General features: G+C 68.9%; 51 protein-coding genes (1 of these 51 only partly in view). 28 read left to right on the top strand and 23 right to left on the bottom strand.

The genetic code is table 11. The features are described from left to right. Nucleotides 1-99: 99 nt before the first annotated feature. The 3 genes from TBU01S_RS09665 to TBU01S_RS09675 form a co-directional block, all read right to left on the bottom strand. Entirely contained in the window at nt 100-888 is a 789-nt protein-coding gene (locus tag TBU01S_RS09665; RefSeq protein WP_068636435.1) for a fumarylacetoacetate hydrolase family protein, read from the bottom strand. Nucleotides 889-899: 11 nt separating this feature from the next. Beyond that, the gene (locus TBU01S_RS09670; protein WP_068636436.1) at nt 900-1673 is read right to left on the bottom strand and encodes a glucose 1-dehydrogenase; all 774 of its coding nucleotides are present in this window, start codon (nt 1671-1673) and stop codon (nt 900-902) included. Between the two features lie 71 nt (nt 1674-1744). Continuing rightward, nucleotides 1745-2722 carry a flavin reductase family protein gene (locus TBU01S_RS09675; protein ID WP_068636437.1) on the bottom strand — a complete coding sequence of 326 codons (978 nt, stop codon included), beginning with the start codon at nt 2720-2722 and terminating at the stop codon, nt 1745-1747. A 207-nt stretch (nt 2723-2929) separates the two neighbouring features. On the opposite strand from TBU01S_RS09675, the gene TBU01S_RS09680 reads away from it, so the two are divergent. Continuing rightward, complete coding sequence (locus TBU01S_RS09680; protein WP_068636438.1) at nt 2930-4366, top strand: aldehyde dehydrogenase family protein; 1437 nt, start codon at nt 2930-2932, stop codon at nt 4364-4366. A gap of 74 nt (nt 4367-4440) precedes the next feature. Here the strand turns inward: TBU01S_RS09680 and TBU01S_RS09685 are convergent, their stop codons facing one another. Then, on the bottom strand, nt 4441-5922 hold the full coding sequence (locus tag TBU01S_RS09685) for an FAD-dependent oxidoreductase (protein WP_068636439.1): 1482 nt from the start codon (nt 5920-5922) through the stop codon (nt 4441-4443). A 201-nt stretch (nt 5923-6123) separates the two neighbouring features. Between TBU01S_RS09685 and TBU01S_RS09690 the strand changes: the two genes are divergently transcribed. The 5 genes from TBU01S_RS09690 to TBU01S_RS09710 are packed head-to-tail and all read left to right on the top strand — an operon-like array spanning nt 6124 to nt 13207. Next, a complete protein-coding gene (locus tag TBU01S_RS09690) occupies nt 6124-7833 on the top strand; it encodes an FAD-binding protein (RefSeq protein WP_068636440.1) in 1710 nt (569 codons plus the stop codon). 20 nt (nt 7834-7853) lie between these two features. Further along, on the top strand, nt 7854-8615 hold the full coding sequence (locus tag TBU01S_RS09695; protein ID WP_068636441.1) for an SDR family oxidoreductase: 762 nt from the start codon (nt 7854-7856) through the stop codon (nt 8613-8615). Nucleotides 8616-8628: 13 nt separating this feature from the next. Next, entirely contained in the window at nt 8629-10218 is a 1590-nt protein-coding gene (locus TBU01S_RS09700) for a FadD3 family acyl-CoA ligase (protein WP_068636442.1), read from the top strand. Between the two features lie 46 nt (nt 10219-10264). After that, complete coding sequence (locus TBU01S_RS09705) at nt 10265-11500, top strand: NADH:flavin oxidoreductase (RefSeq protein WP_068636443.1); 1236 nt, start codon at nt 10265-10267, stop codon at nt 11498-11500. A 57-nt stretch (nt 11501-11557) separates the two neighbouring features. After that, complete coding sequence (locus tag TBU01S_RS09710) at nt 11558-13207, top strand: methyl-accepting chemotaxis protein (RefSeq protein ID WP_068636444.1); 1650 nt, start codon at nt 11558-11560, stop codon at nt 13205-13207. 23 nt (nt 13208-13230) lie between these two features. On the opposite strand, the gene TBU01S_RS24760 is transcribed toward TBU01S_RS09710, so the two are convergent. Then, entirely contained in the window at nt 13231-13380 is a 150-nt protein-coding gene (locus TBU01S_RS24760; RefSeq protein WP_245650888.1) for a hypothetical protein, read from the bottom strand. Between the two features lie 70 nt (nt 13381-13450). Then, on the bottom strand, nt 13451-14257 hold the full coding sequence (locus tag TBU01S_RS09715) for an enoyl-CoA hydratase (RefSeq protein WP_068636445.1): 807 nt from the start codon (nt 14255-14257) through the stop codon (nt 13451-13453). 176 nt (nt 14258-14433) lie between these two features. On the opposite strand from TBU01S_RS09715, the gene TBU01S_RS09720 reads away from it, so the two are divergent. Both TBU01S_RS09720 and TBU01S_RS09725 read left to right on the top strand, forming a co-directional pair. Further along, the gene (locus TBU01S_RS09720) at nt 14434-15228 is read left to right on the top strand and encodes an SDR family oxidoreductase (protein ID WP_068636446.1); all 795 of its coding nucleotides are present in this window, start codon (nt 14434-14436) and stop codon (nt 15226-15228) included. Between the two features lie 29 nt (nt 15229-15257). Further along, the gene (locus tag TBU01S_RS09725) at nt 15258-15530 is read left to right on the top strand and encodes a Fic family protein (protein WP_157659121.1); all 273 of its coding nucleotides are present in this window, start codon (nt 15258-15260) and stop codon (nt 15528-15530) included. A 101-nt stretch (nt 15531-15631) separates the two neighbouring features. Here the strand turns inward: TBU01S_RS09725 and TBU01S_RS09730 are convergent, their stop codons facing one another. Beyond that, entirely contained in the window at nt 15632-17221 is a 1590-nt protein-coding gene (locus TBU01S_RS09730; protein WP_068636448.1) for an MFS transporter, read from the bottom strand. Nucleotides 17222-17542: 321 nt separating this feature from the next. On the opposite strand from TBU01S_RS09730, the gene TBU01S_RS09735 reads away from it, so the two are divergent. The 8 genes from TBU01S_RS09735 to TBU01S_RS09770 are packed head-to-tail and all read left to right on the top strand — an operon-like array spanning nt 17543 to nt 26302. After that, nucleotides 17543-18520 carry an OB-fold domain-containing protein gene (locus TBU01S_RS09735; RefSeq protein ID WP_068636449.1) on the top strand — a complete coding sequence of 326 codons (978 nt, stop codon included), beginning with the start codon at nt 17543-17545 and terminating at the stop codon, nt 18518-18520. Nucleotides 18521-18530: 10 nt separating this feature from the next. Beyond that, nucleotides 18531-19664: an acyl-CoA dehydrogenase family protein gene (locus TBU01S_RS09740; protein WP_068636450.1), complete on the top strand. Its 1134-nt coding sequence runs from the start codon at nt 18531-18533 to the stop codon at nt 19662-19664. Continuing rightward, nucleotides 19636-20055 (top strand): MaoC family dehydratase, encoded by a 420-nt coding sequence (locus TBU01S_RS09745; protein WP_068636451.1) that lies wholly within the window; start codon nt 19636-19638, stop codon nt 20053-20055. Before TBU01S_RS09740 ends, TBU01S_RS09745 begins: the two co-directional genes overlap by 29 nt. A 19-nt stretch (nt 20056-20074) precedes the next feature. Further along, nucleotides 20075-21253: a lipid-transfer protein gene (locus TBU01S_RS09750; protein WP_068636452.1), complete on the top strand. Its 1179-nt coding sequence runs from the start codon at nt 20075-20077 to the stop codon at nt 21251-21253. A 17-nt stretch (nt 21254-21270) separates the two neighbouring features. Further along, nucleotides 21271-22461, top strand: a complete 1191-nt coding sequence (locus TBU01S_RS09755) for an acyl-CoA dehydrogenase family protein (protein WP_068636453.1) — start codon at nt 21271-21273, stop codon at nt 22459-22461. A 25-nt stretch (nt 22462-22486) separates the two neighbouring features. Continuing rightward, nucleotides 22487-23701: an acyl-CoA dehydrogenase family protein gene (locus TBU01S_RS09760; protein WP_068636454.1), complete on the top strand. Its 1215-nt coding sequence runs from the start codon at nt 22487-22489 to the stop codon at nt 23699-23701. Between the two features lie 13 nt (nt 23702-23714). Continuing rightward, a complete protein-coding gene (locus TBU01S_RS09765) occupies nt 23715-24869 on the top strand; it encodes an acyl-CoA dehydrogenase family protein (RefSeq protein WP_068636455.1) in 1155 nt (384 codons plus the stop codon). Nucleotides 24870-24883: 14 nt separating this feature from the next. Continuing rightward, nucleotides 24884-26302, top strand: a complete 1419-nt coding sequence (locus tag TBU01S_RS09770) for a DHA2 family efflux MFS transporter permease subunit (RefSeq protein WP_068636456.1) — start codon at nt 24884-24886, stop codon at nt 26300-26302. 55 nt (nt 26303-26357) lie between these two features. Here the strand turns inward: TBU01S_RS09770 and TBU01S_RS09775 are convergent, their stop codons facing one another. The 9 genes from TBU01S_RS09775 to cofC all read right to left on the bottom strand — a co-directional run bounded on the left by TBU01S_RS09775 (nt 26358) and on the right by cofC (nt 37837). After that, nucleotides 26358-27386 (bottom strand): TIGR03617 family F420-dependent LLM class oxidoreductase, encoded by a 1029-nt coding sequence (locus tag TBU01S_RS09775; protein WP_068636457.1) that lies wholly within the window; start codon nt 27384-27386, stop codon nt 26358-26360. An 86-nt stretch (nt 27387-27472) separates the two neighbouring features. Then, nucleotides 27473-28924: a UBA domain-containing protein gene (locus tag TBU01S_RS09780; RefSeq protein ID WP_068636458.1), complete on the bottom strand. Its 1452-nt coding sequence runs from the start codon at nt 28922-28924 to the stop codon at nt 27473-27475. After that, nucleotides 28917-30095, bottom strand: coding sequence for a sulfotransferase family protein (locus TBU01S_RS09785; protein ID WP_068636459.1), 1179 nt, complete (start codon nt 30093-30095; stop codon nt 28917-28919). The genes TBU01S_RS09780 and TBU01S_RS09785 overlap by 8 nt, the downstream gene beginning before the upstream one ends. A 10-nt stretch (nt 30096-30105) precedes the next feature. Then, nucleotides 30106-30774, bottom strand: a complete 669-nt coding sequence (locus TBU01S_RS09790; protein ID WP_068636460.1) for a TetR/AcrR family transcriptional regulator — start codon at nt 30772-30774, stop codon at nt 30106-30108. Between the two features lie 210 nt (nt 30775-30984). Beyond that, on the bottom strand, nt 30985-31767 hold the full coding sequence (cysQ, locus tag TBU01S_RS09795; protein WP_068636461.1) for a 3'(2'),5'-bisphosphate nucleotidase CysQ: 783 nt from the start codon (nt 31765-31767) through the stop codon (nt 30985-30987). Between the two features lie 50 nt (nt 31768-31817). Next, a complete protein-coding gene (cysN, locus tag TBU01S_RS09800) occupies nt 31818-33725 on the bottom strand; it encodes a sulfate adenylyltransferase subunit CysN (protein ID WP_068636462.1) in 1908 nt (635 codons plus the stop codon). Nucleotide 33726: 1 nt separating this feature from the next. Then, a complete protein-coding gene (gene cysD / locus TBU01S_RS09805) occupies nt 33727-34626 on the bottom strand; it encodes a sulfate adenylyltransferase subunit CysD (RefSeq protein WP_068636463.1) in 900 nt (299 codons plus the stop codon). A gap of 99 nt (nt 34627-34725) precedes the next feature. Then, nucleotides 34726-37176, bottom strand: coding sequence for a 5-amino-6-(D-ribitylamino)uracil--L-tyrosine 4-hydroxyphenyl transferase CofH (gene cofH, locus TBU01S_RS09810; protein WP_068636464.1), 2451 nt, complete (start codon nt 37174-37176; stop codon nt 34726-34728). Then, nucleotides 37169-37837 (bottom strand): 2-phospho-L-lactate guanylyltransferase, encoded by a 669-nt coding sequence (cofC, locus tag TBU01S_RS09815; RefSeq protein WP_068636465.1) that lies wholly within the window; start codon nt 37835-37837, stop codon nt 37169-37171. The genes cofH and cofC overlap by 8 nt, the downstream gene beginning before the upstream one ends. Nucleotides 37838-37890: 53 nt before the next feature. On the opposite strand from cofC, the gene TBU01S_RS23835 reads away from it, so the two are divergent. Continuing rightward, a complete protein-coding gene (locus TBU01S_RS23835) occupies nt 37891-38085 on the top strand; it encodes a hypothetical protein (protein WP_157659122.1) in 195 nt (64 codons plus the stop codon). A gap of 60 nt (nt 38086-38145) precedes the next feature. Here the strand turns inward: TBU01S_RS23835 and cofD are convergent, their stop codons facing one another. The 7 genes from cofD to TBU01S_RS09850 form a co-directional block, all read right to left on the bottom strand. After that, nucleotides 38146-39096, bottom strand: coding sequence for a 2-phospho-L-lactate transferase (gene cofD, locus TBU01S_RS09820; RefSeq protein ID WP_068636466.1), 951 nt, complete (start codon nt 39094-39096; stop codon nt 38146-38148). Continuing rightward, nucleotides 39093-39860: a coenzyme F420-0:L-glutamate ligase gene (gene cofE / locus TBU01S_RS09825; protein ID WP_068636467.1), complete on the bottom strand. Its 768-nt coding sequence runs from the start codon at nt 39858-39860 to the stop codon at nt 39093-39095. The genes cofD and cofE overlap by 4 nt, the downstream gene beginning before the upstream one ends. 10 nt (nt 39861-39870) lie before the next feature. Continuing rightward, nucleotides 39871-40551 carry an NADPH-dependent F420 reductase gene (gene npdG, locus TBU01S_RS09830; protein WP_068636468.1) on the bottom strand — a complete coding sequence of 227 codons (681 nt, stop codon included), beginning with the start codon at nt 40549-40551 and terminating at the stop codon, nt 39871-39873. Nucleotides 40552-40682: 131 nt separating this feature from the next. Next, nucleotides 40683-41144, bottom strand: coding sequence for a nuclear transport factor 2 family protein (locus tag TBU01S_RS09835; RefSeq protein ID WP_068636469.1), 462 nt, complete (start codon nt 41142-41144; stop codon nt 40683-40685). 22 nt (nt 41145-41166) lie between these two features. Beyond that, nucleotides 41167-43299, bottom strand: a complete 2133-nt coding sequence (locus TBU01S_RS09840; protein ID WP_068636470.1) for an oxidoreductase — start codon at nt 43297-43299, stop codon at nt 41167-41169. 7 nt (nt 43300-43306) lie between these two features. Then, nucleotides 43307-44137 (bottom strand): alpha/beta fold hydrolase, encoded by an 831-nt coding sequence (locus TBU01S_RS09845; protein WP_068636471.1) that lies wholly within the window; start codon nt 44135-44137, stop codon nt 43307-43309. A gap of 37 nt (nt 44138-44174) precedes the next feature. Beyond that, nucleotides 44175-45509, bottom strand: a complete 1335-nt coding sequence (locus TBU01S_RS09850; protein WP_068636472.1) for a spinster family MFS transporter — start codon at nt 45507-45509, stop codon at nt 44175-44177. A 260-nt stretch (nt 45510-45769) separates the two neighbouring features. On the opposite strand from TBU01S_RS09850, the gene TBU01S_RS09855 reads away from it, so the two are divergent. The 11 genes from TBU01S_RS09855 to TBU01S_RS09905 all read left to right on the top strand — a co-directional run. Beyond that, the gene (locus TBU01S_RS09855; RefSeq protein WP_068636473.1) at nt 45770-46504 is read left to right on the top strand and encodes an SDR family NAD(P)-dependent oxidoreductase; all 735 of its coding nucleotides are present in this window, start codon (nt 45770-45772) and stop codon (nt 46502-46504) included. 11 nt (nt 46505-46515) lie between these two features. After that, nucleotides 46516-47172 carry a nuclear transport factor 2 family protein gene (locus TBU01S_RS09860; RefSeq protein WP_068636474.1) on the top strand — a complete coding sequence of 219 codons (657 nt, stop codon included), beginning with the start codon at nt 46516-46518 and terminating at the stop codon, nt 47170-47172. Between the two features lie 41 nt (nt 47173-47213). Continuing rightward, the gene (locus TBU01S_RS09865) at nt 47214-49052 is read left to right on the top strand and encodes a long-chain-acyl-CoA synthetase (RefSeq protein WP_068636475.1); all 1839 of its coding nucleotides are present in this window, start codon (nt 47214-47216) and stop codon (nt 49050-49052) included. Between the two features lie 267 nt (nt 49053-49319). Continuing rightward, a complete protein-coding gene (locus tag TBU01S_RS09870) occupies nt 49320-49532 on the top strand; it encodes a hypothetical protein (RefSeq protein WP_068636476.1) in 213 nt (70 codons plus the stop codon). Between the two features lie 288 nt (nt 49533-49820). Next, complete coding sequence (locus tag TBU01S_RS09875; protein ID WP_068636477.1) at nt 49821-51032, top strand: thiolase family protein; 1212 nt, start codon at nt 49821-49823, stop codon at nt 51030-51032. A 5-nt stretch (nt 51033-51037) separates the two neighbouring features. Beyond that, nucleotides 51038-51997 carry a bifunctional OB-fold nucleic acid binding domain-containing protein/MaoC family dehydratase gene (locus TBU01S_RS09880; protein WP_068636520.1) on the top strand — a complete coding sequence of 320 codons (960 nt, stop codon included), beginning with the start codon at nt 51038-51040 and terminating at the stop codon, nt 51995-51997. Nucleotides 51998-52279: 282 nt separating this feature from the next. After that, nucleotides 52280-53185: a VOC family protein gene (locus TBU01S_RS09885; protein ID WP_068636478.1), complete on the top strand. Its 906-nt coding sequence runs from the start codon at nt 52280-52282 to the stop codon at nt 53183-53185. Nucleotides 53186-53212: 27 nt separating this feature from the next. Further along, the gene (locus TBU01S_RS09890) at nt 53213-54088 is read left to right on the top strand and encodes a CoA transferase subunit A (protein WP_068636479.1); all 876 of its coding nucleotides are present in this window, start codon (nt 53213-53215) and stop codon (nt 54086-54088) included. Between the two features lie 14 nt (nt 54089-54102). Further along, on the top strand, nt 54103-54903 hold the full coding sequence (locus TBU01S_RS09895; protein ID WP_068636480.1) for a CoA-transferase subunit beta: 801 nt from the start codon (nt 54103-54105) through the stop codon (nt 54901-54903). Nucleotides 54904-54925: 22 nt separating this feature from the next. Further along, a complete protein-coding gene (locus TBU01S_RS09900; protein ID WP_068636481.1) occupies nt 54926-55837 on the top strand; it encodes an enoyl-CoA hydratase in 912 nt (303 codons plus the stop codon). Then, on the top strand, nt 55834-56880 hold the 5' portion of the coding sequence (locus TBU01S_RS09905) for an NAD(P)H-dependent flavin oxidoreductase (RefSeq protein WP_068636482.1). It continues 81 nt past the right edge of the window; the window shows 1047 of its 1128 coding nt (coding positions 1-1047); it begins with the start codon at nt 55834-55836; the stop codon falls past the right edge of the window. The genes TBU01S_RS09900 and TBU01S_RS09905 overlap by 4 nt, the downstream gene beginning before the upstream one ends.

The raw sequence follows: 56880 nt of genomic DNA on the forward strand, positions 1-56880 counted from the left end.
GCTCATGAAATTCGTTCTCCGGAAGCACAGGGTTGCAGGACACGCAGCGGCGGGAGAGGGAGGGGGAAGCTGCCGCTGCGCGCCTGCAAGCGGAGGAAATCAGCTGAACGCGACCGAGCAGCGGCCGAGTCCTTCGATCTCCATGTCGAAACGGTCGCCCGCCCGCGCGGGCACCAGCGGCGCCAGCGAGCCGGACAGGATCAACTCGCCGGCGCGGAACGGAATGCCGAAGCGGCCCAGGGTGTTGGCCAGCCAGGCCACGGCTTCGGCCGGGTGGCCCTGCACCGCCGAACCCAGGCCTTCGCCGGCCGGCTCGTCGTTGCGCGTCATGCGCATGCGCACCGCCGCCAGGTCCAGTCCGGCGGGGTCGGTGTGCTGCTCGCCGATCACGAATACGCCGCAGGAGGCGTTGTCGGCCACGGTGTCCTGGATGCGGATCTTCCAGTCGTGGATGCGCGAATCGACGATTTCGAAGCAGGGCGCGACCCAGGCGGTGGCGGCCAGCACGTCGTCGCGGCTCACGCCGGGGCCCTGCAGGTCGGACTTCAGCATGAAGGCGATCTCGCCTTCGGCGCGCGGCTGGATCAGCCCAGCGGCGGCGAGCGGAATCGTCGCGCCGTCGGCATGATGCATCGCGTCGGTCAGGAAGCCGAAGTCCGGCTGATGCACGTTCAGCATGTCCTGCACCGGCTTGCTGGTGACGCCGATCTTCTTGCCGACGACCTTCTCGCCGTCGGCTTCGCGGCGCGCCAGCATGTGCAGCGAGATCCGGTAGGCGTCGTCGATGCCGATGTCCGGGTGGCGCTCGGTCAGCGGCACCAGTGTGCGGCGCTGGCGCAGCGCATCGTAGAGTTCGTCGCCGAGGCGATGGATCAGGGGGGCGTCCATGTCCGCCTCCTTCAACCCGGCCATACGCTGGATTCGGCGCCGCCGTCGACTTCGATGATCTTGCCGGTGACCCAGGCGGAGGCCGGCGTGGCGAGATAGAGCGCGGCGGCGGCGATGTCCTCGACTTCGCCGAGGCGCTGCAGCGGCGTGTTGCGGATCATGCCCTCGCGCATGTTGGCCGGCAGCGCGCGATCGAGCGCGGCGGTCATGATCGGCCCAGGCGCGATCGCATTGACGCGCACCTCGGGGGCGAAGTCCTGCGCCAGCAGGCGGGTGAGCTGGCTCAAGGCGGCCTTGGCGGTGCCGTAGGCGCTGAAGTGCGGCTGGGCATAGCGGGCGGCGCCCGAGGTGATGTTGAGCACGTTGCCGCCGCCGGCCGCGCGCATGTGCGGCACGCACAGGCGGGTGAGTTCGTAGGCCGACGTGACGTTGAAGCGGAACACGTGCTCGAACTTGTCGGCGGACATCTTCAGCGGGTCGTTGGGCCCGGAGCCGCCGGCGTTGTTCACCAGATGGGTGATGCGGCCGAAAGCCGCCACCGCGGCGTCGACCAGCTTCGCCAGTTGTGCCAGATCGGTGACGTCGCACTGCACCGCCAGCGCCCGCCGGCCGAGGGCGCGGATTTCTTCCGCGACCGCCTCGACGTCGGCCGGCGTGCGCGCGGCGCAGACCACGTCGGCGCCGGCTTCGGCGTAGGCCAGGGCGATGGCGCGGCCGATGCCGCGGCCGCCGCCGGTGACGATGGCGACCTGATTGTCCAGGCGGAAACGTTCGATGAGCGGCATGGGAATTTCCTTTGTCGTGATGCCGTTGAAGGGCTTGTCCCGGGGCGGGCGAAGCGGCCGGCTGGCGGGAATCAGCGCGGCGACCAGAGATCGGGCATGCCCGGGTCGCTGTTGGCGATCAGGCGCTTCAGCAGCAGCTTCAGGGCCATCGTGTCACCGGTGCCGAGTCTGGCGGCGATGTCTTCCTCGACCGCCTTTGCCAGCGCGATCTGGCGCAGCGAGGCTTCGCGGCCGTCGGCGGTCAATACGTAGCGATCCTCGCCTCTGTCGTCCTCGAGTGCAACCAGGTGCTGCGCTTCCAGCGCCGCCATCGAGTCGGCGGTGGCCAGCATGCCGGTATAGGCGATGAAGGCGTTCAGTTCGTCCAGCGTCAGGCGGTCGCGGATCGATAGCACCGACAGGATGAAGAAGGAGCGCTCGTCCAATGCCTGGGTGTCCAGCAACTGCCGCAGTGCATGCAGCATCTGGTAGTGCGCGCGGCCCAGCAGGTAGCCGAGCAGGTCTTCGGTATAGCTGCATTCGGGCGGCGGCGTGGCGCCCAGGCGCACTTCCTCGCGCGGCCTGCGGGCGGCCAGTGCGTACTGGCCGCTCTGGAACACCAGCGGCGGGCGGTCGCCGTGATCGTAGGCCAGCACTTCGCCGACGAAGATGACATGGTCGCCGCCGTCGTAGCTGAAGGCGGTGCGGCACTGGAAACGTGCCGTGCAGTCCTTCAGCAGCGGCGCCTTGCCGATGCTTTCGTCCAGTTCGAGCCCGGCGAACTTGTCCTCGCCCTGGCGGGCGAAGCGGCCGGACAGGGCTTCCTGGTCGGCTGCCAGCACATGCACGTTCCAGTGCGTGGAAGTGGAGAACGCCTGCAGGCTGCGCGCGTTCTTCGCCAGGCTCCAAAGCACCAGCGGCGGGTTCAGCGACACGGAGTTGAAGCTGTTGGCGGTGATGCCGACCGGCTCGCCATCCTGGGCCCGGGTGGTGATGATGGTGACCCCGGTGGTGAAGGTGCCGAGCGCGGCGCGGAATGCCTGGGGGTCGAAGCCCTTGTGCGTCGTCATGTCGTGTCTCGAGGGGGCGGAAGGAGAGGTGGAGCCGAGTATGGAATCCGGCCAGGGCAGGGTCATCGTCCCAACGGACTACCGTTTCGCATGGAGTTCCCCGGTCCCGCTCGTCCGATCGGACTACGCGGACGGCGGGGCTGCGGGTTAAGGTCGCGGCCTGGCGTATGAGTACGCTTTCCCGCCTCTCAAACCGGAGCGATTGCCGTGACGAAAGAGATCATCACCACCGCCGCGGGCCTGGCCGGCCTGCTCCAGCAACAGCGCAAGGCCTTCGCTGCCGCTGGCGCCGTGAGCGCCGCCGAGCGCAGGCGCCGCATCCAGACCGCGATCGACCTGCTGGTGAAACACCACAAGTCCCTGGCCGAAGCAATGGACGCCGACTTCGGCGGCCGCCCCAGGGGCTATTCACTGATGAACGACGTGCTCGGTTCGCTGACCTCGCTGAAGTACGCCCGCGATCATTTCGAACCGTGGATGGCGAGCGAGCCGCGCACGCCCTTTCCGCCCTACGACCAGCTCGGCGCCCAGGCCTGGGTGATGTACCAGCCCAAGGGCACGGTGGGCATCATCGGCACCTGGAACGCGCCGCTGTTCACGCTGTTCAGCCCCTTGGCGAGCGCGCTGGCCGCCGGCAACCGGGCGATCCTGAAACCTTCCGAAGTCGTGCCGCGTACTGCGCAGATAGTGGCCGAGGCCGTGGCCGAGCTGTTCGATCCGCTCGAAGTCGGCGTCGTCACCGGCGGGCCGGAAATGGGCGAAGCCTTCACGTCCCAGCCTTTCGACCACATCGTATTCACCGGCAGCACCCAGGTGGGCAAGGCGGTGATGCGCAACGCCGCGCAGAATCTGGTGCCGGTGACGCTGGAGCTCGGCGGCAAGTCGCCGGCCATCGTCGCCCGCAGCGCCGATCTCGCCACCGCGGCCTTCCGCATCGCCGCTGCCAAGGCGGCCAACGCCGGCCAGCTCTGCGTCAATCCGGACGTGGTCTACGTCGCCCGTGAGCAGCTCGAGGACTTCGTCGCCGCGCTCAAGCGCAGCTTCGGCGAACTGTTCCCGAGCGTGGCGGGCAATGCGGACATGGTGGCGGTGGTGAATGCCCGCCATCTGGCGCGTGTCGAAGCCTGCGTCGGCGACGCCGCCCGCGTCGGGGCTCGCGTCGAATGTGCGCCGGTCCCTGCAGCCGCTGATGCGACGGACCGCCGCCGGCCGCTCAGCATCGTCATCGACCCGCCGGCGGACAGCGCGATCATGCGCGAGGAAATCTTCGGCCCCGCCGTCGTCGTCAAACCCTACGACGCCATCGACGACGTGATCGCCGACATCAATGCCCGGCCGCGGCCGCTGGCCTTGTACTACTTCGGCGAGGACGAGGCCGAGCAGCAGCAGGTGCTGGAGCACACGTTGTCGGGTGGCGTGACGATCAACGAAGCGATGTTCCATGCGGCGATGGAGGACGCGCCTTTCGGCGGCATCGGCGATTCCGGCATGGGCCATTACCACGGCCGCGAAGGCTTCCTCGAATTCAGCCACACGCGCACGGTGTTCAAGGCGCCGGCCTGCGATCCGCGCCGCGAATGGGGCCTGCTGCCGCCGTATTCCGATCAGTTCCTGGCGATGATGGAGGCGCAGGTCACGCCCTGAGTTTCGTTGCCCGAGCTGCCAGCGCCGCGCCGCCCGTAGGGGGCGGATGCGGCGTTTTTCGTATGAGCGCCTGGTCAGCGCCGGGCGGCGGCGACGCCGGCCTGGCGGCCGAAGAAGGTCGAGTCGCCCAGCGACATGCCCGAGCTGTAGCCTTCGCCCCAGCGCGGCAGGCCGCAGGCGCAGCGGCCGGCGGCGTAGAGGCCGGCGATCGGGCTGCCGTCGGCGTCCAGCACTTCGCCGCTGGGGCGGGTGTGCAGGCCGCCCATCGTGAAGGCGTGCGCGTTCAGTTCGCCGGCGCAGTAGCTGAGCGCGGCGAAGGGCGCGACGGTGAGCGGGCGCAGCCAGTCGGCGGCCTTGTGGAACAGCGGATCTTGTCCTTCGGCGGCGTTGCGGTTGAAGGTTTCCACGGTATGCACCAGCGTGCCTGCCGGCAGGCCGAGTTCCCGTTCGATCTCTTCCCAGCTTTCGCCCACGGCGGCGACCGGGATGTCCGGCTCGATCAGCGGGCGGCCGAAAGTCTCGTTGTCCACCAGCAGCCAGGCCTTGCCTTCCGGCTGGCGCAGCACGTAGTGGCCGACGCGGCCATGGTAGGCATCCTCGTTGATGAAGCGCTCGCCGCGCGCATTGACGAAGATGCCTTTCACCAGCGATTCGGGCGGAAAGAAGGGGATGGTGGCAAAGAACTGATCCATGTGGATGGCCGCGCCGCCAGCACTGATGCCCATGCGGATGCCCGAGCCGTCGTCGTTGCCGGCGGAGACGGGCTGGGTGCAGGCCAGCGCGGCCGGTGCGTAGCGCGCCACCATGTCGCGGTTCACGATGAAGCCGCCGGCGCACAGGATCACGCCCTTGTGTGCGCGCACGTATTTCTCCTCGCCGTCGATGCGCACCACCAAGCCGGCCACGCTGCCGTCGCGGTCGACGATCAGGCTCAGCGCCCGGCTGTTGCAGTGGAGCGTGGCACCGAGCGCCTCGGCGCGTGCGCACAGCTTTTCCATCAGCACCTTGCCGCCGCCCCAGCCCTTGAACTGCGCGGTATGGCCGCGCGGGGCAGGCCTGGCTCTGGCACTGAACGGCCAGGCGGCTTCGCTGCCCGACCACAGCAAGGTGTCGTCGGTCGTCGGCTCGATCCATTTGCCGGGCAGGTAGCTGCCTTTGAACGGCACGCCCTGTGCTTCCAGCCAGTCGAAATGCGTTGCCGCGCCTTCGGCATACAGGCGTACGCGCTCGGCGTCGGCACCCGGGCCGCCGGCCATCATCAGGTAGGTGTAAAGATCCTCGGTGCTGTCCGCGAAGCCATGCGCGCGCTGGACGCGGGTGCCGCCGCTGCCGCCGGCGTAGATCTCGCCGCCGGACAGTGCCGCGCTGCCGCCCGGCGCGGAGGCGACTTCGAACACCTGCACGCGGACACCGGCAAGCCGTGCCTCGATCGCCGCGCAACTGCCGGCCGCGCCCATGCCGATCACCGCGACGTCGGTGTCGATGTCCCAGCGCGGCACGTCCTCGATGCGGCAGGGGCGGGCGGGGTTGTGGGCCGGTGTCGTGTCCTGGGTCATGTCGAGCTCCTTTGTCTGTGTCCGGCGTGCGTCGTCCCTGCGGCACGCGCTGTCCGCCCGATCATCGATACCCCGGCGTGTCGCCGCATCCTCCGATTGAACGATGGCGCTGCCGCCGCGCGCCATAGTCCGCATTGACGATGAACGCCGCCGGGACTGCCGCCAACATCGGCCACATTGCAACAGCAACTGGGGTGGAGCGTGAGCGAGCAAGATCGGTCTCGGACGGATTGGGATGTCGTCGTCGTTGGTTCGGGGGCAGGCGCGATGACCTCGGCGGTCGTCGCCGCCGACCAGGGCTTGTCGGTGCTGGTGATCGAGAAGAGCGACAAGTTCGGCGGGACCTCGGCGATCTCGGGCGGCGGCATCTGGATTCCGAACAATCACCATTTCACTGCCAAGGGCGGCCGCGACAGTCTGGATGAGGCGCTGCGCTACATCCTCGCCGCGGGCGGCGGCAAGGCCGACGAAACCAAGGTGCGCGCCTACCTCACCCAGGCGCCGGAGATGATCCGCTACCTCGAAGGCAAATCCCGCGTGCGCTACGCGGTGGCGGAAAAGTATCCCGACTACTACCAGCACCTGCCGGGCGCGCTGCCGGGCGGGCGCTCGCTCGACCCCGAGCTGTTCGATACCAGCGTGCTGGGCGACGAACTGCAGCATCTGCGCCGCCCCTCGCCGTCCACGCTGCTGATGGGGCGCATCGCCTGGACCGCGCGCGACGCCCACGTCGCCATGGCGCGCGAACGCGGCTGGCGGCTGAAAGTGCTCGGCCTGATGCTGCGCTACAAGCTCGACTTCAAGTGGCGCAGGAAGAGTCGGTACGACCGCCGCGCCGCGCTCGGCAGTTCGCTGGTGTGCGCGCTGCGCGCCTCGCTGATGGATCGCAAGGTGCCGCTGTGGCTGAAGACCGATTTCCGCGATCTGGTGATCGAGGACGGCCGCGTCACCGGTGTGCGGGTCGAGCGCGATGGCTTTCCGATGACGCTCACCGCCCGCCGGGGCGTGATCCTCGGCGCCGGCGGCTTCGAGCAGAACCAGGCGTTGCGCGAAAGATACCTGCCGCAGCCGACCCAGGCGCGCTGGAGCGCGACGCCGCCCGGCAACAACACCGGCGCCGCGCTCGAAGCCGGCCTGGCCGCGGGTGCCGCCACCGACCTGCTCGACTGGGCGTGGTGGGCGCCGACCATCGCCGTGACCGGCGAGGAGAAGCCGCGCGGCGTGTTCGCCGAGCGTGCCTTTCCGGGCGCGATCGTGGTCAACGGCCTGGGCCGGCGCTTCTGCAACGAGGCCCAGGGCTATCTCGAATTCGGCGATGCGATGTACCGCGACAACGAAGCCACCGGCGGCAGGAACGTGCCGGCATGGTGCATCTTCGATGCCGGCTTCCGCTTCAACTACGCGATGGGGCCGCTGATGCCGGCGCAGATCATGCCCGACAGCCGGCTGCGCAAGGAGTGGCTGGGCACGGTGTACTGGAAGGCCGACACGCTCGAGGCGCTGGCCCGCCAGATCGGCGTCGACCCCGCCGGCCTGGCCGAAACCGTGGCGAAGATGAACGAGTACGCCCGCACGGGCAAGGATGCCGAGTTCGGCCGCGGCGACAACGTCTTCGACCGCTACTACGGCGACGTCAACGTCAAGCCCAACCCCTGCCTGGCACCGATCGAGAAAGGCCCGTTCTACGCCATGCGCATGGATGCGGGCGACATCGGCACCAAGGGCGGGCTGCTGACCGACGCCCAGGCGCGCGTCGTGCGCGCCGACGGTTCGCCGATCGAGGGGCTCTACGCGATCGGCAACACCTCGGCCTCGGTGATGGGCACGGCCTATCCGGGCGCCGGCGCCACGCTCGGCCCGGCAATGACTTTCGGCTATATCGCCGCCAATCACATCGCCGCGCAGGCATGAGGCTTCATCAGGAGATAGGCATGGCAGGACGAATCGAAGGCAGGATCGCGCTGGTCACCGGCGGCGCGAGCGGCGTGGGCCGCGCCACGGTGGAGGCTTTCGTGCGCGAAGGCGCGCAGGTGGTGCTGACCGACCTCAACGTCGAGGCCGGCGAGGCGCTGGCGGCGGAGCTGGGCGGCAAGGCGTGTTTCATCCGCCAGGATGCGGCTTCGGCCGCCGATTGGGACATGGTGGCCGCGGCCGTGCGCGAGCGCTTCGGCCGCCTCGACATCCTGGTGAACAACGCCGGCATCCTGCTCAAGGGCTCGATCGAGGACGCCACGCTGGACGACTGGCAGCGGCTGATGCGGATCAACGCCGACAGCGTCTTCCTCGGCTGCAAGGCCGGCGTGGCGCTGATGAAGGACAGCGGCGGCGGTTCGATCATCAACATCTCGTCGATTGCCGGCATCGCCGGCCGCGACGACTATGCCGCCTATGGCGCTTCCAAGGCCGCGATCTCCGGCCTCACGCGCGCGGTCGCCGCGCACTGCCGCCGGGCCAAGTACCGCATCCGCTGCAACTCCATCCATCCCGACGGGATCATGACGCCGATGACCGCCGGCAGCTATCCGCAAGGCGTGGACCCGGCGCGCTTCACCATCGACGCCGACCCGATGAACCGCGCCTGCCTGCCGGCCGACGTCGCCGCCGCGATCCTGTTCCTCGCCGAGGATGGCTCGCGCGCGGTCAATGGCATCGAGCTGCGCGTCGACAGCGGCCAGTTCGTCATGAGCATCTGAGGCGCGGCGTCCCATGACCGAAGCCTTCGTTCCGCCGCTCGCCCGCAGCCTGCCCGCACTCGTCCTCGAAGCCGCGGCCCGCCACGGCGAACGCATCTTCATCGAGGACGGCGACACCCGCATCGACTATGCCGGCCTGCCGGCCCGCGTGTTCGCCGTCAGCCGCGCCTTGATCGCCCACGGCATCGACGCCGGCGACCGGGTCGCGATCTGGGCGCCCAACCGCGCCGAATGGATCATCGCCGCGCTCGGCATCCACTGCGCCGGCGCGGCGATGGTGCCGATCAACACCCGCATGAAAGGCGCCGAGGCAGCCGACATCATCGGCCGCAGCGGCAGCCGCATCCTGTTCGTCGTCGACCGTTTCCTCGACACCGACTACCCGGTGATGCTGGCCGGCTGCCGGCCGCCGACGCTGGAAAAAGTCGTCGCCATCGGCCAGGCCGGGCCGCACGCGGATACCGATTGGGCCGCTTTCCTGGCCAGCGGTGAAGGCATCGACGAAGCGCAGGCCCGCGCGCGCGCCGAGGCCGTTCGGCCCGGCGACATCTCGGACCTGATGTTCACCTCCGGCACCACCGGCCGCCCCAAGGGCGTGATGAGCGCCCACCACCAGGTCATCCAGGCCTTCACCGCTTACGTGCAGATCGCCGGCATCCGCGCTGGCGACCGCTACCTGATCGTCAATCCCTTCTTCCACACCTTCGGCTACAAGGCCGGCTGGGTGACCTGCCTGATCGCCGGCGCCACCGTGCTGCCGCATCCGGTGTTCGACGCCGAGGCGGTGTTCCGCCGCATCGAGGCCGACCGCATCAGCGTGCTGCCCGGGCCGCCGACGCTCTACCTGTCGATGCTGGCGCATCCCGGGCTGGCGCAGACCGATCTGTCCAGCCTGCGCGTGGCCGTCACCGGCGCCTCGACGATCCCGCCGGTGCTGATCGAGCGCATGCGCCGCGAACTGGGCTTCGACGTCGTCCTCACCGCCTACGGCCTCACCGAATGCGGCGGGCTGGCGAGTTGCTGCGAAGCCGACGACGACGCCGAGACCGTCGCCCTGACCAGCGGCCATGCCATTCCCGGCACCGAATTGCGCATCGTCGATGCCGGCAACCGGCCGCTGGCCGCCGGCGAGACGGGCGAAATCTGCCTGCGCGGCTTCCACGTCATGCAGGGTTATTTCCAGGACGACAAGGCCACCGCCGAAACCATCGACACCGAAGGCTGGCTGCACACCGGCGACGTCGGCACGCTGGATGCGCGCGGCTACCTGCGCATTACCGACCGCCTCAAGGACATGTTCATCGTCGGCGGCTTCAACTGCTATCCGGCCGAGATCGAGGCCGCCCTGACCGAGCACCCCGCGATCGCCCAGGTGGCGGTGATCGGCGTGCCCGACGAACGCATGGGCGAAGTCGGCTGCGCCTGCGTGGTGCCGCGCCCCGGCCAGATGCTGGACGAAGCCGGCCTGATCGCCTGGTCGCGCGAGCGCATGGCCAACTACAAGGTGCCGCGCCTGGTGCGCTTGTTCGACGCGCTGCCGGTCAATGCGTCGAACAAGGTCGACAAGAACGCGTTGCGGGCGCAACTGCGTGTTCCTGCGTGAATCTGCCGCGCCGCCTGCCAGTTCCGCCCACGCCAGCGAGGTGCATATGAACCAGAACCAGGATCGCGACACGCTGTTCAGCCCGTTCAGGCTGGGGCCGCTCATGCTGCGCAACCGCTTCATCCGCGCCGGCGCCAACGAGGGCATGGTGCTCGACGGTGCGCCGACCAGGGCGCTGCTCGAGCACCACCGCAGCATGGCCGCCGGCGGCGTCGGCCTGACCACCGTGGCCTATGGCGCGGTCGCCAAGGTCGGCCGCACCTTGCCCAACCAGGTGTGGATGCGTGCGGAAATCCTGCCCGACCTGAAGGCGCTGGCCGGCGCCGTGCATGCCGAAGGCGGCGCCATTTCCTACCAGCTCACCCATGGCGGTTCCTTCGTCACCTCGGTGAAGATCGAAGGGCCGACCATGAGCGCCTCGGGCGGCTTCAACAAAGCCGGCTTCATGCGCGGCAACTTCTTCCAGCGCGCGATGACGCGCGCCGACATGGATCTCGTCATCGGCCAGTTCGTCGACGCCGCCGAGCTCTGTGCTCAGGCGGGTTTCGACGCGGTCGAGATCCACATGGGCCACGGCTACCTGCTCAACCAGTTCATCTCGCCGCTTTCCAACAAGCGCCGCGACGAATACGGCGGCAGCGCGGAGAATCGCGCGCGTTTTCCGGCCGAAGTGCTGCGGCGGGTCAAGGAGGAGGTCGGCCAGCGCATGGCGGTGCTGGCCAAGATCAACGTCGCCGACGGCGTGCCCGGCGGCGCCACGGTGGATGACGCCATCGTCACCGCGCGCCTGCTGCAGCAGGCCGGCGCCGACCTGCTGGTGCTGTCCGGCGGGCGCAACATCGAATCGGGCTGGTTCATGTTCGGCAGCAACTTCGACATGGACGAGATGAAGAAGGTGTTGAAGGGCAACTGGCTGACCGGCTTGATGATGAAGGCTGCGCAGTTCGGCACGCCCAGGGTCAGCTTCCGCGAGATGTACTTCCTCGAGTATTCGCGCCGCATCCGCGCCGCGGTGGATGTGCCGCTGGGCTACCTCGGCGGCGCGCGCTCGCTGGCCAACGCCGAGCAGGCGATGCGCGAGGGTTTCGACGCGGTGGTGATGGCGCGGCCGCTGATCCACGATCCGCGCCTGGTCGACAAGTTCCGCCGCGGCGAAACCGCGGCGTCGGGCTGTACCAACTGCAACCGCTGCATTCCCTACATCTACCACCCGGCCGGCACGCGGTGCGTGCTCAACCCACCCAACGACCCGGCGCTGAACCGGGTGCGCGCCGGCGCTTGAACTCTTGCGGTTCGGCGCCCATCGACGCCCGGCAATCGACGACGAGGACGGTTCGGCATGACGAAACTGAGCATTGCGCAACGCATGTGGATCTGGGCCGCCGTGGCGGGCTTCCTGTTCCTGGCGGCGGTGGCCTTCGGCTGGTACGGCCTGCACCAGGCCAAGGAATCCCTGCGCGAGGTCCACGAGCTCAACATCGCCACCCTGGGGCGGCTGGAGGCGATCCAGTTGCGCCTGCTGTCCAACCGGCGGCTGATCCCGCTCGCCTTCCAGCTCGACCCCGACGGCGGGCTGGCCTCGGCGCACGAGCGCCCATTGTCCCATTACCTGCAGCAGATCGACCGCAACATCGAGGAGGTCGAGGCGTTGCTGCAGGCGCAGCGCCAGCGGCTGCGCGACCCCGACGAGGTGGCCTTGTTCGATGCCTTCGAGGCGCGCTACCGGGAATGGCTGGTCCAGGTCGACGAAGTGCTCGCCTCGCTGCGCACCGGCCATTTCCGGCCCACCTACATGAGTGCCTTCGTCCAGGGCGGCGAGCCGGCGGGCGATGCGGCGGGCGAGGCCCTGGCCGCGCTCCACGCCCACCAGACGGCCCTCACCGCCAGCATGTACGAGTCCGCACAGACGCGCTACCGCACGACCATCACCGCCTATCTCGTGCTGTCGGTCATCGGCATCCTGTGCAGCGTGCTCATCGCCCTGAGCACGCTGCGGCGGCTGCGCATGGCCTTCGGCGTCGCCTCGCGCGTCGCCCGCTCGATCGCGGCGGGCGACTTGTCGGTGGCCGTCCCCGAGCTCGGGGCGGACGAGTTCGGCGTGCTCCTGGGCGAGATCGGGCACATGCGCGACAAGCTGCACGGCCTGATCGACGACCTGCGCCGCGAGGTCGAGCAGCTCGGCGTCGAGGCCCGCCAGATGTCGGGCATCGCCGGCACCGCCTCGGAGCACGCGCTGTCGCAGGAGGAGGCGCTCAGCCGCATGTCCGAGGCGGCCAGCGCGCTGGTGCATTCGATCGACCAGGTGGAGGCGCATGCCAGCCTGTCGCTGCAGACCACCGAACGCTCCTCTGTGCGCGCCGAGGACAGCCGGCGCTTCATCCGCAGCATGGCCAGGGAGATGCACCGCGTGACCGAGGTCGTCGACAGCACCGCACTCCAGGTCCAGGAACTCGAACAACTGTCGCAACGGATCAGCGGCGTGGTTAACGTCATCCGCGAGGTGGCCGAGCAGACCAACCTGCTGGCCCTCAATGCGGCGATCGAGGCGGCGCGCGCGGGAGAGCAGGGCCGCGGCTTCGCCGTCGTCGCCGACGAGGTGCGCAAGCTGGCCGAACGCACCGCAAGCTCGACGCAGGAGATCATCGTCACGATCGGTGACATCCAGGAGCGGACCCGCGGCGTCTCCGCCGGCATGCGGCAGGTCGTCGAGCGCGTGGCCGCAGGGGAAAGCCTGTCCCGCGAGGCGGAGGGGTCGGTCGAGAGCATCCGCGAGGGGACCCACGCGGTGTTCGAGGCGGTGGGCAGCATCGGCGAACTCATCAAGGCGCAGGCCGAATCCACGCGCGAGATCGTGCGCCGCATCGAAAGCGTCTCCAGCGGCACTGGCGACCTTTCCGCGAGCGCCACGCGCAGCGCGCAGTCCGCGGCCGGGCTCGATGCGCTGGCGCGCACCCTGGACGACCTGTCGGGGCGTTTCCGGCTGGCCTGAGCGGAGCGCGCGCGGCGCGGAACTCAGGCGGTGATGCCGCCGCCGTTGAGCGGCACGACCTGGCCCGTGACCCACCCGGCCACGCCGCGGCCCATGCCGCGGCCGGCGCCGGTGACGATGGCGACGCAGCCATCCAGTCTGAAAAGGGGGGCGGGCAGGGGGGCGCCGGACATCGTGTTCATTTCCTTGGTCGTGGAGGAATGGGGGAAACGGGGCAACTGCATGGCGTCCCGGCCGCCGCTGTCAGCGGCCCTCGAACTTCGGCGGCCGCTTCTCGATGAAGGCCGCCATGCCTTCCTTCTGGTCGTGCGAGGCGAACAGCAGGGCGTTGGCGCGCCGCTCCATCGCCAGCGCGGCTTCGAGCGGCGCGTCCATGCCCAGCAGGATGCATTCCTTGATCTGCTCGGCCGCCAGCGGCGGCATCGCGGCGATGCCGCGCGCCAGCTCGATCGCGGTCGGAATCACCTGCGCGTCCGGCACCAGGTCGCTGACCAGGCCGGCGGTCCAGGCTTCGTGCGCGCTGATCGGCCTGCCGGTCAGCGCCATGCGCATCGCCTTGGCCTTGCCCACCGCGCGCACCAGGCGCTGGGTGCCGCCGATGCCGGGCATGATGCCGATGCGGATCTCGGGCTGGCAGAAGCGCGCGCCCTCGCCAGCGACGATGATGTCGGCCAGCATCGCCAGCTCGCAGCCGCCGCCGTAGGCATAGCCGCACACCGCGGCGACCACCGGCTTGGGGCAGTGCTGGATCGGGCCCCACACGCGCTCGGTATGGCGCCGGGTGATCTCGATCGGGCCGGCGCCGGCCATGCTGGTGATGTCGCCGCCGGCGGCGAAGACCTTGTCGCCGCCGGTCAGTACGATGCAGCGCACGCTGTCGTCCGCCGCCAGTTCGGTGAAGCGCCGCGACAGCAGCGCCTGCAGCTCCAGCGACAGCGCGTTGGTGGCCTCGGGGCGGTTCAGGCGCAGCAGCGCGACGCCGCCGTCCAGGCGTTCGAGCAGCAGCGGCGTGGCCGTCTCGGGCGACGGCGGCGTGGCTTCGGCGGTCATGAAGACTCCATGCGGGCTCCCGGCGGCGGCCCTGCGGCCGCCGGGCCCGGAGCGGGGTGGGGGATGGGGCGATTATTCCGCCCGCGGCGCAAGCCGCTCATCGTCCGTTCAGACGACGAACGGCAAGGGGGGCGGGCCTAGACTCGCAGGCATCCAAACGATGCGGAGAAACGGACATGAACACTCAGGCTTTCCCGGCCGCGGCGCTGGATTACCGCGGCAAGGTCGTGCTGGTGACCGGCGGCACCAAGGGCATCGGCGCGGGCATCGCCAGGGGTTTCCTGGCGGCGGGCGCGTCGGTGGTGGTGTGCGGGCGCAACGCGCCCGAGGCGCTGCCCGAAGCGGCCGGCAGGGCGGCCGAATTCATTCCCGTCGACGTGCGCGACGTCGAATCCCTGCAAAGCCTGTTCGCCACCATCCGCGAGCGCCTCGGCCGGCTCGACGTGCTGGTCAACAACGCCGGCGGCGCGCCGTTCGCGCTCGCCGACAAGGCCTCGCCGCGCTTCCATGAAGGCATCATCCGCCTCAACCTGCTCGCGCCGCTCAACGTCGCCCAGCAGGCCAACGCGCTGATGCAGCAACAGGCCGGGGGCGGCGTCGTCATCTTCATCGGCAGCGTCGCCGCCTCGCGCCCGTCGCCCGGCACCGCCGCCTACGGCGCGGCCAAGGCCGGCGTGCTGTCGCTGGCGTCCTCGCTGGCGGTGGAATGGGCGCCCAAGGTGCGCGTGCTCGCGATCAGCCCCGGCCTGGTGCAGACCGAGCAGGCGCACCTGCACTACGGCGACGAAGCCGGCATCGCCGCCGTCGGCGCCACCATCCCCGCCGGCCGCATGGCCACGCCGCAGGACATCGCCGACGCCTGCCTGTACGCCGGCTCGCCGATGGCTGCGTATTTCGCCGGCACCAACCTGCTGCTGCACGGCGGCGGCGAGCGGCCGGCCTTCCTGGCGGCCGCCAACGCGGGGGCGTAGCGGCGAAAATCATTGCGGTTTGGGCAGATGTGACGCAAGTCACCGCGCAAGTCGGAACGTTGTTGGCGCGGATGAAGGGTGAAATGACCCGACAGGCGATGCAGGATGCGGTGGGGCTTGCCCACCGGGAACACTTCCGCAAGACTTATTTGGCGCCCGCGCTGGAACAGGGCGTCATTGAAATGACCCTGCCCGACAAGCCCGACAGCCGCAGCCAGCGTTACCGCCTGACCTCCCTCGGGCAACGCTGGCTGAAAACGGCTCTGTCGCTCAAACACCCTCGAGCCAGCGGCAACCCGTAAAAGCGCCATCTAATCCAGGCAGCCGGTTTTTCGGGCGGCAACCGTCCGCCACCAGTTCGAAGAAGCCAGCCTCGCGCTGGCTTTTTCGTAAGCGCGGACATTCAATCAGAGCTGACATCCAACGACAATGAGGTCGTGTCGCTCCCCAGCGTTCGTGTCTTCATCAGGCTCAGACTCAAACACAACGCCAGCGTGATCAGCCCCAGCAACATGTACCCCACGTTGCTCAGCGCCGCATTCAACCCTTCCAGCGTCGCCTGGCTCATCAGCACATCGGCCGCGAGCCCGGCTTCGGCCAGCTGATTCGCCAACTCGGCCGGCACTTCGCGCGCGCGGCTGCCGGCGGCGCGGGCGAGGCTGTCGACCGTGGCAGGGTCGAGGCCGAGCGGTGCGGCCTGGCGAGCGATTGCGCCGTGCGTGGCATGAGCCAGCGTGGCGCCGAACACCGCCAGCGACAGCGACGAGCCGGTGGGGCTGCCGAGGTCGCGGAACATGCTGAACAGGCCGCTGCCGGCGCCCATGTCCTTTGCCGGCACCGCGCCCAGCGCCAGCTTCATGATCGCCGGGGTGTTGCAGCCGATCGACAGGCCCAGGATGCAGGCGACGACGATGACCATCCACAGCGGCGTCGTGGCATCGATGTTCAGGAACAGCACGGTGCCGGCCAGGCTGGCGAGGATCGCCGCGATGGACAGCACGCGCGGCTCGATGCGGTCGACCAGCCTGCCGGCGATCGGCGAACTGATGAGGCCGCTGCCGTACAGGAACAGCGTGACCAGGCCGAACTGCGCCGCCGTTCCGCCCGGGCGGTTGTTGATGAAGAAGGCCAGCGAATACACGATGCCGCTGGAAAAGATCATGTGCAGCCAGTACACCGCCGACGGCGTGGCGAAGGCGCGGCTGGACAGGATGCCGAGGTCGATGACCGGGTTTTCGGCCTTGCGGCTGTGCCGCCACAGCAGGACCAGGCTACCGATGCCGGTGAACACGATCGCCCAGGTGACGATGGATTCCTTGCCGAAACTGGTCGCCCAGGTGGGCAGCGACAGCAGCGCCGCGATCACCGCGAACAGCAGCATGGCGCCGGTGTAGTCGAAGGCGGCCCGGGTCTTGGATGGTGCGATCTCCGGCACCAGCAGGCGCACCGGCATGAGGCCGATCAGGGTCAGGGCGCCGCTGATCCAATACACGCTGGGCCAGCCCAGACGGTCGATCAGCAGGCCGCCGAGCAGGCCGCCCGAGGTTGCGCCGAACAGCATCGTGAAGGAGAGGATGCCCAGCGCCATCCCGCGCTTGTTGTCCGGAAACAGGTGGGCGGCGTAGGCGAACACGCCGGGCAGGATGCAGGCCGCGCCCAGGCCCTGCACGAAGCGGGCGCCGAGGAAGAACCAGAAATTCGGCGCCCAGGCCGCGGCGAACTCCGAAGCTGCGAACACCAGCATGCCGATGCTGATCACCCGCTTGCGTCCATGCTGGTCGCCCAGCCGGCCCATGACCGGTGCGAACACGGTGAGCGCCAGCGCGTACATGATCAGCACCAGTGCCGCCATGTTGACCGGGATGCCGAAGTGGCGGGTGACGCTGGGCAGCGCGGGGGCCTGGAAGGCGGCGGCCTCGACGGTGATGAAGGTGCCGAACAGCAGGGCGGCGTACACGGCCCAGGCCGTGCGCGCGTCGGTACGTGGTTCCATGCGGGCGTCTCCGGATGCGGCGCATGCGGGGGCGCGCCGCCTTTGTGCGGGGCGGATGGTCGTTTCCGCGAGGCGGAGGCGCATCGTCTGATGAGACTAAATCCTGCCTGGAAAACGCTGTGAATGCCGGGTTCCGGTGTGCTTGTCCATCGTCCGTTCAGACGAAGTGCCGTGCATCGCCCTGGTCTTAGACTCGCCGCAGGTGCTGCGAAAGAGGCGCCGCGCCGTTGCGGCAGCGAGTGCTTCCTTCTCTTTCGGCAGCGGGAACAGGTAGACGCGGGGCAGGCGCGGCAGGGCCTCGCACAACAGCGGGAGACGAACTTGGCTGAACAGGAATGGATGTCCGAAGTGCGTGCCAAGGTGGGTCGCGAGTACGGTCGCGTCTACGCCTGGGACGAGGTCAATGCGCCGATGATCCGGCAGTGGTGCGAGGTGATGGGCATCGACAACCCGCTCTACACCGATGCGGCCCATGCCGCCGCCAGCGAATTCGGCGGCATCGTGGCGCCGCCGGCGATGCTGCAGGCCTGGTGCCTCGAAGGCCTGCACATGAACAACTATGCGCCGGGCTCCACCGACGAGAACCCCTACGAAGTGCTGAAGATGATGGAGGCGCACGGCTACCCCTCGGTGGTGGCGGTGAACTCCGATCTCAGCTTCGAACGCTATCTGAAGCTGGGCGAGAAGCTGTACTACACCACCCGGCTCGATTCGGTCGGCGAGGAAAAGACTACCGCGCTGGGCACCGGCTTCTTCGTCACGCTGATCATGAGCTTCTTCTCGCAGAAGCCCGCGGGCGACGAGAAGGTCGGCCAGCTGCTGTTCCGCGTGTTCAAGTTCCGCCCGGCCAATGTGCCCAAGCCGGCGGAGAAGGGCGCGGCGCCGGCCGTGCCCAAGTACAAGCGGCCGCAGCCCGGCGTCAGCGACGACACCCGCTTCTTCTGGGAGGGTGTGCAGGCCGGCAGGCTGCTGATCCAGCGCTGCACCTGCTGCGGCACGCTGCGCCATCCGCCGGCGCCGGTGTGCATCGACTGCCATTCCTTCGACTGGGACACGGTCGAAGCCTCGGGCAAGGGCGAGATCCATTCCTTCGTCGTCATGCACTACCCGGAAGTGCCGCCGTTCGAGCATCCCAACCCGATCGGCCTCATCGACCTCGACGAAGGCGTGCGCCTGGTCGCTGGCCTGGTGGGCGTCAAGCGCGACGAGATCGGGATCGGCCAGCGCGTGCAGGTCGAGTTCCAGTCCTTCGACGACGGCGAGCTGACGCTGCCGATGTTCCGTCCGGTCGCGGGCTGAGGAGGCGAGCATGGATTTCCAGTTGAGCGAGGACCAGCGCGCGATCGCCGACATGGCCGGCAGCCTGTTCGCCGACCTGTGCACCGACGACCGCCTGCGCGCCTTCGATGCCTCGGACGAAGCTTTCATGGCCGACCTGTGGGGCAAGTGCGTCGAAACCGGCCTGCACGCGCTGGCCATCCCCGAAGAGGCCGGCGGCAGCGGCCTGGGCATGACCGAGCTGATGCTGGTGCTCGAGGCCCAGGGCCGCGGGCTGGGTCAGGTGCCGCTGTGGCGCCACCAACTCGGCGCCGCGGCGCTGGCGCGCTTCGGCGGCGCCGAGGGCGCGGAAATCGCCGCCGCTGCGGCCGAAAGCAAGCAGTTGCTCACGCTGTCACTCGACGGTGCCGCGCGTGCCGAAGGCATCGCGCTGCAGGCGCGGCGCGATGGCGAGGGCTGGCTGCTCGATGGTGTCGTCCGTGCCGTGCCGCTGGGCGCGGAAGTGTGCCGCGCGCTGCTGCTGGCCGCCACCGGCGACGGCCCGCGCGTGGTGTCGGTGGACCTGCGCGCCGATGGCATCGACAAGATCGGCGGTGTGCTCACCCACGGCGAGGCGGTGGCCGATCTGCGCTTCGACGGCTTCAGGCTCGCTGCCGGGGCGATGCTGCCGGAAGCCGCGCTGCCCTGGCTGGAACAACGCGCCATCGCCGCGCTGGCCGCGCTGCAGCTCGGCGTCAGCAGCGAGCAACTGAGCCGCAGCGTCGCCTACATCAATGAGCGCCGCCAGTTCGACCGCGCCATCGCCACTTTCCAGGCGGTGCAGATGGGCATGGCCGACGCCCGCATCGCCATCGAGGCGCTGCGCTCGGTGCTGTGGCAACTGGTGTACCGGCTGGATGCCGGGTTGCCGTCGCCGTCCGAGGCGCTGGCGGTCAAGTATCTCGCCGCCGAATGCGGCCACCTCGTCGGTCACAAGGCGCAGCACGTGCATGGCGGCATCGGCGTCGATCTCACCTATCCGATCCACCGCTACCTGTACTGGAGCCGCGCGCTCGGCATCACGCTGGGCGGCAGCGCCGCCACGCTCGAACGACTCGGCGACTGGCTCGCCAACAACGACAAGCTGGGATGGAAATATGACCTCGAAGAACAGCAAGCGCTTTGACGACGTGCGCCCCGGCGAGGCGCTGCCCGAACTGGCGATCCCAATCACGACGACCCTGATCGCCGCCGGCGCGATCGCCACGCGCGATTACTTTCCCGGCCACCATGACATGGAAGCGGCCCAGCAGCTCGGTTCGCCGCACGTGTTCATGAACATTCTCACCACCAGCGGCCTGGCCCAGCGTTTCGTCGAAGCCTGGGCCGGCCCGGCGGCGCGCTTCAAGGATCTGCGGATCAAGCTCGGCGCGCCCAATTACCCGGGCGACACCATGACCTTCAGCGGCGAAGTCGTCCGCGCCGACGCGGCCAGCCGCGAGGTGGACGTCGCGCTCAAGGGCAAGAACTCGATGGGCAGCCACGTGACCGGCACGGCCACGCTGGTGCTGCCCTGACATGCGGAGAACAGCACACATGACCGACATCTCCATTTCCGGCCGCGCCGCCATCGCCGGCCTGGGCGCGACCGAGTTCTCCAAGAACTCCGGCCGCACCGAACTGCGCCTGGCCATGGAGGCCACGCTGGCCGCGCTCGCCGACGCCGGCATCGACCCGTCCGAGGTCGAAGGCTTTTCCTCCTACACCATGGACAAGGTGCCCGAATACGAAATCGCCCGCCTGCTCGGCTGCAACAACGTCAAGTTCTTCTCCACCGTGCCGCATGGCGGCGGCGCCGCCTGCGCGCCGATCCTGCATGCGGCGATGGCGGTGGCGACCGGCGTGGCCAAGGTCGTGGTGGTGTATCGGGCGATGAACGAACGCTCCTGGTACCGCTTCGGCACCGGCAGCTACGGCTTCGGCTCGACGCCGATCTTCGAGAACGTCAATTACGGCTGGTACATGCCCTTCGGCTTCCACACCCCGGCGGCCTGGGTGGGCATGTTCGCCCGCCGCTACATGCACGCCTACGGCGCCACCAGCGAGGACTTCGGCCGCGTGTCGGTGGCGGTGCGCGATTTCGCCGCCACCAACCCGGCGGCCTTCTTCCACGGCAAGCCGATCACGCTGGAAGAGCACCAGGCTTCCAAATGGATCGCCGAGCCGCTGCGCCTGCTCGACTGTTGCCAGGAATCCGATGGCGCGGTGGCGATGGTCATCACCTCGGCCGAGCGCGCCCGCGACCTGAAGCAGAAGCCGGTGATCATCAAGGCCGGCTCGCAGGGCATCACCACGGGCCAGCAGAGCATGACCTCCTACTACCGCGACGACATCACCGGCCTGCCGGAGATGGGCGTGGTGGCGAAGGAACTGTACGCCCAGTCCGGCCTTGGCCCCGAGGCCTTCCAGACCGCGGTGATCTACGACCACTTCACGCCCTTCGTGCTGCCCCAGCTCGAGGAGTTCGGCTTCGTCAAGCGCGGCGAGGCCAAGGACTTCATCCGCGCCGGCCATCACGCGCGCGGCGGCAGGCTGCCGATCAACACCCATGGCGGCCAGCTCGGCGAGGCTTACATCCACGGCATGAACGGCGTCGCCGAAGGGGTGCGCCAGGTGCGCGGCAGCGCGGCCAACCAGGTCGCCGATGTCGAGAACGTGCTCGTGACCGCCGGCACCGGCGTGCCCACCAGCGGCCTGATCCTCGGCGCGGCCTGAGCAAAGGAGAGCGGACGATGTTCGTTGATCTGACCCCGGAGCAGCACGCCCTTCGCCTGAAGGTGCGCGACTACTTCCAGAACCTGATGACCCCCGAGCTGCGCCAGGAACTGCGCGGCAAGGAAGGGGGCGAGCTGTATCGCAACACCGTCCGCAGGATGGGCGCCGACGGCTGGCTGGCCGTGGGCTGGCCGAAGGAGCACGGCGGCCAGGGCTATGCCGCCACCGAGCAGTTGATCTTCTTCGAGGAAGCCTGCATCGCCGGCGCGCCGCTGCCCTTCGTCACCATCAGCACGGTCGGCCCGGCGCTGATGGAGCATGGCAGCGCGGCGCAGAAGCGCAAGTTCCTGCCCGGCATTGCCGCCGGCGAGATCATCTTCGCCATCGGCTATTCCGAACCCGAGGCCGGCAGCGACCTGGCGACGCTGAAGACGAGCGCGCGGCTGGAGGCCGGGCCGGGGGGCGGCCTGGAAGGCGGCCACTTCGTCGTCAGCGGCAACAAGCTGTGGACCTCGGGCGCCGAGGCGGCCGACTACATCTGGCTGGCGGCGCGCACCGACCCCGAGCGCCCGCGCCACAAGGGCGTGTCGATCCTGATCCTGGACACGACGCTGCCCGGCTTCTCGCACACCGTGATCCCGACCTGCAGCAACCCGACCGCTGCCACCTACTACGACGACGTGCGCGTGCCGGCCGACATGCTGGTCGGCGAACTGCACGGCGGCTGGAAGCTCATCACCGCCCAGCTCAACCACGAGCGCCTCGGCCTGGGGGCGTGGTCGGACAAGGTCGTCGGCCTGTTCCGCCGCGTCTGCCTGTGGGCGAAGGCGGCCGACGAACAAGGGCGGCGCGCGGTCGACAAACCCTGGGTGCGCAGCCTGCTGGCCGAGTGCTACGCGCGGCTCGAGGCGATGCGGCTGATCAATTTCCGCATTGCCGCGAACCTGGAGCGCGGGGCGATGGACGTCGCGCTCGCCTCGGTGACCAAGGTGTATGGTTCGGAGGCGGTGATCGAGATCCTGCGCAAGCTGTCCGAGGTGGTCGGCGCCAACGGCCTCGTGCGCGAAGGCTCGGCGGCGTCCTTCCTGCAGGGCGAGCTGGAATACGAGGTGCGCGCCTCCGTCACCAACACCTTCGGCGGCGGCACCAACGAGATCCAGCGCGAACTGATCGCGCAGTTCGCCCTCGGCATGCCGCGCTCGCGCTGACCAGGTTTCGACACAGGATGAGCAGATGAGCACGATCGAAGATTTCCGCCGCGAGACCCGCGCCTGGCTCGAGGCCAATTGTCCGCCGTCGATGCGTACCCCGATGCCGGAGGGCGAACTGGTGTGGGGCGGCCGCGAGGTCGCGTTCGAGACCGAGGACCAGCGCCTGTGGTTCGCGCGCATGCGCGACAAGGGCTGGTTCTGCCCCGACTGGCCGGTGGCGTACGGCGGTGGCGGGCTCACGCCCGAGCAGACCGCGGTGCTGGAAGCCGAGATGCGGCGGCTGCGCTGCCGCCCGCCGCAGATCAACCTCGGCATCTGGATGCTGGGGCCGGTGATCCTCGAGTTCGGCACCGAAGAGCAGAAGCGTCAACTGTTGCCGCCGATGGCACGCGGCGAGATCCGCTGGTGCCAGGGCTTCTCCGAGCCCAATGCCGGTTCCGACCTCGCCAGCCTCAAGACCGGCGCGGTCGATGCCGGCGATCATTTCGTCGTCAACGGCACCAAGATCTGGACCTCCTACGGCGACAAGTCGGACTGGATGTACATGCTGGTGCGTACCGACCCCGACGCGCCCAAGCAGCAGGGCATCAGCCTGCTGGTGGTGGACATGCGCTCGCCCGGCATCGAGGCGAAGCCGATCGATCTGATCAGCGGCAAGTCCTCCTTCTGCCAGGTGTTCTTCGACGACGTGAAGGTGCCCAAGGGCCAGCTGATCGGTCCGCTCGACGGCGGCTGGACGCTGGCCAAGGCCCTGCTGCAGCACGAGCGCCGGGCGATGTCGAAGTTCGGCGAACTGAGCCTGCCGACGCGCTTCGACCTGCTGTCGATCGTCGGCCGCTACCTGCCGCCGCCGGCCTCGTCCTCGCCGGCCGATGTCGTGCTGCGCCAGCGCGCCTGCGCGATGGCGATGGACGAAATGGCCTACAGCCTCAGCGCCCAGCGCATGGGCGAAGAGATGCGTGCGGGCAGGGACGTGTCCGGCCTGATGTCGATCATGAAGCTGGTGCATTCCGAGCAGGAGAAGGACAAGTTCGAAGTGCTGCTCGACGTGCTCGGCCATCGCGCGCTGGGCTGGGAGGGCGAGGCCTTCGAGGCGCAGGAACTGGCGCTGGCCAGGGCCTGGCTCGGCAGCTTCGCGCAGACCATCGCCGGCGGCTCGTCCGAAGTGCAATTGAACGTGATCGCCAAGCGGGTGCTGGAACTGCCCGAAGGCAATGCCGGCAGGCAAGGCAAGTGAGGAGGCGGGTGCCATGAGTCTGGTTTATTCCGAAGAGCAGCAACTGCTGGCCGACACCGCCGCCGAGTTCCTGATGGCGAAAAGCCCGGTCGCCGCCCAGCGCGCCTTGCGCGATGCCGGGGCGGCCGAAGGTTTCGACGCCGCGCTGTGGCGCGAGATCGTGGACATGGGCTGGAGCGCGATTCCCTTCCCCGAATCGCTCGGCGGCCTGGCCTTCGGCTGCAAGGGCCTGGGCGCGGTGTTCGAGCAGATCGGCCGCAAGCTGTCGGCTTCGCCGCTGCTGTCGAGCGTCGTGCTGGGCGGCGCGGTGATCGAGCTGGCCGGTACCGAGGCGCAGCAGGCGGAATGGATGGCGGCGCTGATCGGCGGCGGCAAGCGCATCGCGCTGGCGGTCGACGAGCAGCCCAGGCACGACCCGGCCGGCATCGCACTGCGCGCCGAAAGCAATGCGGGCGGCTACCTGCTGAACGGCAGCAAGACTTTCGTTGCCGACGGCATCGGCGCCGATGCCTACGTCGTCGCCGCGCGCAGCGCCGGCCGGCCGGGCGAGCGGGCCGGCATCAGCCTGTTCCTGGTGCCGGCCGATGCGCCGGGCCTGCGGATGTCGCCGATGCGGATGCTGGATTCGCGCAACCACGCCGTGCTGGCGCTGGACGGCGTGCAAATCGGTGCCGATGCCTTGCTCGGCGCCGCAGGCGAGGGTTTCGACGTGCTCGACGCCGCGCTCGATCGCGGCCGCGTCTGCCTCGCGGCCGAGCTGCTCGGCGCTTCGCAGGCCCTGCTGGACATGACGGTCGAGTACCTGAAGACGCGCGTGCAGTTCGACGTACCGATCGGCAGCTTCCAGGCCCTGCAGCACCGCGCCGCGTGGTGCCATGCCCACCAGGAACTGGCGCGCAGCGCGGTGATGGCCGGCCTGGCGGCGCTGGACGACCCGGCGCTCGATGGCGCCGCGCGTGCGCGCCTGGCCAGCCTGGCCAAGTGGAAGGCCGGCGACGCCGCCCACCGCATCAGCCGCGAGGCGGTGCAGATGCACGGCGGCATGGGCGTCACCGATGAACTCGACGTCGGCCTGTTCCTGAAGCGCATCCGTGTCGCCCAGGCCTGCCTGGGCGACGGCGACTTCCACGTCCAGCGCTACGGCGAACTCGGTACCGCGGAGGATTGAGGCGAGACACGCCGATGAGCTGGCTTCCGCAAGCCCGGCCGCGTGGCGAACTGCTGGCCCGCCACGGCGAGTCCTTCAAGTGGCTGGTCCTGGCGGTGGTCGGCGTCGGCACGATCGCGGCGGTGCTGGCGACGACCAGTTTCAACGTCGCCGTGCCGGCGCTGGGCATGCACTTCGGCCTCGGCCAGCACCAGGTGCAGTGGGCGATCACCGGCTTCCTCGCCGCGCTCACCGTCGCCATGCTGCCGACGCCGTGGCTGCTCGACCGGATCGGCTTCCGGCGGCTCTTTCTCGGCGCCAACCTGCTGCTCGGCCTTGCCAGTGTCGCCGGCGCGCTGGGCGAGAGCTTCGGCTTCGTCGTCGGCATGCGCATCCTGCAGGGCGTGGCCGCCGGGCTGCTGCAGCCCCTGCCGATGCTGGCGGTGATGCGGCTGTTCCCGGCCGGCAACCAGGGACGGGCGCACGGCATCCTCGCCTTCGGCATCGTGCTGGCACCGGCGGTGGCGCCGGCGCTGGCGGGCATGCTGCTGGACAGCTTCGGCTGGCCGGCGATCTTCCTGATGAGCCTGCCGTTCTGCATCCTCGCCGGTGTGGCCGGGCTGTATCTGCTGCCCAGCCCGGAGCCGGCGGCGCACCAGCCTTTCGACTGGCTCGGCGTCGGCATCCTGTGCGCGGGTTCGCTGCTGGCGATCGACTTCATCGTCAGCCTGCGCAAGCATGGCCTGCTCGACCCCTGGGTGCTGTCCTTGCTCGTGCTGTCGGCGCTGTGCGTCGCGGCTTTCGTCGTCCATGCGCGGCGGGCCGCCGCGCCCATCGTGTCGCTGGATCTGCTCACCGAGCGCAACTTCGCCATGACCGGCGTGGTGACGCTGGTCTATGGCTTCGGCCTCTACGGCTCGACCTACTTGATTCCGGTCTTCCTGCAGAACGCGCTCGGCTACGACGCCACGCTGGCCGGGCTGGCCCTGCTGCCTTCGGGGATCCTGCTGGCGGTGGTGATTCCGCTCGCCGGCGTACTGACCGACCGCCATTCGCCGCGCGCCGTGATGGTGTGGGGGTTGGTGCTGTTCGGCTTCTCCTTCCTGCTGTTCGCCTGGCGCGGCAGCGCGGCGAGCTATGCCGAAGTGATCGCCTTCAGCCTGATCGGCCGCTTCGGCCTGGGCCTGACGATTCCGGCGCTGATGGTCGCGACCATGGCGCGCGTGCCGCCGGTGCGGTTGGGCCAGGCTTCGATGGTCAGCAACTACAACCGCCAGCTCGGCGGCGTGCTCGGCGTGGCGGTGGTCGCGGTGTTCGTCGAATGGCGTTCGGCGGTCCATGGCGCGCTCGAAGGCGGCCTGCACCTTGCCTATGTACAGGCTTTTCTGCTGCTGGCGCTGGTGTTCGGCCTCGCGCTGGCGGTGGCGATGCGCATGGCGCCGCGGCTGCGCTGAAAGACCGGCACCCGGCCAGGGGCGCCCGGCGGAGGGGCCAGCGCGTACCCGGCGTTCAGCGCCAGGCGCGGATCGCCGCGATCGCTTCCGCCGCCGCCGCATCGTGGGCCGGGTCGTTCGGCACGGTCAGCGTGATGCGATCGACCAGGCCGCCGAAGCGCGAGCCCAGGCGCTCGGGCAACTGGTCGTAGCGGCCGGAGACGAGGAAGGTGTCGAGCACTTCGTCGGTGAAGATCGAGGGCATGTCCTTCCAGCGCTTCTCGCGGGTCAGCGCGAGCAGTCGTTCGCCGACGTGCTGCCAGCCGAACAGCTCCAGGCTGGCCCAGTAGGCCGGGGTGGAGAACAGGAAGGCGAGCATGTCGCGGAAGCGTTCGCGCTCGGCGGCGACGGTGGCGTCGTCCGGGCCGGTGGCAACGAACTGGCTGGCGCTGATGAAGGGCCGGGCGAGGGCGGGGTCGCGCTTTTCCACGCCGGCGGCGATCTGCGGCAGGATGATTTCCTTCAGGTAGCGCACCGAGGTGTTGGTGGGGTGGGTGTGCACGCCGTCCGCGCGCTGGCCGACCAGCTCCAGCATCTTGGGGCCGACGGCGCCGAGCATCAGCGGCACGTCGGGGGCATCGATCGGGCCGGGGTTGAAGAAGGGCTGCAGGCGGGTGAACCTGTAGTGCTCGCCGACGTAGTCGAGCGGCCCGCCGCTGCGGAAGGCGTGGAAGATGGCGCGCAGCGAGCCGAGGTATTCGCGCATGCCGGCGGCCGGCGGCAGCCAGCGCGCGGAATAGCGATCCTCGATGTTTTGCTTGATCTGCGTGCCCATGCCGAGCTCGAAGCGGCCGCCGGACATCTTCTGCAGATCCCAGGCGGCGAGCGCGACGTTCATCGGGCTGCGCGGGAAGACGATCAGCACCGAGGTGCCGACCTTGAGCCGGGTGGTGGCCGACAGCGCCTGGCAGGCGAGCAGCAGGCCGTCGTGGATCGCATCGGAAACGAACAGGCCGTCGTAGCCCATGGCTTCGACGCGGCGGGCGAAAGCGCCCATGTCGGCCAGGTTCAGGTTTTCCGGCGTGGAAGCGAAGATCTCGAACATGGAGGCTCCAGGGGAAAGGCGGAGTCGGGGAATGAGGCAGGCGGCCGGGGCGGCAGCGCCGACCCCGGGCGGTGGGAGTGGCGTGATCAGTGCTGGCGGTAGCGGCGCTGCACGTGTTCCTGGCGGATCGCGATCTGGCGGCGGCGTTCTTGCGGCGTGATCGTGCGCGTCGCCGCCGGCAGGTGCCGGCGCACTTCGGCGAGCGGTACTTTCTTCGCCGTCGCCCAGGGGAGCTTGTCCATCGGCTTTTCCGGATAGGCCCAGCGGATCGCCATGTAGCCTTCGGGCTGGCCGGTGGTGTCGAGCCAGTTGGCGATGCCCGGGTCGCGGTGCGAAATCACGCAGCGGTAGACGTTGTCGGCGTCGCGGTGGGCCTGCAGCCCGCTGAGGCTGCTCTGGTAGTTGGCGAAATCGAGCGATTCGCCCCAGATGTTGCCCAGGCTGAAGCCGATGTAGACCGGTTCGACCGGCTGGTGCAGTTCGACCACCAGGGCTTCGTCATCCGCCAGTTCGAACATGCCGCCGCAATAGACGTTGGTGGCCATGCCGCCGGCGGTGGCGAGCGAGGCGGCATTGGGCTTGTTGACGTCGTTGCGCGGCATGAAGCATTTGCCGTCGCCGTTCATGTCGCCGTAGCACTCGCACACCACGGCGTAGAACTCGTTCCAGAAATGTACCTGGTTGCGGGTGAAGCGGCCGATGTCGGCGATTTGCCGGGCCGCGGCCTCGGGCGTGCAGGCCGGCATCGGCTGGCCGAGCAGGTCGTTGCGGTAGATGAAGAGTTCGAGCAGGTCTTCGTTTTCCCAGTCGCAGAACAGTTCGCGCAGCATCACCAGCTGGCTGACGTATTCGCGCGTTTCGCTGACGCCGTCCTTGTTCCTGCGCGTGCGGCTGGCGCGGGTGAGCATGAAGTTGCCTTCGTAGCCGGGCGGCTTTTCCGGCGCCAGCAGGATCTCGAAGCTGCCGTCGGCCTCGACTTTCAGCTCGGTGCAGTCGAGTTCGGCGCAGTTGATGCGCGAGCCCGGCTTCAGCTCCTTGAGGCTGCCGCTTTCGCCCGAATAGCCGCTCGGCGCTTCGAAGATCACGTAGTGCGGCGCCTTGCGCACGCCGGCCGGCGCCTGCCCGCCGCGCCAGGCGCTGGTGTCGCCGGCGCGGCCGCGGATGGTGTAGCTGTGATTGCCGTCGATCGGCGCCATCAGGTAGATGGCGTCGCAGTTGTCGATGGTCGAGCGGTTCAGCGGCTGGATGGCGCGCACGAAGTACGGAAACTCGGGCGTCGGGCCGAGGCAGCGCGAGATCGAGCCGTACAGGAAGCCGAGCACGTAGCGGTAGCCTTCGGCGAGGTTGCGCGGCGTCGCCGGCGGCGGCCACAGCCTGGGGTCGTCGATCGCGTCGCGGGCCTCTTGCAGCTGTCCGATCATGCCGTCCCAGGCCTGGCGCAGCAGCGCGGCGGCGTCGCGGGTGGCGGGGTCGCGGGCTTCGGCGTGGGCCTTGACCTTCTCGAATACGGCGTCGTGCAGCGGATCGGGTTCATGCATGGGCCAGCTCCTTGGATTCTCGTTTGGCCGCCGGGGCGTCGTCGTCCCAGCGGAATCGTTCGAACAGCGGTGCCAGCCGCCGGCGGATTTCGCCGTCGTCCAGACCGAACTCGGCGAGGCTGTAGCGGTGCCCGGTCTCGTGCTTGCGGCTGCGCGCCGCTTCGGCGTCGAGGAAGGCGGCGAAAGCCGGCGTGATGTCGAGGCCGAGGTCGCGATAGACGTCCTCGATGGCCGCCTTCGGGTCGCTGGTGAGGCGCCGGTAGTCGATGACTGCGTAAGGCGTTTCGGGATGGCGCTGCAGCACTTCGAGCGGATATAGATAGGTCTCGTACGACAGGCCGGTCATCACCTCGTTGGAGCTGCGGATGCGTTCCTGCGACAGGTTGCCCTGCAGCTTCCAGCCGACGTTGAGCAGCTTCAGCAGGCTGGGGATGGTTTCGTGGGGATTGCGGTAGAGCACGACGAAGCGCGCATCCGGAAAGGCTTCGAGCAGCGACTCGACGCGGCCGCAGTAGGTCGGGTTCTTGCTGAGGTGGATGCGCCGGCCGCCGTTCAGGTAGAGCTGGCGGCGCACGCATTCCTTGTAGAACTTCATCATGCGGCGGCGGCTGGCGGCGGGGCGCTGGTCGATGTGGAAGAAGTCCAGCTCGCTCATGTAGGGCAGCTTGGTCAGCCAGAAGCCCGAGGCGCAGGAATTGAAGTACATCAGGTCGTCTTCTTCCGGGATCGTCAGCCCCATCTTGTGGATGTGCTGGGTGGGGCCGAACTTGCGTTTCTCCCAGGCCTGCAGCCGGCGCTCGATGCGGCGGCCGAACAGCCCGGCATCGAGCCGGGCCACCAGGCGCACCAGCTTCTTCTGCAGCAGCGAAGGCAGCAGCAGCTCGTAATACTTGAAGGTGGAGAAACGCTCGTCCGCGCCCATCAGGCGGTGGGCCAGCGTGGTGCCGCTGCGCGCGTGGCCGATGATGAACACCGGGCGCTCGACACGGGTGCGCCACAGGCCGGGGAACAGGATGCCGTCGAGGAAGAAGCAGACCGCGGTCACGCCCGCGCGCAGCGGGATGTGCAGCAGCAGGAGCTTGTACAGACCGCGGCGCTGGCGCGGATTGCTTTCCTTGCCGACCAGGCGCAGCAGCTTGAACCAGACGGTGAAATCGAAATAGTACGACAAGCCTGTCTCCTTATTTTCCGGTGTCCGGGCCGGCTTCGCCGGGCATCTTCTTGAGGTAGCGGACGAGCATCGCGTGCAGCTCGTCGACGAAAGCCCGGCTCAGGATCAGCTCGGGGTTGCGGTCCAGCGTGGCGTGGATCGTGCCTTCGAGCGTGCTGGCCACCATCTGCGCTGCCAGCCCGAAGTCCCGCACGCGCAGCGCGTCGCGATGGGCTTCGAGCGCCGACGGCAGCCATTCGGCGGTGCTGGGCTTGTTGGGGTACTTCCGCCGCGAATAGGCCTCGAAGTCGTATTTCCAGTGGATTTCGAGGTAGAAGTCCTGCAGTTGCAGGTACAGCCGGCGGTGGCGGGCGACCTGCTCCTCGACGAAGAAGCCGAGCGTGGCGTCGAGCGAAGCCTTGGCCAGCGCGATCGCCTGGCGGTCGAGGCGCCTGATCTCGTCGAGCTCGGAGGTCAGCAGCTCGTTGCAGATGTCGGCGGCGATCGCATGCTTGTCGGCGTAGTACTGGTACAGGCTGCCGATGCTGATGCCGGCGACTTCGGCGATGCGGTTGGTCGTCAGCCGCGCGTGGCCTTCGTTCTTCAGAATGCGGAGCGTCGCTTCCCGGATCGCCGCCAGCGTGGCGGCGGCGCGCGATTGGGTCGGGCTGCGGCGAAGGGGGGAAGGGTTCGAAACCATGGCTTTTCCTGCTGGCGGATGCCGTCCATTTGAGCAAACGGCCGCCGGGCTGGCTACTCGCATTCGGACTAGGAATTGGTACGGCTCTGCTGGAATAAATCGCTTGCAAACAGGGGCTTGCGGAAGGCGATGGGTTGCGGTTCGCATAAACCGAGCAAAGCTCGGTTTTCAGGCGCCGGGCGGGGCTGGAGGCTCCGCCCGGCGCCGTCCTCATGCGGCGTCCGCCGTGCCCCAGGCGGCGAAATGCGGATTGGCGAAATCCGCCTTGCCGTAGCGCAGCGGACTGCCGCCCAGTTCATGCACGCAGCCGCCGGCGGCGCGCAGTACGGCATCGCCGGCGGCGATGTCCCATTCCATGGTGCGGCCCAGGCGCGGATAGACGTCGGCTTCGCCGGCGGCCACCAGGCACAGCTTCAGCGAGGAGCCGGCATTGGTCTGGCGGGCGACCTCGCGGCCGTCGAGGAAGGCGGCCAGCGCATCGGCGTCGCCGTGCGAGCGGCTGGCGACGACCGTCAGCCCTTCGGCAGGCGGCCTGCGGGTGCTGATCGGGCGGCGCAGGCCCTTGTCCTCGACGAAGGCGCCCAGCCCGGCAGCGCCGGCGAACAGGCGGTCGAGCGCGGGCGCGAAGACGACGCCGAGCACCGGCCGGCCGTGTTCGACGAGCGCGATGTTGACGGTGAATTCGCCATTGCGGTTGATGAATTCCTTGGTGCCGTCCAGCGGATCGACGAGCCAGAAGCGTTCGCCCACTGCCGGAATGCGGCCGGCGGCGGCCTCTTCTTCCGACACGGCCGGAATGTCCGGCGCCAGGCGCGCGAGTGCGGGCAGGATCAGCGCCTCGGCGCGCTCATCCGCCTCGGTGACGGGCGAGGCGTCGTCCTTGCCGCGCACGGCGAAGTCGGTGGCGTAGATCCGCATGATGGCGTCGCCGGCGGCGCGGGCGACGGGCAGCAGGGCGTCGAGCAGGGTGGAATGGTCGGGTGGTCGGGCCATGGTCTTTCCTCGGGTGTCGGGGCCGCCCCGCGGCGGGCAGGGCGGCGGCTTCAGTCGGCGATGATGCCGCGCAGGCGCAGCGTGGCGATGACCGCGTCGGCGGCGGCTTCGAGCGACAGCCGCGACGCGTCCAGCCTCAGTTCCGGCGCCTCGGGCGCTTCGTATGGCGAGTCGATGCCGGTGAAGTTCTTCAGTTCGCCGCGGCGGGCCTTCTTGTACAGGCCTTTCGGATCGCGCGACTCGGCCACTTCCAGCGGCGTATCGACGAAGACTTCGATGAACTCGTCCTCGTCGACCAGCGCACGCGCCATCCGCCGCTCCGACTTGAACGGCGAGATGAAGGCGGTCAGCACGATCAGGCCGCAGTCGACCATCAGCCTGGCCACCTCGCCGACGCGGCGGATGTTCTCGACGCGGTCGGCATCGGTGAAGCCTAGATCCTTGTTCAGGCCGTGGCGCACGTTGTCGCCGTCGAGCAGGTAGGTGTGGTGGCCGAGCGCGTGGAGCTTCTTTTCCACCAGGTTGGCGATCGAGGACTTGCCCGCGCCGGACAGCCCGGTGAACCAGAGCACGCAGCTCTTCTGGTGCTTGAGCGTCGAGCGCGCAGCCTTGTCGACGTCGACGTGCTGCAGGTGGATGTTGTGCGCGCGGCGCAGCGCGAAGTGCAGCAGGCCGGCGCCGACGGTGTTGTTGGACAGGCGGTCGATCAGCGTGAAGCCGCCGGTGTCGCGGTTGTCGCGGTAGGCATCGAAGGCGATCGGGCGGTCGAGGCCGAGGTTGCACACGCCGATGGCATTCAGCTCCAGCTTCTTGGCGGCGATGTGCTCCAGCGTGTTCACATTGACCTGGTACTTGATGTCGGTGATCGTGGCCGTCACCGTCCTGGTGCCGATCTTGAGCAGGTAGGGGCGGCCGGGCAGCAGCGGCTCGTCGTGCATCCACACGATGGTGGTCTCGAACTGGTCGGCCACTTCGGCGGGGGCGTCCACGGTCGAGATCATGTCGCCGCGCGAGATGTCGATCTCGTCGGCCAGCGTCAGCGTCACCGACTGGCCGGCGACCGCCCGTGCCAGATCGCCGCCGTGGGTGACGATGCGCGCCACCGTGCTCTCGCGCCCCGACGGCTGCACCCGGATGCGCTGGCCCGGCGAGACCGTGCCGCCGGCGATGGTGCCGGCAAAACCGCGGAAATCCAGGTTGGGGCGGTTGACCCACTGCACCGGCAGGCGGAAAGCCGTGTGCTGCAGGCGGCTGTCGTCGACTTCCACGGTTTCCAGGTAGTCCATCAGCGTGCTGCCGTGGTACCAGGGCATGGCTTCGCTCGGCGCGGTGATGTTGTCGCCGCGGAAGGCGGACAGCGGGATGAAGCTCACGTCCTCGATGCCGATGCGGGCGGCGAATTCACGGTAGTCGTCGACGATCCGGGCGAACACCTGCTCCGAGTAATCGACCAGATCCATCTTGTTGATGGCGACGACGACGTGGCGGATGCCGAGCAGCTTGACGAGGTAGCTGTGGCGGCGGGTCTGGGTCAGGATGCCCTTGCGCGCATCGACCATCAGGATGGCGGCGTCGGCGGTGGAGGCGCCGGTGACCATGTTGCGGGTGTATTGCTCGTGCCCCGGCGTGTCGGCGACGATGAACTTGCGCCGGTCGGTGGAGAAGAAACGATAGGCGACGTCGATGGTGATGCCTTGCTCGCGCTCGGCGGCGAGGCCATCGACCAGCAGCGCGAAGTCGATCGCCTCGCCCTGGGTGCCGTACTTCCTCGAATCGCTTTCGACCGCGGCGAGCTGGTCTTCGAACAGCATCTTGGAGTCGTACAGCAGGCGGCCGATCAGCGTGCTCTTGCCGTCGTCCACGCTGCCGCAGGTGATGAAGCGCAGCAGGCTCTTGTTCTCGTGCGCCTTCAGGTACTGCTCGATGTCGGTGCCGATCAGGTCGGATACGTGTGCCATGTCAGAAGTACCCCTCTTGTTTCTTCTTTTCCATCGATGCCGCCGAGTCGTGGTCGATCATGCGGCCCTGGCGTTCGGAACTGCGGGCCAGCAGCATTTCCTGGATGATGGCCGGCAGCGTGTCGGCCCCGGATTCGATTGCGCCGGTCAGCGGGTAGCAGCCCAGCGTGCGGAAGCGCACCTTCTTCTTCATCGGCACTTCGCCCGGCTTCAGCGGCATGCGCTCGTCGTCGACCATGATCAGCGTGCCGTCGCGCTCCACCACCGGGCGCTCGGCGGCGTAGTACAGCGGCACGATGGGGATGTTCTCGAGGTGGATGTATTGCCAGATGTCGAGCTCGGTCCAGTTCGACAGCGGGAACACGCGGATCGACTCGCCCTTGTGCTTCCTGGCGTTGTAGAGTTTCCACAGCTCGGGCCGCTGGTTCTTCGGGTCCCAGCGATGCTGCGCGCTGCGGAAGGAGAACACGCGCTCCTTGGCGCGCGACTTTTCCTCGTCGCGGCGGGCGCCGCCGAAAGCCGCGTCGAAGCCGTACTTGTCCAGCGCCTGCTTCAGGCCCTCGGTCTTCATGACGTCGGTGTGGATCGCCGAGCCGTGGGTGAAGGGGTTGATGTCCTTGTCCACGCCTTCGGGGTTGGTGTGCACCAGCAGCTCCATGCCGGTCTCGCGCACCATGCGGTCGCGGAAGCGGTACATGTCCTGGAACTTCCAGCGCGTATCGACGTGCAGCAGCGGGAAGGGCGGCACCGCCGGGTAGAAGGCCTTCATCGCCAGGTGCAGCATCACTGCGCTGTCCTTGCCGATGGAGTACAGCATCACCGGCTTGTCGGCTTCGGCCACCACTTCGCGCAGGATGTGGATGCTCTCGGCTTCGAGGCGTTGCAAATGGGTCAGTGTCATGGGTTCTCCAGCCTGCATGCAGGTTTCGGGGACGTAGGGGCACCCGCCGCGCGGTCTGGCCGCGCGGTGAAGTGCGTGAAGCGAAGGGAAGAGAGAAACTCAGGCGCTGCTGTGGAGCGCGATCACGCGCCTGGCCGCAGACTCAGGTGGCGGTATGGCGCAGTTGGTGCGGGGAGCACCGGCTGCTGCCGCATCGGGCTCCAGGACTTCGTACAAAGTGCTGCGCTGGCGCAGCGGGCGGCCGCAGCTTGCGGCGATGGCGCGCAGGTCGCCGCTTTCCATCGACTGGCCGTTGGCGCCGCCGGCGGCGCGGGTGATCGATTCGTACATCAGCGTGCCGCCGAGGTCGTTGGCGCCGGCCCGCAGGCACAGCGCGGCGCCGTCGGCGCCCATCTTCACCCACGAAGTCTGGATGTTCGGGATCAGCGGGTGCAGCACCAGCCGGGCGACGGCGTGCATCAGCACCGCTTCGCGCAGCGTCGGGCCGGAACGCGCGCCGCCCTTGTGCCACAGCGGCGATTCCATATGCACGAAAGGCAGCGGCACGAATTCGGTGAAGCCGCCCGTCCTGGCCTGCAGCGCGCGGATCGCCAGCAGGTGGCGCGCCCAGTGCCGCGGTGCTTCGACGTGGCCGAACATGATCGTCGCCGTGCTGCGGATGCCGACCTCATGCGCAATCTCCATCACTTCCAGCCATTGCGCGGTGTCGAGCTTGTCGGCGCAGATCCGGGCGCGCACTTCGTCGTCGAGGATCTCGGCGGCGGTGCCCGGCAGCGTGCGCAGGCCGGCGTCGCGCAGGCGGACCAGGTAGTCGCGCAGCGACAGGCCGAGCGTGGCGGCGCCGTGGCGGATCTCGAGCGGCGAGAAGGCGTGGATGTGCATCGCCGGCGTGGCCTGCTTCACCGCCGCCAGCAGTTCGAGATAGCTGTCGCCTGTGTAGTGCGGGTGGATGCCGCCCTGCATGCAGACTTCGGTGGCGCCGCGCAGCCAGGCTTCCTCGGCGCGGGCGGCGACCTGGGCGGCGTCGAGCCGGTAGGCGGGGCCGCGCAGCGTCGACGCGGCGTGGCTCTTGGCGAAGGCGCAGAAGCCGCAGCGGTGCTGGCAGATGTTGGTGTAGTTGATGTTGCAGTTGCGCACGTGGCTCACCGCTTCGCCGACGGTCTGCCGGCGCAGGCGGTCGGCCGAGTCGATGACCGCGTGCAGTTCCTCGCCGTGGGCGTCGAAGAGCCGGACGATGTCGTCTTCGTCCAGCGTTCGGCCCTGCTCGGCGCGCTCGATCGCTGCGCGGAGAGGCGCGGAGACCGGGGATGCCGCGGCGGCGGCGCGTCGGGCGAAGGGCTGCAGCGCCGCGCTCGAGGGCGGCATGCCGGTGCCGGCCAGCCAGTCGTCGGGCCGGGCGAAGCCGCTGGCGTCGGCGCGGCGCAGCAATGCCGTGGCGATCGGCGCCGGCACCCAGCGTGTCGCCTCGCGTACGTAGGACGGCACCAGCGGCAGGCGTGGCCGCAACTGGCGGCCATGCAGCGCGGTTTCGGCGGCGAGGGCGTCGATCTGCGGCCAGGCGGCTTCCGGGTTGACGTGATCCAGCGTGACCGGCGAGATGCCGCCCCAGTCGTTGATGCCGGCGCGCAGCAGGGCTGCCAGTTCGCCGGGGCGCAGATTGGGCGGCGCCTGGATCGACATCGGCGCGCCGAACACCAGGCGGGCCATCGCGATCGTCCAGGCATGATCGTCCAGTGCCGGTTCCTGCGCCTGGGCCATCACCGTGCCGGGCTTGGCGCGGAAGTTCTGCACGATGATTTCCTGCAGGTGGCCGTACTGCCGGTGCAGCCCGCGCAGCGCGAGCAGCGAATCGATGCGCTCGCGGCGGGTCTCGCCGATGCCGATCAGGATGCCGGTGGTCATCGGCACGCCGAGTTCGCCGGCGCGGCGCAGGGTGTCGAGGCGCACGCCGGGCTGCTTGTCCTCGCACTTCCAGTGCGGGCCGCCACGCTGGCACAGGCGTTCGGAGGACGATTCGAGCATGATGCCCATCGAAGCCGACACGGGGCGCAGCAGGGCGATTTCGTCCGCGCTCATCGTTCCCGGGTTCACATGCGGCAGCAGTCCGGTTTCGCGCCGCACCAGCGCGGCCATTTCGGCCAAGTAGCCGATGGTCGAGCCGTGGCCGAGCGCGGCAAGGGCGTCGCGTGCCGCCCGGTAGCGCGACTCGGGGCGTTCGCCCAGCGTGAACAAGGCTTCGTGGCAGCCGGCGGCGACGCCGGCGCGGGCGATGGCGAGAACTTCGTCGGCGCTCAGGTAGGCGCCGGGCACACGGCCCGGCGTGGTGGCGAAGGTGCAGTAGCCGCAGGTGTTGCGGCACAGCCGGGTGAGGGGGATGAAGACCTTGCGCGAATAGCCAACGTTGCGGCCGTGGCCCGCCAGCGTCATCGCTTCGGCGGTGCCGAGCAGGGATGCCAACGGCGCTTGTCCGGCGAGCAGATGGATGTCGCCGTCCGACAGCATGCCGCCGCCGCGGGCATGGGAGAGCAGGCTCAGGACGCGGTCAGACATGGTGTTGGGCTCCGGTTGGCGGTGGGCAGGGAAAGAGGCGGGGATGGGGGAATGCCGTTGTGCCGGCGGCTGTGGCCGGCGCGAGGCAGGCCAGGTCGTCCGGCGTGTCGATGTCGAGTGCCAACCCCCCGATCCGCGGCAGCGCCGGCGACAGGCCGTGAGCGCGGGCAGCCGCCAGGTGGCGGGCCAGGCTGTGCGGGCCGAAGGCGAACGGGAATCCGCTGACGGGAAAACCGGCGGCCTCGCCGATCAGCAGCGCATTGGTGCCGCTGCCGTGGCGGTCCGCGGCCAGCGCCATGCCGGCCGGGCGGCCGGCGCGGACGAAGCGGTCGATGTCGCCGGCCTGCACGCTGGGCAGGTCGGCATGGGCGATCAGCAGCTCGCTTGCGCCGAGTGCCCGCAGCATCGCGGCACTGTCGCCGAGCGCGGCATTGAGCCCGCGGCCGGCATCCGGCAGCGCGAGCACGCCGGCGGGCAGGCGTGCCGGCTCGCTGGTCACGACGGCGACATGGTCGATTTCGCGCGCGGCGGCAAGCGCGGACAGCACCCGGCCGAGCATCGCGTCGACCAGCTCGGCGCGGCTCGAGCCATCCAGCAGGCCGGCCAGCCGGCTCTTGCCGAGATGGCGTGCCTTGAGCGGCACCAGGGCCCAGCGGCTCATGGGCGCATTCCTGCGGCGACGCCCGGCTGGCGGCTTGTGCCGTCGCTGCCGGAGTGGCCAAAACAGGTGTCGAAGGAGAGGGGCATGGCTCGCGTCCGCATGGCGTTGGTGAGTTCCTGGGGAAAATTGAATCACCTCAGGTATGGCCGCCGCTACTCGCTTTGGCGCCTTGCGCCGCCACCGTGGTGGTGGAGAAAGTCTTTATGAATCAGATGATTGTGGATCTTGTGCCGATGCTTTTCGAATGAAAGTGAGAAAGCTCGGTTTTTGCGGCGGACGCCGGCGGGATGCGGGGTGTCCGCCGAGGCTCAGCGCGGTGTGCGCAGGCGGCGGGCGAAGTCCAGGGTTTCGCGGGCGACGCGGACGCGGTCGACCGGCGTCAGCATCAGCGTGTCGGTGACATGGACCGGCCGGGCGATGCGGGCGCGCAGTGCGGCATCGCGGACGTCGAGGACGAAGCCGTCGAGCAGTTCGCCGTAGTGGTGGGCGATTTCGTCGGCAGCGACCGGGATGCCGAGCTCGGCCATGATCTTGGCCGTCGGCCCTTTCACCGTGGCACCGCCGACCAGCGGCGAGACGGCGACGATGGGCACGCCGGCCGCGCGCAAGTGTTCGCGCAGACCGGGCACGGCGAGGATCGGGGCGATGCTGAGATAGGGGTTGGAGGGGCAGATCACGATCGCGCCGAGCGCGGGGTCGGCCAGCGCCCGCAGCAGCGCGGCGCAGGGCCGCGCCTGCTGCGCGCCGACGAATTCGATCGAGCGTGTCACCGGCCGGCATTGCAGGCGCACGAAGTAGTCCTGGAAGTCGAACACGCCATCGTCGGTGTGCACCCGGGTGCGCAGCGGCTGGTCGGACATCGGCACGATGTCGGCGGCGATGCCGAGGCGGCGGGCGAAGTCGGCGACGATGGCCGACAGCGGTTCGCCGGCCGCGAGCCGGCGCGTGCGCTCGACGTGGGTGGCGAGGTCGCCGTCGCCGAGGCGGAACCAGCTTTCGCCGCCGAGCCGGTCCAGCGCCGCCATGAAAGTCCAGGTTTCGTCGCGGCGCCCCCAGCCGGTCTCGGGGTTGGCGAGGCCGGCCAGGGTGTACAGCGCGGTGTCGATGTCGGGCGAGACGTGCAGGCCGAGGTGGCTGAAGTCGTCGCCGGTGTTGACCGCCAGCGTCAGCCGGCCGCCGCCGATGGCCTGCATCAGCCCGTCGGCGAGCTTGGCGCCGCCGACGCCGCCGCTCAGGGCCAGGACATGTGCGGTATTCATCGGAACAGATCCGTTTCCAGCGGGCGCAGCAGCGCCCTGCCATCGACCACCGGGGCGTCCGGCATGAAGCCCTGTGCCACCGCGACCGGCAGGCCTTCGCTGCCTTCGCCCATGACGACCGCCGCGCCGGCCGCGATCGCGTCGGCAAAGGCGGTCTGGGTGACCTGCAGCGTGCGGCCGTGGCGGTCGTGGTCGCCGCGGCGGTCGATCAGCGCCGGGATGCCGGCCGCGCCGAGCGCGACATTGACCACGCCGTTGCGCCAGGGGCGGCCGAAGCTGTCGCTGACGATGACGCCGGCGGCCCGGCCGGTCAGCGTCTGCAGCGCGTCGCGCAGCGCGGCCGCCGATGCATGCGGGTCGAGCGGCAGCAGCAGCGCCCGCTCGCGGCCGGCTTCGCCGGGCACGTTCGACAGGTCGATGCCGGCGTTGGCCATCACATAGCCGAGGCGGTGGCGCACGATCAGCACGCCGGGCACGGCGCGCAGCACGTCGCTGGATTCGGACAGCACCAGTTCGACGATGCGCGCGTCCTTGCCGGTGAGCGCCGCCAGCTCGCGCGCCCTGGCGGAAGGCGAGACTTCGTCCAGCCAGGCGAAGCGGCCTTCGGACTTGGAAACGATCTTCTGCGCCACGACGACGATGCTGTCCGCGGCCAGCGCGATGCCGTTGTGCGTCAGCGCCGTGGCGATCAGCGGCGCCAGCGCATCGCCGGGCCGGACTTCCGGCAGGCCGGCAAGCGCGTCGAAACTCAGGCGGCGTCCCATGGCGGCGTGCTCAGGCACCGGCGTTCAGGTCGAGTTCGCCGGTGATGCACAGGCCGGCGCCGTCGACACGGTAGGTCTTGTTCAGGAAGATCAGTACCGAGGTCATCGCTTCGGCTGCCGCCGAGTTGGCCAGCGCGCCGCCATGCAGGCCGCGCAGGCCGGCGGCATCGGCCAGCGCAACGACCTCGGCGCGGTCATCCTTGTCGTCGCCGAATACCAGCACGTCGCAGGCGATGTCCTCGTCGGTGGCGAGCTTGTGCGCGGCGACGTTGTGGAAGGCCGACACCACGCGCGCCGTTTCGCCCAGTGCCTGCCGGGCGCGCACTGCGGCGCAGCCTTCGGGCGGCAGTTGTACCCGCATCACCTTGGGCGGCATCAGCGGCACCGTGGTGTCGATGACGATCTTGCCGGCCGCGGCTGCGCGGATTTCGCCGAGGGTGGCGAGCTGCGAGGCGAAGGGCACGCTGACGACGATCAGCTCTGCGCGCGCGGCGACTTCGGCATTGCTGCCGGAGCCGACTTCGGCGCCGCTCTCCGCCGCCAGCGCGGCCGCGGCTTCGGCGGCCTTGCCGGCGTCGCGCGAACCGATCGCCACGCGCAGGCCGGCCTTGGCCCAGCGCCGGGCAAGCGCGGCGCCGAGCTTGCCGGTACCGCCGATGACGCCGATTGTCCGGGTGTTGTCGATGAGCATCTGTCGGTCTCCGTGGAAGTGGGCGCGGCGGCGGAGCTGCCGCGCCGCGCGATGCTTCCTACGCTACGGGACCGGCCAGGTGCGGAGCATCGTCCGATCGGACGAGAGCCGGCTCGGGCCCAGTGGCCTTTTCAGGCCGCCGGCGCCGCCTTGCACCGGTTGCCCGCCTGCAGGTGCTGGCTGAGATCGCCGCGGAAATCCAGGTGGCGGTAGTCGCGTTCGACGAACTGCCAACTGCCGTCGATGCGCTCGAAACGATCCAGGTAGCGGCCGCTGGCGATGATCTGCAGCGGCAGCGCGTCGGTGGCCTGCAGCACCGTGTAGCACGAGCGCGCTTCGGCGGTGCCGGCTTCCTCGTCGATGTCGAGGATCGGATTGGTGATCAGGTGGCGCGTGCGCGGCGTGCCGCAGGGGTGGATGACGAGGATGCGGCGCCACAGCGCCAGCAGGCCGTCGGCGTCGAGCGGACCGCCGGCGCCCGCTTCGATGCGGGCGTGGCGGAACAGCGCGGCGGCATCTTCCAGGCGGCCGTCGTCGATGGCTTCGGCGTAGCGGTACAGCAGGTTGCAGATTTCGGTGGCGGACCGGCTCATCGGGGGCTCCGGGGTGGGGGTTTCAGGCCGACAGCCCGGCGAGCATGCCCGATCGGACCGCGCCTTCGATGTAGCCGATGCGGGCGCCGTCGCCCACCGAGCTGACCGGCACGCCGGCGGCTTCGAGGCTGCGGGCGAGGCTGTCGTCCGGCCGGGCGCCGACCGCGAGCACCACCGATTCGGCGCTCAGTTCGTGGCGGTTGCCGTCGGCGTCGGTGTAGTGCAGCGTCTTCCTGCCGATGGCCTCGATCTTCACCCGGGTGTGCAGGACCACGTCGTGCCGGCGCAGGGTATCGAGCACGCGCCAGCGGCGCACGATCGACAGTTCGCGGCCCAGGCTGGGGCCTTCTTCCAGCACCACGACTTCGCGGCCGCGATCGACGAGGAATTCCGCCAGTTCCAGCCCGACCAGGCCGCCGCCGACGATCGCGACCTTCTTGCCCAGCGGCATCCACACCCGCGACAGGTTCTGGATGGCGTCGGTGCTGTCGGTGACGCCGACCAGGCTGCCGGCCTTCATCAGCGCGCGCTGGGCGAGCGACAGCTTCTGGCGGGCGATCTCGTCGGCGCGGTCGCCGGTCATCAGGCGGCGCAGTTCGTCGCCCGACCAGACGTGGTCGAGTTCGGCGCCGGGGATCGGCGGCGCGCTGCGTTCGGCGCCGGTGGCGACGATGACCGCGGTGGCGCCGATCTGGCGGACCAGTTCGGGCGTGGCGATGGTGTTCAGGCGCACGTCGATGTGCAGCTTCTTCATCTGCGTCGCCAGGTAGTCGAGCAGGGCGCCGTTCTCGGCATAGGCCAGCGCGGCGAAGAACAGCGTGCCGCCCAGCCGTCCGCTGCGTTCGACCAGCGTCACCGCGTGCCCGCGCAGCGCGGCGCTGCGGGCGGCTTCCATGCCCGCCGGGCCGCCGCCGACGACCAGCACGCGGCCGGGCCTTGCGGCCGGCAGCAGGCGGATCTCGGCTTCATGGCCGGTCATCGGATTGACCGCGCATTTGACCCGCTCATTGACGAAGATCTGGCTGACGCAGGCGTAGCAGTAGATACAGGGGCGGATGTCCTCGGCGCGGTCCTCGATCAGCTTGCGCGGCAGTTCGGGGTCGGCCAGCAGCTTGCGCGCCATCGCGACGAAGTCGCACTGGCCGGCGGCGACGGCGTTGTCGGCGACTTCGGGTTCCAGGCGGCCGACGGCGATGACCGGGATCGCCAGCTTCTCCTTGATCTCGGCGGCCCACTGCAGGAAGCCCGCCTTCTGCTGCACCAGCGGCGCCTCGGTGAAGGCGACGCCGCTGCTGGTGTTGGCGTAGGCCGACACGCTGACCGCGTCGCAGCCGGCGGCTTCGGCCATGCGGGCGAAGGCCTTGGCGTCGTCCAGCGTGATGCCGCCGTCCATGTGCAGCTCACGGGCGTCCAAGCGCAGCCAAACCGGGTAATCGGCGCCGACGCGGGCACGCACCGCGGCGATGACTTCGAGCATGAAGCGGGCGCGGTTCTGCAGCGAGCCGCCGTACTCGTCGTCGCGTTTGTTGAAGTGGCCGGACAGGAAGCCGGCGATGATGTAGGTGTGGGCGGCGTGGATCTCGACGCCGTCGAAGCCGGCGCGCCGGGCGCGCTCGGCCGCGGCGGCGAACCATTCCACCATCTGCGCGATGTCGGCCCTGTCCATGACGCGGATTTTCACGCCGGACTTCTCCCGGCTCTTGGACGAGCTGATGAAGGCGCCCAGTTCCTCCTGCGTCAGTGCGGCGAACATGTCGGTCTTCATCGCCGGCGGCATCGACGGCACCCACAGTTCGCGGCCTTCGGCGAGGTCGCGAACCGAGCTCTTGCCGGCATGCTGGAGCTGGATGGCGATCTTCGCGCCGTGCTTGTGCACGCGCGCGGTGATGCCCTGCAGGCCGGGGATGAAGCGGTCGTCGGACAGCCCGACCTGGTAAGGCTCGGCAGTGCCCTGCGGGTAGGCGATGGCGCCCACGCCCATGACGATCAGCCCGGCGCCGCCGGCGGCGCGCGCCTCGTAATAGGCCTGGATGCGTTCGCCGCAGGTGCCGTCGGCTTCGGCGAAGTTCGATCCCATCGGCGCCATGACGATGCGGTTGCGCACCTCCATGTTGCCGATGCGGCCAGGTTGCAGCAGATTGTCGAAAGCGCCCATGGCGTGCTCACCCCTCGGTCAGGAAATCGATGCAGCTGCGGTTGAACAGATCGCGATGCTCGACCTGCACCCAGTGGCCGCAGCGGTTGAGCAGGATCATGCGTGCGTCCGGCGCGTTCTCGATCAGCTTCAGCGCGCCGGTGTGCGGGTTGAACCTGTCGTCGGTGCCCCAGAAGCCGAAGATCGGCGCCTGGATTTCATGCAGGCGGGCGGTCATGTCCGGCACCATCATGGTCGAGAACAGGTTGGCCGGCTGCGAGGGCGCGATGGCGGCGCGCTCGTTGATGATGTCGTCGTCCAGCAGCGCCGGGTCGAACACCTGCAGGCTCATGACGTGGCGCATCTCGGCCGGCCCCATCGGGCCCTTGGCGAAGGTTTCGACCATGCGCACGATGCCTTCCATGCGGAAATAGGTTTCGCGCTCCTCGACGCCGCCGGGCGCCATCAGGATCAGGCGTTCGACCGTCTGCGGATGCGCCAGCGCCTGGCCGAGCGCGATCGCGCCGCCCAGCGAATTGCCGAGCAGGGTGCAGCGGGCGACGCCGATGCTGCGCAGGAAGGCGTCCAGGCTGGCGACGAAGAAGTCGAGGTCGTAGCGCACGTCCGCAGGCTTGTCCGAGCGGCCGAAGCCGGGCAGGTCGAGCACGATGTTGCGGAAGCCGGCCGCGGCGAAAGCGGGGTAGTTGCCCTTGAAGTTGCTGTAGCCGCTCGCGCCGGGGCCGCTGCCGTGCAGCCAGACCACGGCCGGCCCCTGGCCGACGTCGAGGTAGTGCAGGCGCAGGCCGTTGCCGAGTTCGGCGAACTGGCCGAGCGGGATGGGCAGGTCGGGTGGGTTCATCCGGATGTCTCCTGTCGATTCGGGTGTCGCTGCGTGTTCAGGCGCTGGCTGCGGCGGCTTCGGATGAAGCGCGGAGATTCAGCTGGCGGCGGTAGGCGGGAATGGCGATCGCCAGGCTCAGCGAGGTCAGCGCATACAGCCCGACCGTGCTGACCAGGGCATAGCGCAGTGCCTCGGTGCCGTCCCTGGCGGTGAAGAGATCGCTCAGGCCACCGACGATGATCGGGCCGAGGCCGACGCCGAGCAGGGTCATGCCCATGACGAAGATCGAAGTCGCCTGCGCCAGGCGGTTGGCTGGGAACAGGTGGCTGATGGCGCTGAAGCAGGGGGCGGCCCACCAGGTGCCGGCGAAGCTGAAGCCGAGATAGAACAGGTAGGCCTCGGGCACCGCGATCGGACCGAGGTGGAAGGCCGTGCCTGCCGGCCACAGGTAGAAGCACGCGGCCAGCGGCACGCTGACGAGGCAGGCGATCAGGGGCACGCCGAGCTGCCAGCCCGGGTCGCGCGCCACCAGGCGGTCGGTGACGCTGCCGCACATCAGGGTGCCGACGGTGGCGCAGATGCCGCCGCCCAGGCCCACCAGCAGGCCGGCATGCTGCATGTTCAGACCGTGCGAGCGGATCAGGAAGCTCGGATTCCAGGTGCCGACGGCATAGCCCAGGATGGCCGCCAGCGTGCCGGCCAGCACGATCAGCAGAAAGGCCGGCGTGGCGAGCAGCTCGCGCATGGTGTCGCGCCAGTTTTCCTCGGCCCCGGTGGCCGATGGGGCGGGCGCAGGCGCGGCCGGGCTGCGCACCGTCAGCCACAGCAGCAGGCCGAGCAGCACGCCGGGCGCGCCGATGATCAGGAAGGCGCTGCGCCAGCCGTAGGTCTGGGCGATCCAGCCGCCCAGACCGAGGCCGAGCACCGCGCCCAGGCTCGGCCCCATCAGGAACACCGACATCGCCCGCGAGCGCTGCTGCGGCGGATACATGTCCGACACCATCGCCACCGAAGGCGCGGTGCCGCCGGCCTCGCCGACCGCAACGCCGATGCGGAACAGCAGCAGCATGGCGAAGCTGGTGGCCACGCCGCACAGCATGGTCATGCCGCTCCAGGCGATGCAGGCGAGCGCGATCACCGGCTTGCGGCCGATGCGGTCGGACAGGCGCCCGAAGGGAAAGCCGAACACCGTGTAGAAGATCGCGAACGCGACCCCCGACAGCAGGCCGATCTGTGTGTCCGAGATGCCGAACTCGAGCTTGATCGGCTCGATCAGGATCGAGATCACCAGGCGGTCGATGTAGTTGAAGACGTAGATGACCGCCAGTACCGACAATGCGTAATGGGTACGCCAGGTAGTGCGCTGCGGGTGGCCTTGGCTTGCGTTCACGAACTGCCTCCTGGGCGGGGTTCAGGAATGAAGGCGGAGCGGTGCCGCCTGAAAGTGCTGCGTATCGTCGGCGCGCACCCCGCACGCGGCATCGTCCATTCAGACGACGGCGCGCCGTGCCGCAAACCGGCCGCAAAGCCGCCGGCATTAGTCTTAGTGGACGATGTCCTGCCTCCCCAAGCCGAGAAAACTGCGCACCAGATGGCCGGTCGTCCGCCGCAGGGGCGGGCCCGGAACGGACATACGCAAGGAGGCAGCAGATGGATTTTGCAGACAAGGTGGTTTTCGTGACCGGGGCCGGACAGGGCATGGGGCAGGCGATCGTGCATCATTTCGGCGTCGCCGGGGCGAAGGTCGTCGCGGCCGACATCAATGCGGACGCCGCCGCCGCTGCCGTGGCCGGATTCGACGACAGGGGGCTGGCGCTGGCCTGCAACGTGGCCGATCCGGCCTCGGTCAAGGCGGCGTTCGCCGCCGTCGCCGAACGTTTCGGCGGTGTCGATATCGTCGTCAACAGCGCTGGCGTCGGTTCGGTCGATGCTTTCCTCGACACGCCGGACGACAACTGGATGCGCGTCGTCGGCGTCAATCTCACCGGCACTTTCCTGTGCTGCCGCGAGGGCGCGCGCCTGATGCGGCAGTGCGGCGCCAAGGGCGCGATCATCAACGTGTCGAGCACCGCGGCGATGTCGGGCGAGGGGCCCAGCCACTACTGCGCCTCCAAGGCCGGCGTCATGGGGCTGACGCGCAGCATCGCGCGCGAGCTTGCCGCCAGCGGCATCCGCGTCAACACCATCGTGCCGGGGCCGACCAACACGCCGATGATGGCCGGCATTCCCGACGAGTGGATGCAGTCGATGATCAAGGCGATCCCGCTCGGCCGCATGTGCGAACCGGAGGAGATCGCGCGCGTCGCGGCCTTTCTCGCCAGCGACGATGCCGGCTTCATCACTGGCCAGAACATCGCCGTCAATGGCGGCATGGCCTTCATCTGAGCGGCAGCGGCATGACGACATCCACGGTCCCGGCCTCGACGGCCCCTGCCGACCTGCTCGCGCGCATCGACCGCCTCGAGTCGCTCGATGCCATCCGCCAGCTGGCCGCCAAGTACTCGCTGTCGCTCGACATGCGCGACCTCGACGCCCATGTGAACCTGTTCGCGCCCGACATCCGCGTCGGCCGCGAGAAAACCGGGCGCGCCCACCTGAAAGCCTGGGTGGATGACACCTTGCGCGACCAGTTCTCGGGTACCTCGCACCACCTGGGGCAGCACATCATCGAGTTCTCCGACCCGGATCACGCCACCGGCGTGGTGTATTCGAAGAACGAGCACGAGACCGGCCCGGAGTGGGTCCTCATGCAGATGCTGTACTGGGACGACTACGAGCGCATCGACGGACGCTGGCATTTCCGCCGCCGCCTGCCTTGCTACTGGTACGCGTCCGACCTGAACAAGCCGCCGATCGGCGACCGCAAGATGCGCTGGCCGGGGCGCGAGCCCTACCAGGGCACCTTCCACGCGCTGTTCCCGTCCTGGCAGGCGTTCTGGGCCCAGCGCCCGGACAAGGACAGCCTGCCCGAAGTGGCCGCGCCCGCGCCGATGGAGAAGTTCCTGGCGACGATGCGCCGCGGCGCCCCCGATCCCCGGATCCGCGTGCGCTGAAGCGGCACCGCGTTCATCCGACGAACAAGCTGGAGAGGCAGATGCCCGAATCCAAGCCCTTCAAGACCCTGTCCAGCGGTGTGGTGCCGCGCGACGAAACCCAGGCCAGGCTGGACCTGCGCTCACGCGCGGCGATGCAGATCAAGCCGGGCGACCTGTATACGGTGGCTGATCGCGTCGAGGAACAGGCCGCCAGGCTCGGCGGCAAGGACTTCCTCATCTATGGCGGACAGCGTTTCAGCTATGCCGAACTGGATGCGCGCGCCAACCAGGTGGCACACGTACTGCACGGCTGCGGTCTGCGCTGCGGCGACGTCTGCGCGCTGGCGATGGAGAACCGGCCGGAGTTCTTCTTCTACTGGTTCGGCCTCGCCAAGCTCGGCGTCGTCGCCGCCGTCATCAACACCCAGGTCAGCGGGCGTCCGCTGGTACATGCGCTGGAAGTGACCGGGGCCAGGGCGGTGATCGTCGGTGAGGAGTGCCTGGCCAACTTCGCCCTGACCGAAGGGCGGCCGGAGCAGCCGCTCTATCTCGCTACCGATGCCGAGAAGCCCGCCAGCGCCGAACACCGCGCGATCGTCGCGGCCGACATCAGCGCCGAAGTGGCGGCGGCGCCACGCACGGCCTTCCCGCGCGATGGCCGTGCCGGCGTGCGCGCCGAGGAAACGATGCTGCTGATCTTCACTTCCGGCACCACCGGCCTGCCCAAGGCGGCGCGCTACAGCCACATGCGCTGGATGTCGTCCGGCGACGTCATGGAGGTGACGCTGGAGGCCGGCGAGGACGATGTTTTCTATTGCTGCCTGCCGCTGTACCACGGTGCGGCCGCCACCTCGGTGACCTCGACTGCGCTGAAGGCGGGCGCCAGCATCGTGCTGCGGCGCAAGTTCAGCACGCGCGAATTCTGGCAGGACGTGCGCCGCAACCGCATCACCGTGGTGCAGTACATCGGCGAGATCTGCCGCTACCTGCTCAACGTTCCGCCGCAGCCCGAGGACAGGGATCACAGCCTGCGCTGCATGCTGGGCGCGGGCCTGACGCCCGAGAGCTGGGGGCGCTGGATCGAACGCTTCGGCGACGTGCAGATCTTCGAAGGCTGGGGCTCGACCGAGGCCAACACCGCGGTGATCAACATCGACAATCATCCGGGTTCGGTCGGCCGCATTCCCTACTGGGAAAAATCCAATTTCCGCCTGGTGCGCTACGACGTCGAAACCGACAGCCATCCGCGCGACGCCGACGGCCGCTACATCCTGTGCAAGCCGGGCGAAGTCGGCGAAGGCATCGGCTTCATCGTCGACCATCCCGAGATTGGCGCCGGCCGCTTCGAGGGCTATACCTCGGCCGAAGCCACCGAGAAGAAGATCCTGCGCAACGTCTTCGCCGATGGCGATGCCTACTGGAGTTCCGGCGACCTGCTGCGCTACGACGAAGAAGGCTATTTCTACTTCGTCGACCGCATCGGCGACACCTTCCGCTGGAAGAGCGAGAACGTGTCCACCGCCGAGGTGGCCGATGCGCTGGCGGACTATCCCGGCATGGAACTGATCAACATCTACGGCGTACGGGTGCCGCAGCACGAAGGCCGCGCCGGCATGGCGGCGATCGTGATGCAGCCCGGCCACGCCTTCGACCCCGGGCGCTTCTACGAGCTGACCGAGCAGCGCCTGCCGCGCTACGCCGCGCCGCAGTTCGTCCGGGTGTCGAGCGTGGCCGACCTGACGACCACCTTCAAGCTGCGCAAGGTGGACCTGCAGCGCCAGGGCTACGACCCCACGGCCTTCGACGATCCGCTCTACGTCCGCGACGACAAGGCCGGCACCTACCAGCCGTATTCCGACGAAGCGCTGAAGAACGCCGGCCTGCCGCCCTTCGCCTGAGCGGCGGGCGGAGGGTGTTCTCGTCCGGGGATGGGGAATCTGTCAAAAGGCCCGGTTCCCTTTCCGGGCCTTTTGCTTTGGTGCGCAGTTTCTCGGCCAGACCCCGAGCCTAGTCCTTTTGGACGATGAGCGTCTTGCGCGCTGCGCGCATTCTCCGTTTCACGCAGGAGGAGGCAGCCGGATGGCAGTCGCGACAAAGCGGCGTCGTACCGGAACCCTGCGAGACCCCAGCGCAGATCGCGCGCCGCAGGATTGGAGGAAAGGCACATGTTCACCAAGATTTTCGTTCTGAGCGCAGCCCTGGGCGGCATTGCCGGTTTCGCAACCATGCTCGACGAGGGGCACGGACGGATGGTCGATTCGCTGGTGCAGATGCCGGCGGGCTGTCAGGCTGGTGAAGTGCAAACGCATTGCCAGCAGGCCGGTTCGCCCGCCAAGGCCTCGGCCAGCCAGTTCTTCGCGATGCTCTCGTCGCACTGAGACCCCGCCGCGCCCTGCCGTGCCGCCTGGCATGGCAGGACGCGGAGTGTTTCCGAAGCATGTCCCGCGACCCCGCGCTGCCGCTGCAGCCGCGGGGTTCGGCGCTGGGCGGGTGTCTTCGCTGCCGGCGCGCGGCGACCCCGGGAGCGCGATGCCCCGGAAAACCGTGCGCCATGGGAATCGTTCGCTTCGCCTAGTCGATATGAACGATTGTCGCCGCCAGGGGCTGTGGCATCGTGGCAGCCAATGCAGGGCCGACAGCGGCCCCGATCAGCGAGGTGAGCAAGCATGGGTCTGAAAGGAAACGCAGCAATCGTCGGCGCCGCGCAGTACAAGCCGGAGAAGTACGCGACTGCGCCGCGGATGTTCCATCTCGAGCAGGTGGCCGACCTGGCCGGCCGCGCGCTGGCCGATGCGGGCCTGAAGGCGTCCGACATCGACGGCTTGGTGGTGCATGGTCCGCAGTTCCACGAGGCCCAGGTGTTCGTGCCGGCGATGGCTGCCGAATACTTGGGGCTGTCGCTCAACTTCGCCGAAGTCGTCGACCTCGGCGGCTGCTCCTCGGTGGCGGCGGTGTGGCGGGCGGCGGCGGCGATCGAGCTGGGCCTGTGCCAGGCCGTGCTGTGCGTGATCCCGTCGCGCATGGCGCCCTTCGGCCCGGACGAGGACCCGGCCTGGATGGCGCGGGCGATGCGCTTCGGTGGCCACAGCACCGCTTTCGGCGCGCCCGAAGCCGAATTCGACCTGCCCTACGGCCACATGGGCCAGAACACCGGCTACGCGATGATCGCCCAGCGCTACGCCGCCAAGTATGGCTACGACCCGGTGGCGATGGCCAAGATCGCGGTCGACCAGCGCACCAACGCGCTCGCCAACCCGGACGCCAGCTTCTTCGGCAAGCCGCTGACGATCGACGACGTGCTGGCCAGCAAGATGGTGGCCGAGCCGCTGCGCGTGCTGGAAATCGTGATGCCGGTGGCCGGCGGCGCGGCGGTGATCGTGGCGTCGAAGGAAGTGGCGGCGCGGGCGAGGAATCGCGGCGCCTGCATCACCGGCTTCGGCGAGCACCTGTCGTTCAAGTCGCCGACCTATGCGGCCGAGATGACGGACACGCCGATCGGCCCGGCGGCCGAGCACGCTTTCGCCATGGCCGGCATCGGGCGCAGCGACATCCACGCGGCGCAGATCTACGACTGCTACACCATCACCGTGCTGCTGACGCTGGAGGATGCCGGCTTCGCGCCCAAGGGAGAGGGCATGCGCTGGGTGCGCGAGCACGACCTGACCTACAGGGGCGACTTCCCCATGAACACCCACGGCGGGCAGCTCAGTTTCGGCCAGAGCGGCACGGCGGGCGGCATGTCGCAGGTCATCGAAGCCTTCCACCAGATCGCCGGCCGCGCCGGCGAGCGCCAGCTCAGGCGCTGCGACACGGTGTTCGTATCCGGCACCGGCGGCGTCATGAGCGAGCAGGGCGCACTGATTCTCCAGGGAGCATGAAGAGCATGTCGACCAACAAACCGCTGCCGATGCCGACCGGGATTTCGGCGCCGTTCTGGAATGGCCTCAAGGAAGGCCGCGTGACCATTCCGCAGTGCAAGTCCTGCGGCCACTGGGTCTTCTTCCCGCGCCGCCACTGCGACAAGTGCTGGTCGCAGGATCTGGAATGGAAGGAAGTGAAGGGCACCGGCACGCTCTACACCTACACGCTGACGCGCGTGCCGACGATGCCCGACTTCGCCGACGAGATGCCGCAGAAGATGGCGGTGGTCGAGCTCGACGAAGGCGTGCGCATCAACACCACGCTGATCGGCCTCGACGAGGCCGAGATCGCGGTCGGCATGCGGCTCAAGCCGGTGATCGACACGGTCGCCACGGACGGCACCGCGCTGCTGCGCTTCACCGCTGCGGACAAGGATATCCCGGCGCGCATCGACAGCACGCCGGCCGCGCTCGCCGCGGCCGCGGAAAAAGCAGCCGAAACCGCAGCGGCAGCGCCCAGGCGCCAGGTGCGCTTCGACGACGAGGCGGCGATGAAGGCGCTGGTCAGCGAGGACTACTCGCCGTGGAGCAGCCAGGTCGTCGTCGACCAGGCGTTGATCGACGAATTCGCCCGCCTGTCCGGCGACGACTACTGGATCCATACCGATCCCGAGCGCGCGCGCAGGCAGAGCCCCTTCGGCGGCACCATCGCCCACGGCGCGCTGGTGCAGGTGCTGCAGTCGCGCTTGACGATTCCGCTCGACTACGAAGTCGTCGGTTTCAACAACATGGTCAATTACGGCTCCGACCGCCTGCGCTTTCCGGCGCCGGTGCCCGCCGGCTCGCGCATTCATGCGCGCTCACGGGTCAAGGCGGTGGAAAAGCTGCCCAAGGGCATGCAGATGACCTTGGAAATCGTCACTCACGTCGTCGGCAGCGAACGGCCGTCGGTGATCAACGATCTGGTGATCCTCTATATGTGATCGTGTCGTACCGCTGATTTTTCCGTGTCTCCTCTTTGTCACCGCCTCTCCCGCAAGGGAAGGCGGTTTTTTTTCTGCTCCGCAGCGCTGGACACGCGCTCCGCTTCGTCAGCGAGCGCGGCGCCGCGCCTGCAGGCCTGGAGCGGCTGCGAGCGATTGCCGGCCACGCGCATCGGCATGCCTGCCGGGGCATGCCTGAAGTCGTAGTCTCAACGGACGATGATGGCGCGGCCGGCAGTTCGCACAATGCTCCCAGGTATCCGACCAATCCTGGGGGCAGCAATGATCGACATTCGCGGTTTGGCCTACATCGTCACTCAGATCGACGATCTCGCCGAATGGGCAGGCTACGCAGAGAACGTGCTCGGCATGATGAGCTCGCCGGCGCCTGGTGGCGGGCTCTACGTCAAGATGGACGAACGGCCCTTCCGCATCCTGGTGGTGCAGGGTGCGGAGCGCCGCTACCTCGCTTCGGGCTGGGAACTGCCGGGCAGGGAGGCATTCGAGGCGGCGCTGGCCGAACTGGAGGCGAAGGGCGTGAGCTACGTGCTGGCCGACGCCGCCACCGTGGCCCAGCGCGGCATGCAGGCGGTGGCGGTGCTGACCGATCCGTCCGGCAACCGCCACGAACTGTGCTGGGGCCATCTGTCGGACTGCCAGCCCTTCGTGTCGCCGCAGGCGGTGCCGCGTTTCGTCACCGGCGACATGGGCCTGGGCCACACGGTGCTGCCGGCGCCCGACTTCGACGCCACCGCGGCCTTCCTCCGCGACGTGCTCGGCTTCGGCCTGTCCGACATCTTCAACTTCCGCCCCGATCCGGCCGCGCCGCCGGTCCGCATCCACTTCATGCATTGCGGCAATGCCCGCCACCACAGCCTCGCGATCGCCGAATACCCGGTGCCGAGCGGCTGCGTGCATGTGATGGTGGAAGTCGATTCGATGACCGAGGTCGGCCGCGCCCACGACCGCCGCATTGCCCACGAGGTGCCGCTGTCGGCGACGCTGGGCCAGCATCTCAACGACCGCATGATCTCCTTCTACATGAAGACGCCGTCGGACTTCGACCTGGAATACGGCTTCGGCGGCCTGCAGCTCGACTGGGATCGACACACCGCCTTCGAATTCACCCGCGTCAGCATCTGGGGCCACGACTTCGGCGTCGGCCAGCGGCAGGAACAGGCCGCCTGAGCGCGGCCGGCAACAGGAAAAGCATTCATGAACAAACAGATGACGGCGGCCGATGTCGTCGCCCGGCTCCGGGACGGCATGACCATCGGCTTCGGCGGCTGGGGGCCGCGGCGCAAGCCGATGGCGATCGTGCGCGAGATCCTGCGCTCGGACCTGAAGGATCTCACCGTGGTCTCCTACGGCGGGCCGGACGTCGGCATGCTGTGCGCCGCCGGCAAGGTCAGGAAGCTGATCTTCGGCTTCGCCACGCTCGACGCCATTCCGCTCGAACCCTGGTACCGCAAGGTGCGCGAAACCGGCGCGCTGGAACTGATGGAGCTCGACGAAGGCATGTGGCAATGGGGCCTGCGCGCCGCCGGCATGCGCGTGCCCTTCCTGCCGACGCGCTGCGGGCTGGCGACCGACGTGACCAGGCTGAACCCTGAGCTCAAGACCATCCGCTCGCCCTACGACGATGGCGAGGTGCTGCTGGCGATGCCGGCGCTCAAGCTCGACGCCGCGCTGGTGCACGTCAATGTCGCCGACCGCCTCGGCAACACCCTGATCCTGGGCGGCGACCCCTACTTCGACCACCTCGTCGCGCGGGCCGCGGACGCCTGCTACGTGTCGGCCGAGCGGGTCGAGGAACGGCTGGCGCTGGCGCCCGAGCAGGCCCGCTTCAACACCTTCGAGCGCTATCTGGTGAAAGGCGTGGTGCATGCGCCCGGCGGCGCGCATCCGACCACCTGCGCGCCGGATTACGGCTGGGACATGAGCCATTTCAAGCGCTACGTCGCCAGCGCCGCCGAGGAAGGCGGCTGGCAGGCCTACATGGACGAATTCGTCAGCCCGGGCGAGGCCGCCTACCAGGCCGCCAACGGCGGTATCGAACGCATGGGCGCGCTGCCCCTGCCGGTGTTTTGAGGAGCGTGAGCGGCATGAGCGACAAGCTTGAATTCTCCCTGGCCGAACTGATGATCGTCGCGGCTTCCGAAGCCTGGCGCGGCGATGGCGAAGTGCTGGCTTCCGGCATCGGCGTGATCCCGCGCCTGGCCGCCAGCCTGGCCAAGCTCAGCTACGCGCCGGAACTGCTGATGACCGACAGCGAATGCCTGCTGGTCGAAGAGCCGATCCCGCTCGGGCCGCGCGGCGACCACGTGCCGAAATACTCCGGCTACATGTCCTTCGAGCGCGTCTTCGAATGCGTGTGGGGCGGCCGCCGCCACGCCATGATCGGCCCGACCCAGATCGACCGCTGGGGCCAGACCAACCTGTCGGTGGTCGGCGACTACCACAAGCCCAAGGCTGCCATCCTCGGTGTGCGCGGCCTGCCCGGCAACAGCATCAACCACATCAATTCCTTCCTCGTGCCCAACCACAGCAAGCGCGTGTTCGTCGAAGGCGAGGTCGACATGGTGTCCGGCGTCGGTTTCAACCCGGCGCGCTGGGAGCCCGGCATGAAGCAGGATTTCATGGACATCCGCCGCATCGTCACCGACCTGTGCGTGATGGATTTCGAGGGTCCGGACCACGCCATCCGCGTGCGCTCGCTGCATCCGGGCGTGGGTTTCGACGAGGTCCAGGGCAAGACCGGCTTCCCGCTGCTGCAGGCGCCCGGCCTGGGCGAGACTCCGCACCCGAGCGCGGAGCAGCTCGCGATCATCCGCCGCCTCGACCCGCACGAGCTGCGCAGCGCGCAGCTCAAGGGCAATCCGCCGGGCATTCGCGCGGCCGCCTGAGGCCGGCAAGGAGCAGACACGCATGAGCGCCCCCGACCAGAACTTCGTCGATCGTCCCGACAACTCGGTGTACGAGACCGATGCGCCGGTGAGCTATGCCGTTGCCGACGGCATCGCCACGGTGACGATGAGCCGTACCGAGTTCAACAATGCGCAGAACTCGCAGATGACCTATGCGCTGGATGCCGCCTTCCGCCGCGCGGTGGACGACGATGCGGTGAAGGTCATCGTGCTGCGCGGCGACGGCAGGCACTTCTCGGCCGGCCACGACATCGGCACGCCGGGGCGCGACATCAACAAGCCCTTCGAGCGCGTGCACCTGTGGTGGGACCACACCAACAAGCCCGGCGGCGAATACCTCTACGTGCGCGAGCAGGAGGTGTACCTGAACATGTGCCGGCGCTGGCGCGAACTGCCCAAGCCGACCATCGCCATGGTGCAGGGCGCCTGCGTGGCCGGCGGGCTGATGCTGGCCTGGGTGTGCGACTTCATCGTCGCCAGCGACGACGCCTTCTTCCAGGACCCGGTGGTGCGCATGGGCATTCCCGGCGTCGAGTATTTCGCCCACCCCTTCGAGCTGCATCCGCGCATCGCCAAGGAATTCCTCATGACCGGCGACCGCATGGGCGCCGAGCGCGCGTACCAGATGGGCATGGTCAACCGCGTGGTGCCGCGCGACCGGCTGGAGGAGGAAACCTATGCGCTCGCTGCCCGCGTGGCGAAGCAGCCGCGCATGGGCCTGGCGCTGACCAAGCAGGCGATCAACCACGTCGAGGACCTGCAGGGCAAGCGCACGGCGATGGATGCGGTGTTCGCCTGGCACCATTTCGCCCATACCCACAACGAACTGCTGTCCGGCGACAAGCTCGGCGGCTACGATGCAAAAGCGATGGCGGACGCCAACAAGCGTGCGGCCGCTGAGGGCAGCTCATGAGCCACGATTTTTCCGCGCTGCTGCGCACGCCGCTGACCGAGCGCCTCGGTTGCCGCTTCCCCATCGTGCAGACGGCGATGGGCTGGGTGGCCGACGCCGATCTGGTGATCGCCACGACCCGGGCCGGCGGCTTCGGCTTCCTGGCCGGCGCCACGATCGAGGCGGGCAAGCTCGAAGGCGAGATCCGCAAGGTCATCGAGGCCACCGGCGGCAGCAATTTCGGCCTCAACTTCCACATGTTCCAGGAGAACGCCGCGCAGTGCGTCGACCTGGCGATCCAGTACCGGCTGCGTGCGGTCAGCTACGGCCGCGGCCCGGACAAGAAGACCATCGCCCGCTTCAAGGAGGCCGGCGTGCTGTGCATTCCCACCGTGGGGGCACTGAAGCATGCGCTGAAGGCAGTCGAACTGGGCGCCGACATGATCACCATCCAGGGCGGCGAGGGCGGCGGCCATACCGGCGGCGTGCCCACCACCATCCTGCTGCCGCAGGTGCTGGCGGCGGTGAAGGTGCCGGTGATCGCCGCCGGCGGCTATTCCACCGGCCGCGGCCTGGCCTCGGCGCTGGCCGCCGGCGCGGCCGGCATCGCCATGGGCACGCGCTTCCTGATGACCACGGACTCGCCGACGCCGCCGGCGACGCTGGCACGCTACGTGAAGGTGGACGATCCGCAGAAGGTGCGCGTCACGCTGGCGGTCGACGGCATGCGCCACCGCATGATCGAGAATCCCTTCATCGACCGGCTCGAGGCCGCCAGCCCGGTCGGCCGGCTGCTGATCGCGCTGAAGAGCGCGTGGGCCTGGAAGCAGCAGACCGGCATGAGCCTGGGCCATATGCTCGGCGTGTTCCGCCAGGCCCTGAAGGAAGACCCCGGCGCGGTGTCGCAGACGGTGATGTCGGCCAACCAGCCGGTGCTGCTGCAGCGCTCGATGGTGGAAGGCTTCCCGGACGAGGGCATCCTGCCCAGCGGCCAGGTCGCGGCGGCCATCGGCGAGCTCGAAAGCTGTGCAGACGTCATCCACGGCATCGCCGCCGAAGCCGAG

The sequence above is a fragment of the Thauera butanivorans NBRC 103042 genome (assembly GCF_001591165.1).
GTDB lineage: Bacteria > Pseudomonadota > Gammaproteobacteria > Burkholderiales > Rhodocyclaceae > Thauera > Thauera butanivorans.

Coding starts and splice junctions, on each gene's coding strand:
- TBU01S_RS09665 (WP_068636435.1), bottom strand. CDS start 888: ATGGACGCCCCCCTGATCCATCGCCTCGGCGACGAACTCTACGATGCG.
- TBU01S_RS09670 (WP_068636436.1), bottom strand. CDS start 1,673: ATGCCGCTCATCGAACGTTTCCGCCTGGACAATCAGGTCGCCATCGTC.
- TBU01S_RS09675 (WP_068636437.1), bottom strand. CDS start 2,722: ATGACGACGCACAAGGGCTTCGACCCCCAGGCATTCCGCGCCGCGCTC.
- TBU01S_RS09685 (WP_068636439.1), bottom strand. CDS start 5,922: ATGACCCAGGACACGACACCGGCCCACAACCCCGCCCGCCCCTGCCGC.
- TBU01S_RS09695 (WP_068636441.1), top strand. CDS start 7,854: ATGGCAGGACGAATCGAAGGCAGGATCGCGCTGGTCACCGGCGGCGCG.
- TBU01S_RS09700 (WP_068636442.1), top strand. CDS start 8,629: ATGACCGAAGCCTTCGTTCCGCCGCTCGCCCGCAGCCTGCCCGCACTC.
- TBU01S_RS09705 (WP_068636443.1), top strand. CDS start 10,265: ATGAACCAGAACCAGGATCGCGACACGCTGTTCAGCCCGTTCAGGCTG.
- TBU01S_RS09710 (WP_068636444.1), top strand. CDS start 11,558: ATGACGAAACTGAGCATTGCGCAACGCATGTGGATCTGGGCCGCCGTG.
- TBU01S_RS24760 (WP_245650888.1), bottom strand. CDS start 13,380: ATGTCCGGCGCCCCCCTGCCCGCCCCCCTTTTCAGACTGGATGGCTGC.
- TBU01S_RS09715 (WP_068636445.1), bottom strand. CDS start 14,257: ATGACCGCCGAAGCCACGCCGCCGTCGCCCGAGACGGCCACGCCGCTG.
- TBU01S_RS09720 (WP_068636446.1), top strand. CDS start 14,434: ATGAACACTCAGGCTTTCCCGGCCGCGGCGCTGGATTACCGCGGCAAG.
- TBU01S_RS09730 (WP_068636448.1), bottom strand. CDS start 17,221: ATGGAACCACGTACCGACGCGCGCACGGCCTGGGCCGTGTACGCCGCC.
- TBU01S_RS09740 (WP_068636450.1), top strand. CDS start 18,531: ATGGATTTCCAGTTGAGCGAGGACCAGCGCGCGATCGCCGACATGGCC.
- TBU01S_RS09745 (WP_068636451.1), top strand. CDS start 19,636: ATGACCTCGAAGAACAGCAAGCGCTTTGACGACGTGCGCCCCGGCGAG.
- TBU01S_RS09750 (WP_068636452.1), top strand. CDS start 20,075: ATGACCGACATCTCCATTTCCGGCCGCGCCGCCATCGCCGGCCTGGGC.
- TBU01S_RS09755 (WP_068636453.1), top strand. CDS start 21,271: ATGTTCGTTGATCTGACCCCGGAGCAGCACGCCCTTCGCCTGAAGGTG.
- TBU01S_RS09760 (WP_068636454.1), top strand. CDS start 22,487: ATGAGCACGATCGAAGATTTCCGCCGCGAGACCCGCGCCTGGCTCGAG.
- TBU01S_RS09765 (WP_068636455.1), top strand. CDS start 23,715: ATGAGTCTGGTTTATTCCGAAGAGCAGCAACTGCTGGCCGACACCGCC.
- TBU01S_RS09770 (WP_068636456.1), top strand. CDS start 24,884: ATGAGCTGGCTTCCGCAAGCCCGGCCGCGTGGCGAACTGCTGGCCCGC.
- TBU01S_RS09775 (WP_068636457.1), bottom strand. CDS start 27,386: ATGTTCGAGATCTTCGCTTCCACGCCGGAAAACCTGAACCTGGCCGAC.
- TBU01S_RS09780 (WP_068636458.1), bottom strand. CDS start 28,924: ATGCATGAACCCGATCCGCTGCACGACGCCGTATTCGAGAAGGTCAAG.
- TBU01S_RS09790 (WP_068636460.1), bottom strand. CDS start 30,774: ATGGTTTCGAACCCTTCCCCCCTTCGCCGCAGCCCGACCCAATCGCGC.
- cysQ (WP_068636461.1), bottom strand. CDS start 31,767: ATGGCCCGACCACCCGACCATTCCACCCTGCTCGACGCCCTGCTGCCC.
- cysN (WP_068636462.1), bottom strand. CDS start 33,725: ATGGCACACGTATCCGACCTGATCGGCACCGACATCGAGCAGTACCTG.
- cysD (WP_068636463.1), bottom strand. CDS start 34,626: ATGACACTGACCCATTTGCAACGCCTCGAAGCCGAGAGCATCCACATC.
- cofH (WP_068636464.1), bottom strand. CDS start 37,176: ATGTCTGACCGCGTCCTGAGCCTGCTCTCCCATGCCCGCGGCGGCGGC.
- cofC (WP_068636465.1), bottom strand. CDS start 37,837: ATGAGCCGCTGGGCCCTGGTGCCGCTCAAGGCACGCCATCTCGGCAAG.
- cofD (WP_068636466.1), bottom strand. CDS start 39,096: ATGAATACCGCACATGTCCTGGCCCTGAGCGGCGGCGTCGGCGGCGCC.
- cofE (WP_068636467.1), bottom strand. CDS start 39,860: ATGGGACGCCGCCTGAGTTTCGACGCGCTTGCCGGCCTGCCGGAAGTC.
- npdG (WP_068636468.1), bottom strand. CDS start 40,551: ATGCTCATCGACAACACCCGGACAATCGGCGTCATCGGCGGTACCGGC.
- TBU01S_RS09835 (WP_068636469.1), bottom strand. CDS start 41,144: ATGAGCCGGTCCGCCACCGAAATCTGCAACCTGCTGTACCGCTACGCC.
- TBU01S_RS09840 (WP_068636470.1), bottom strand. CDS start 43,299: ATGGGCGCTTTCGACAATCTGCTGCAACCTGGCCGCATCGGCAACATG.
- TBU01S_RS09845 (WP_068636471.1), bottom strand. CDS start 44,137: ATGAACCCACCCGACCTGCCCATCCCGCTCGGCCAGTTCGCCGAACTC.
- TBU01S_RS09855 (WP_068636473.1), top strand. CDS start 45,770: ATGGATTTTGCAGACAAGGTGGTTTTCGTGACCGGGGCCGGACAGGGC.
- TBU01S_RS09860 (WP_068636474.1), top strand. CDS start 46,516: ATGACGACATCCACGGTCCCGGCCTCGACGGCCCCTGCCGACCTGCTC.
- TBU01S_RS09865 (WP_068636475.1), top strand. CDS start 47,214: ATGCCCGAATCCAAGCCCTTCAAGACCCTGTCCAGCGGTGTGGTGCCG.
- TBU01S_RS09870 (WP_068636476.1), top strand. CDS start 49,320: ATGTTCACCAAGATTTTCGTTCTGAGCGCAGCCCTGGGCGGCATTGCC.
- TBU01S_RS09875 (WP_068636477.1), top strand. CDS start 49,821: ATGGGTCTGAAAGGAAACGCAGCAATCGTCGGCGCCGCGCAGTACAAG.
- TBU01S_RS09880 (WP_068636520.1), top strand. CDS start 51,038: ATGTCGACCAACAAACCGCTGCCGATGCCGACCGGGATTTCGGCGCCG.
- TBU01S_RS09885 (WP_068636478.1), top strand. CDS start 52,280: ATGATCGACATTCGCGGTTTGGCCTACATCGTCACTCAGATCGACGAT.
- TBU01S_RS09890 (WP_068636479.1), top strand. CDS start 53,213: ATGAACAAACAGATGACGGCGGCCGATGTCGTCGCCCGGCTCCGGGAC.
- TBU01S_RS09895 (WP_068636480.1), top strand. CDS start 54,103: ATGAGCGACAAGCTTGAATTCTCCCTGGCCGAACTGATGATCGTCGCG.
- TBU01S_RS09900 (WP_068636481.1), top strand. CDS start 54,926: ATGAGCGCCCCCGACCAGAACTTCGTCGATCGTCCCGACAACTCGGTG.